Annotated in this window: 66 protein-coding genes (2 of these 66 running past the window's edge); 39 read left to right on the top strand and 27 right to left on the bottom strand. The window is 39.6% G+C overall.

Translation table 11 applies throughout. The features are described from left to right. Together rimO and F0919_RS18495 are read right to left on the bottom strand one after the other, a co-directional pair. On the bottom strand, positions 1-146 hold the start of the coding sequence (gene rimO, locus F0919_RS17475; protein ID WP_150034075.1) for a 30S ribosomal protein S12 methylthiotransferase RimO. 1,165 nt of this gene lie to the left of the window's left edge; only the first 146 of its 1,311 coding nucleotides appear in the window; the start codon lies at positions 144-146; its stop codon lies beyond the left edge, outside the window. Positions 147-451: 305 nt separating this feature from the next. Continuing rightward, a complete protein-coding gene (locus F0919_RS18495) occupies positions 452-601 on the bottom strand; it encodes a hypothetical protein (protein WP_190277424.1) in 150 nt (49 codons plus the stop codon). 579 nt (positions 602-1,180) lie between these two features. Here F0919_RS18495 and F0919_RS17470 point away from each other — a divergent pair. Then, positions 1,181-1,795: a TMEM175 family protein gene (locus F0919_RS17470; RefSeq protein WP_150034074.1), complete on the top strand. Its 615-nt coding sequence runs from the start codon at positions 1,181-1,183 to the stop codon at positions 1,793-1,795. A gap of 368 nt (positions 1,796-2,163) precedes the next feature. On the opposite strand, the gene F0919_RS17465 is transcribed toward F0919_RS17470, so the two are convergent. The 3 genes from F0919_RS17465 to F0919_RS17455 all read right to left on the bottom strand — a co-directional run bounded on the left by F0919_RS17465 (position 2,164) and on the right by F0919_RS17455 (position 3,985). Then, positions 2,164-2,712 (bottom strand): REP-associated tyrosine transposase, encoded by a 549-nt coding sequence (locus F0919_RS17465; RefSeq protein ID WP_150034073.1) that lies wholly within the window; start codon positions 2,710-2,712, stop codon positions 2,164-2,166. A 206-nt stretch (positions 2,713-2,918) separates the two neighbouring features. Then, complete coding sequence (locus F0919_RS17460) at positions 2,919-3,548, bottom strand: JAB domain-containing protein (RefSeq protein WP_150034072.1); 630 nt, start codon at positions 3,546-3,548, stop codon at positions 2,919-2,921. A gap of 188 nt (positions 3,549-3,736) precedes the next feature. Then, positions 3,737-3,985 carry a hypothetical protein gene (locus F0919_RS17455; RefSeq protein WP_150034071.1) on the bottom strand — a complete coding sequence of 83 codons (249 nt, stop codon included), beginning with the start codon at positions 3,983-3,985 and terminating at the stop codon, positions 3,737-3,739. 421 nt (positions 3,986-4,406) lie between these two features. Between F0919_RS17455 and F0919_RS17450 the strand changes: the two genes are divergently transcribed. The 4 genes from F0919_RS17450 (at position 4,407) to F0919_RS18550 (ending at position 9,700) form a co-directional block, all read left to right on the top strand. Continuing rightward, positions 4,407-7,037 (top strand): SdrD B-like domain-containing protein, encoded by a 2,631-nt coding sequence (locus tag F0919_RS17450; protein ID WP_190277423.1) that lies wholly within the window; start codon positions 4,407-4,409, stop codon positions 7,035-7,037. A gap of 35 nt (positions 7,038-7,072) precedes the next feature. Then, positions 7,073-8,857, top strand: a complete 1,785-nt coding sequence (locus F0919_RS17445; RefSeq protein WP_150034069.1) for a T9SS type A sorting domain-containing protein — start codon at positions 7,073-7,075, stop codon at positions 8,855-8,857. Between the two features lie 105 nt (positions 8,858-8,962). Next, positions 8,963-9,379 (top strand): hypothetical protein, encoded by a 417-nt coding sequence (locus tag F0919_RS17440; protein WP_150034068.1) that lies wholly within the window; start codon positions 8,963-8,965, stop codon positions 9,377-9,379. Between the two features lie 45 nt (positions 9,380-9,424). After that, positions 9,425-9,700 (top strand): hypothetical protein, encoded by a 276-nt coding sequence (locus F0919_RS18550; RefSeq protein ID WP_150034067.1) that lies wholly within the window; start codon positions 9,425-9,427, stop codon positions 9,698-9,700. A 74-nt stretch (positions 9,701-9,774) separates the two neighbouring features. Here F0919_RS18550 and F0919_RS17430 read toward each other — a convergent pair whose 3' ends face one another. The 4 genes from F0919_RS17430 to tnpA all read right to left on the bottom strand — a co-directional run bounded on the left by F0919_RS17430 (position 9,775) and on the right by tnpA (position 14,837). Next, entirely contained in the window at positions 9,775-12,066 is a 2,292-nt protein-coding gene (locus tag F0919_RS17430) for a GH92 family glycosyl hydrolase (protein WP_150034066.1), read from the bottom strand. Positions 12,067-12,174: 108 nt separating this feature from the next. After that, entirely contained in the window at positions 12,175-13,257 is a 1,083-nt protein-coding gene (locus tag F0919_RS17425) for an NAD(P)-binding domain-containing protein (protein WP_150034065.1), read from the bottom strand. A gap of 13 nt (positions 13,258-13,270) precedes the next feature. Further along, positions 13,271-14,293, bottom strand: a complete 1,023-nt coding sequence (locus F0919_RS17420) for an LLM class flavin-dependent oxidoreductase (protein ID WP_150034064.1) — start codon at positions 14,291-14,293, stop codon at positions 13,271-13,273. A 109-nt stretch (positions 14,294-14,402) separates the two neighbouring features. Further along, complete coding sequence (tnpA, locus tag F0919_RS17415) at positions 14,403-14,837, bottom strand: IS200/IS605 family transposase (protein WP_150034063.1); 435 nt, start codon at positions 14,835-14,837, stop codon at positions 14,403-14,405. Positions 14,838-14,894: 57 nt separating this feature from the next. On the opposite strand from tnpA, the gene F0919_RS17410 reads away from it, so the two are divergent. Then, positions 14,895-15,095, top strand: coding sequence for a hypothetical protein (locus tag F0919_RS17410; RefSeq protein WP_150034062.1), 201 nt, complete (start codon positions 14,895-14,897; stop codon positions 15,093-15,095). A gap of 248 nt (positions 15,096-15,343) precedes the next feature. Beyond that, positions 15,344-15,679, top strand: coding sequence for a hypothetical protein (locus tag F0919_RS17405; RefSeq protein WP_150034061.1), 336 nt, complete (start codon positions 15,344-15,346; stop codon positions 15,677-15,679). A gap of 410 nt (positions 15,680-16,089) precedes the next feature. On the opposite strand, the gene F0919_RS17400 is transcribed toward F0919_RS17405, so the two are convergent. Further along, entirely contained in the window at positions 16,090-16,848 is a 759-nt protein-coding gene (locus tag F0919_RS17400) for an SDR family NAD(P)-dependent oxidoreductase (RefSeq protein ID WP_150034060.1), read from the bottom strand. A gap of 54 nt (positions 16,849-16,902) precedes the next feature. Beyond that, positions 16,903-17,655, bottom strand: a complete 753-nt coding sequence (locus F0919_RS17395) for an SDR family NAD(P)-dependent oxidoreductase (protein WP_150034059.1) — start codon at positions 17,653-17,655, stop codon at positions 16,903-16,905. A 104-nt stretch (positions 17,656-17,759) separates the two neighbouring features. Here F0919_RS17395 and F0919_RS17390 point away from each other — a divergent pair, with 104 nt between their 5' ends. Beyond that, positions 17,760-18,116 (top strand): winged helix-turn-helix transcriptional regulator, encoded by a 357-nt coding sequence (locus tag F0919_RS17390; protein WP_150034058.1) that lies wholly within the window; start codon positions 17,760-17,762, stop codon positions 18,114-18,116. A gap of 12 nt (positions 18,117-18,128) precedes the next feature. Here F0919_RS17390 and F0919_RS17385 read toward each other — a convergent pair whose 3' ends face one another. Further along, complete coding sequence (locus tag F0919_RS17385) at positions 18,129-21,014, bottom strand: sensor histidine kinase (protein WP_262713957.1); 2,886 nt, start codon at positions 21,012-21,014, stop codon at positions 18,129-18,131. A gap of 465 nt (positions 21,015-21,479) precedes the next feature. Between F0919_RS17385 and F0919_RS17380 the strand changes: the two genes are divergently transcribed. Together F0919_RS17380 and F0919_RS17375 are read left to right on the top strand one after the other, a co-directional pair. Then, on the top strand, positions 21,480-22,298 hold the full coding sequence (locus tag F0919_RS17380) for an SDR family NAD(P)-dependent oxidoreductase (RefSeq protein ID WP_150034056.1): 819 nt from the start codon (positions 21,480-21,482) through the stop codon (positions 22,296-22,298). 64 nt (positions 22,299-22,362) lie between these two features. Then, positions 22,363-23,169, top strand: coding sequence for an isocitrate lyase/PEP mutase family protein (locus F0919_RS17375; RefSeq protein ID WP_150034055.1), 807 nt, complete (start codon positions 22,363-22,365; stop codon positions 23,167-23,169). Positions 23,170-23,285: 116 nt separating this feature from the next. Here F0919_RS17375 and F0919_RS17370 read toward each other — a convergent pair whose 3' ends face one another. Together F0919_RS17370 and F0919_RS17365 are read right to left on the bottom strand one after the other, a co-directional pair. Beyond that, entirely contained in the window at positions 23,286-23,867 is a 582-nt protein-coding gene (locus F0919_RS17370; RefSeq protein WP_150034054.1) for a Crp/Fnr family transcriptional regulator, read from the bottom strand. A 41-nt stretch (positions 23,868-23,908) separates the two neighbouring features. Beyond that, complete coding sequence (locus F0919_RS17365) at positions 23,909-24,298, bottom strand: winged helix-turn-helix transcriptional regulator (RefSeq protein ID WP_216629447.1); 390 nt, start codon at positions 24,296-24,298, stop codon at positions 23,909-23,911. Positions 24,299-24,485: 187 nt separating this feature from the next. Here F0919_RS17365 and F0919_RS18545 point away from each other — a divergent pair, with 187 nt between their 5' ends. After that, a complete protein-coding gene (locus F0919_RS18545; RefSeq protein ID WP_216629446.1) occupies positions 24,486-24,692 on the top strand; it encodes a hypothetical protein in 207 nt (68 codons plus the stop codon). Then, the gene (locus tag F0919_RS17360; protein WP_216629457.1) at positions 24,593-25,756 is read left to right on the top strand and encodes an acetyl-CoA C-acetyltransferase; all 1,164 of its coding nucleotides are present in this window, start codon (positions 24,593-24,595) and stop codon (positions 25,754-25,756) included. Before F0919_RS18545 ends, F0919_RS17360 begins: the two co-directional genes overlap by 100 nt. 98 nt (positions 25,757-25,854) lie before the next feature. Here F0919_RS17360 and F0919_RS17355 read toward each other — a convergent pair whose 3' ends face one another. The 5 genes from F0919_RS17355 to F0919_RS17335 form a co-directional block, all read right to left on the bottom strand. Then, a complete protein-coding gene (locus F0919_RS17355) occupies positions 25,855-27,324 on the bottom strand; it encodes an MFS transporter (RefSeq protein ID WP_150034052.1) in 1,470 nt (489 codons plus the stop codon). A gap of 1 nt (position 27,325) precedes the next feature. After that, positions 27,326-27,889, bottom strand: a complete 564-nt coding sequence (locus F0919_RS17350; RefSeq protein WP_150034051.1) for a TetR/AcrR family transcriptional regulator — start codon at positions 27,887-27,889, stop codon at positions 27,326-27,328. 219 nt (positions 27,890-28,108) lie between these two features. After that, a complete protein-coding gene (locus F0919_RS17345; protein WP_150034050.1) occupies positions 28,109-29,014 on the bottom strand; it encodes a helix-turn-helix domain-containing protein in 906 nt (301 codons plus the stop codon). Between the two features lie 74 nt (positions 29,015-29,088). After that, entirely contained in the window at positions 29,089-29,904 is an 816-nt protein-coding gene (locus F0919_RS17340; RefSeq protein WP_150034049.1) for an SDR family oxidoreductase, read from the bottom strand. Positions 29,905-30,067: 163 nt separating this feature from the next. Then, positions 30,068-30,592, bottom strand: coding sequence for a GNAT family N-acetyltransferase (locus F0919_RS17335; protein WP_150034048.1), 525 nt, complete (start codon positions 30,590-30,592; stop codon positions 30,068-30,070). A 140-nt stretch (positions 30,593-30,732) separates the two neighbouring features. Between F0919_RS17335 and F0919_RS17330 the strand changes: the two genes are divergently transcribed. The 4 genes from F0919_RS17330 to F0919_RS17315 all read left to right on the top strand — a co-directional run bounded on the left by F0919_RS17330 (position 30,733) and on the right by F0919_RS17315 (position 32,533). Further along, complete coding sequence (locus tag F0919_RS17330; RefSeq protein ID WP_150034047.1) at positions 30,733-31,320, top strand: TetR/AcrR family transcriptional regulator; 588 nt, start codon at positions 30,733-30,735, stop codon at positions 31,318-31,320. 67 nt (positions 31,321-31,387) lie between these two features. Then, complete coding sequence (locus F0919_RS17325; RefSeq protein ID WP_150034046.1) at positions 31,388-31,846, top strand: hypothetical protein; 459 nt, start codon at positions 31,388-31,390, stop codon at positions 31,844-31,846. Position 31,847: 1 nt separating this feature from the next. After that, complete coding sequence (locus tag F0919_RS17320; protein WP_150034045.1) at positions 31,848-32,162, top strand: DUF3817 domain-containing protein; 315 nt, start codon at positions 31,848-31,850, stop codon at positions 32,160-32,162. Next, positions 32,162-32,533, top strand: coding sequence for a rhodanese-like domain-containing protein (locus tag F0919_RS17315; protein WP_150034044.1), 372 nt, complete (start codon positions 32,162-32,164; stop codon positions 32,531-32,533). Before F0919_RS17320 ends, F0919_RS17315 begins: the two co-directional genes overlap by 1 nt. Before the next feature lie 116 nt (positions 32,534-32,649). Here the strand turns inward: F0919_RS17315 and F0919_RS17310 are convergent, their stop codons facing one another. Then, entirely contained in the window at positions 32,650-33,621 is a 972-nt protein-coding gene (locus F0919_RS17310) for a quinone oxidoreductase family protein (RefSeq protein WP_150034043.1), read from the bottom strand. Between the two features lie 111 nt (positions 33,622-33,732). Then, entirely contained in the window at positions 33,733-34,407 is a 675-nt protein-coding gene (locus F0919_RS17305) for a Crp/Fnr family transcriptional regulator (RefSeq protein ID WP_235903540.1), read from the bottom strand. A gap of 42 nt (positions 34,408-34,449) precedes the next feature. Here F0919_RS17305 and F0919_RS17300 point away from each other — a divergent pair, with 42 nt between their 5' ends. Then, complete coding sequence (locus tag F0919_RS17300; protein ID WP_150034042.1) at positions 34,450-35,025, top strand: uracil-DNA glycosylase family protein; 576 nt, start codon at positions 34,450-34,452, stop codon at positions 35,023-35,025. Positions 35,026-35,073: 48 nt separating this feature from the next. Next, a complete protein-coding gene (gene ytxJ / locus F0919_RS17295; RefSeq protein WP_150034041.1) occupies positions 35,074-35,409 on the top strand; it encodes a bacillithiol system redox-active protein YtxJ in 336 nt (111 codons plus the stop codon). A 28-nt stretch (positions 35,410-35,437) separates the two neighbouring features. Here ytxJ and F0919_RS17290 read toward each other — a convergent pair whose 3' ends face one another. Together F0919_RS17290 and F0919_RS18870 are read right to left on the bottom strand one after the other, a co-directional pair. Further along, positions 35,438-35,989, bottom strand: a complete 552-nt coding sequence (locus F0919_RS17290) for a hypothetical protein (RefSeq protein WP_150034040.1) — start codon at positions 35,987-35,989, stop codon at positions 35,438-35,440. Between the two features lie 144 nt (positions 35,990-36,133). Beyond that, entirely contained in the window at positions 36,134-36,451 is a 318-nt protein-coding gene (locus F0919_RS18870; RefSeq protein WP_150034039.1) for a zinc-ribbon domain-containing protein, read from the bottom strand. A 144-nt stretch (positions 36,452-36,595) separates the two neighbouring features. On the opposite strand from F0919_RS18870, the gene F0919_RS17280 reads away from it, so the two are divergent. The 10 genes from F0919_RS17280 to F0919_RS17235 all read left to right on the top strand — a co-directional run bounded on the left by F0919_RS17280 (position 36,596) and on the right by F0919_RS17235 (position 44,182). After that, on the top strand, positions 36,596-36,817 hold the full coding sequence (locus tag F0919_RS17280; protein WP_150034038.1) for a hypothetical protein: 222 nt from the start codon (positions 36,596-36,598) through the stop codon (positions 36,815-36,817). Next, complete coding sequence (locus F0919_RS17275; protein ID WP_150034037.1) at positions 36,811-36,993, top strand: hypothetical protein; 183 nt, start codon at positions 36,811-36,813, stop codon at positions 36,991-36,993. The genes F0919_RS17280 and F0919_RS17275 overlap by 7 nt, the downstream gene beginning before the upstream one ends. A 289-nt stretch (positions 36,994-37,282) precedes the next feature. Next, the gene (gene rplK / locus F0919_RS17270) at positions 37,283-37,723 is read left to right on the top strand and encodes a 50S ribosomal protein L11 (protein ID WP_150034036.1); all 441 of its coding nucleotides are present in this window, start codon (positions 37,283-37,285) and stop codon (positions 37,721-37,723) included. A gap of 40 nt (positions 37,724-37,763) precedes the next feature. Further along, positions 37,764-38,459 (top strand): 50S ribosomal protein L1, encoded by a 696-nt coding sequence (gene rplA / locus F0919_RS17265; protein WP_150034035.1) that lies wholly within the window; start codon positions 37,764-37,766, stop codon positions 38,457-38,459. Positions 38,460-38,562: 103 nt separating this feature from the next. Further along, positions 38,563-39,141: a 50S ribosomal protein L10 gene (gene rplJ / locus F0919_RS17260; protein ID WP_150034034.1), complete on the top strand. Its 579-nt coding sequence runs from the start codon at positions 38,563-38,565 to the stop codon at positions 39,139-39,141. Between the two features lie 197 nt (positions 39,142-39,338). Then, on the top strand, positions 39,339-39,707 hold the full coding sequence (rplL, locus tag F0919_RS17255; RefSeq protein ID WP_150034033.1) for a 50S ribosomal protein L7/L12: 369 nt from the start codon (positions 39,339-39,341) through the stop codon (positions 39,705-39,707). Positions 39,708-39,900: 193 nt separating this feature from the next. Next, on the top strand, positions 39,901-40,890 hold the full coding sequence (locus F0919_RS17250; RefSeq protein ID WP_150034032.1) for a lipid A deacylase LpxR family protein: 990 nt from the start codon (positions 39,901-39,903) through the stop codon (positions 40,888-40,890). A 268-nt stretch (positions 40,891-41,158) separates the two neighbouring features. Then, positions 41,159-42,106, top strand: coding sequence for a ribose-phosphate pyrophosphokinase (locus F0919_RS17245; protein WP_150034031.1), 948 nt, complete (start codon positions 41,159-41,161; stop codon positions 42,104-42,106). 180 nt (positions 42,107-42,286) lie between these two features. Next, entirely contained in the window at positions 42,287-42,868 is a 582-nt protein-coding gene (locus F0919_RS17240; protein ID WP_150034030.1) for a 50S ribosomal protein L25, read from the top strand. A 195-nt stretch (positions 42,869-43,063) separates the two neighbouring features. After that, positions 43,064-44,182 carry a fatty acid desaturase family protein gene (locus F0919_RS17235; RefSeq protein ID WP_150034029.1) on the top strand — a complete coding sequence of 373 codons (1,119 nt, stop codon included), beginning with the start codon at positions 43,064-43,066 and terminating at the stop codon, positions 44,180-44,182. Between the two features lie 163 nt (positions 44,183-44,345). On the opposite strand, the gene F0919_RS17230 is transcribed toward F0919_RS17235, so the two are convergent. The 4 genes from F0919_RS17230 to F0919_RS17215 all read right to left on the bottom strand — a co-directional run bounded on the left by F0919_RS17230 (position 44,346) and on the right by F0919_RS17215 (position 46,980). Continuing rightward, a complete protein-coding gene (locus F0919_RS17230) occupies positions 44,346-44,888 on the bottom strand; it encodes an STM3941 family protein (RefSeq protein ID WP_150034028.1) in 543 nt (180 codons plus the stop codon). Positions 44,889-45,005: 117 nt separating this feature from the next. After that, a complete protein-coding gene (locus tag F0919_RS17225; RefSeq protein WP_150034027.1) occupies positions 45,006-45,770 on the bottom strand; it encodes a class I SAM-dependent methyltransferase in 765 nt (254 codons plus the stop codon). 143 nt (positions 45,771-45,913) lie between these two features. Continuing rightward, entirely contained in the window at positions 45,914-46,516 is a 603-nt protein-coding gene (gene rdgB / locus F0919_RS17220; protein ID WP_150034026.1) for an RdgB/HAM1 family non-canonical purine NTP pyrophosphatase, read from the bottom strand. A gap of 11 nt (positions 46,517-46,527) precedes the next feature. Beyond that, positions 46,528-46,980, bottom strand: a complete 453-nt coding sequence (locus F0919_RS17215; protein WP_150034025.1) for a hypothetical protein — start codon at positions 46,978-46,980, stop codon at positions 46,528-46,530. Between the two features lie 127 nt (positions 46,981-47,107). Here F0919_RS17215 and F0919_RS17210 point away from each other — a divergent pair, with 127 nt between their 5' ends. The 11 genes from F0919_RS17210 to F0919_RS17160 form a co-directional block, all read left to right on the top strand. Beyond that, positions 47,108-48,178 (top strand): branched-chain amino acid aminotransferase, encoded by a 1,071-nt coding sequence (locus tag F0919_RS17210; RefSeq protein ID WP_150034024.1) that lies wholly within the window; start codon positions 47,108-47,110, stop codon positions 48,176-48,178. A 210-nt stretch (positions 48,179-48,388) separates the two neighbouring features. Then, positions 48,389-48,970 carry a YdeI/OmpD-associated family protein gene (locus tag F0919_RS17205; RefSeq protein ID WP_150034023.1) on the top strand — a complete coding sequence of 194 codons (582 nt, stop codon included), beginning with the start codon at positions 48,389-48,391 and terminating at the stop codon, positions 48,968-48,970. 138 nt (positions 48,971-49,108) lie between these two features. Further along, positions 49,109-49,432 carry an ArsR/SmtB family transcription factor gene (locus tag F0919_RS17200; RefSeq protein WP_150034022.1) on the top strand — a complete coding sequence of 108 codons (324 nt, stop codon included), beginning with the start codon at positions 49,109-49,111 and terminating at the stop codon, positions 49,430-49,432. A gap of 6 nt (positions 49,433-49,438) precedes the next feature. Beyond that, positions 49,439-49,906 carry an SRPBCC domain-containing protein gene (locus F0919_RS17195; RefSeq protein WP_150034021.1) on the top strand — a complete coding sequence of 156 codons (468 nt, stop codon included), beginning with the start codon at positions 49,439-49,441 and terminating at the stop codon, positions 49,904-49,906. A 6-nt stretch (positions 49,907-49,912) separates the two neighbouring features. Further along, complete coding sequence (locus F0919_RS17190; protein ID WP_150034020.1) at positions 49,913-50,299, top strand: DoxX family protein; 387 nt, start codon at positions 49,913-49,915, stop codon at positions 50,297-50,299. A 9-nt stretch (positions 50,300-50,308) separates the two neighbouring features. After that, the gene (locus F0919_RS17185) at positions 50,309-50,887 is read left to right on the top strand and encodes a YdeI/OmpD-associated family protein (protein ID WP_150034019.1); all 579 of its coding nucleotides are present in this window, start codon (positions 50,309-50,311) and stop codon (positions 50,885-50,887) included. A gap of 140 nt (positions 50,888-51,027) precedes the next feature. Further along, positions 51,028-51,465, top strand: coding sequence for a GNAT family N-acetyltransferase (locus F0919_RS17180; protein ID WP_150034018.1), 438 nt, complete (start codon positions 51,028-51,030; stop codon positions 51,463-51,465). Between the two features lie 16 nt (positions 51,466-51,481). Then, positions 51,482-52,048 carry a DUF4256 domain-containing protein gene (locus F0919_RS17175; RefSeq protein WP_150034017.1) on the top strand — a complete coding sequence of 189 codons (567 nt, stop codon included), beginning with the start codon at positions 51,482-51,484 and terminating at the stop codon, positions 52,046-52,048. A gap of 22 nt (positions 52,049-52,070) precedes the next feature. Then, positions 52,071-52,928 carry a class I SAM-dependent methyltransferase gene (locus F0919_RS17170; protein WP_150034016.1) on the top strand — a complete coding sequence of 286 codons (858 nt, stop codon included), beginning with the start codon at positions 52,071-52,073 and terminating at the stop codon, positions 52,926-52,928. A 165-nt stretch (positions 52,929-53,093) separates the two neighbouring features. Next, positions 53,094-54,161: a hypothetical protein gene (locus F0919_RS17165; protein ID WP_150034015.1), complete on the top strand. Its 1,068-nt coding sequence runs from the start codon at positions 53,094-53,096 to the stop codon at positions 54,159-54,161. 554 nt (positions 54,162-54,715) lie between these two features. Further along, positions 54,716-54,936, top strand: the 5' end (the start) of a protein-coding gene (locus tag F0919_RS17160) for a metallophosphoesterase family protein (RefSeq protein WP_150034014.1). It continues 880 nt past the right edge of the window; only the first 221 of its 1,101 coding nucleotides appear in the window; its start codon is at positions 54,716-54,718; its stop codon lies off the right edge, out of view.

The following is a 54,936-nucleotide window of genomic DNA, read 5'->3' as shown; positions in this document are numbered from 1 at the left end:
TTATGGTCAAATTTTTCGTTTTCGTGAATCACACCAATTTTATTGGCCTTTAACTGGCCACCCAACACCTCACTGTCCACCATGTTTTTGGAGCAACCCAGGGTAATGATATTTACTTTATTCTGTTTTAATGTTCTGCTTTTCATCCCTTCAATTAAGTCTGCAAAGGTAATTCATATTAATGGAATGAAAAGGCCATAATCTATCGGGGTTTGAAGCGGATTAAATGTTTAACGAACAGGCTTTTTGGGATAAGATTTCCTCCTATCTTATTTGCTTTCGCCCTTTCAGGGCTTGCGGGATTATATTTATTCCATTTAAGGCATTGTTTAGCTCATTTTTGCACGACGTGCAAAAAATATCATTAAAATTTCCGCGCGCTCAGAGGTGTTCGCTTTCGCGCATGAGGCGTTTGCAGCAGCGACAGCGGTCATAGATTTTGTGTCAGACCTTATTTCCTTTGAGTAAGAGGTGTTTGCACTTGCGCAAGGGCTATTTCTTCGCTGCAAGAGGTGTTCGCATTTGCGTCAGTGTTCATTTCTTTTGTGTCAGCGTTCATTTCTTTTGTGCAAGAGGTCATTTCACGGACGTCAGCGGTCATTTCTTCTGATTATATTAAAACCGATTATATGCATGAGGTCTTCGCACGAATGTAAGAGGGGTTCGCAAAGATGTAAGAGAGGCTTGCGGGAAATTTCAGGAGGCTTGCGTGTTTGCAAATGGCTGATTATCATGTGATGTAGCCGTTCGCGTCGGGAGCAAAGTGGGTTGAAGGGGGAGATGGGTGGCTTGCAGCTATTTTTATGAGGCTTGAAAATGAGTAACAGGGCAGGGATTTGCCTCTTATCACTTCAGCTTTGTGTACTGCGCTTATTGCATATTTGCCATTTTTTCTACGATTTGTCTTGTGGTTAGTGAGACACCAACCACGGCGGGAGTGTATCATTTTAGCTTTAATTACTGTGCTTATTGAATATTTGCCATTCTTTCTGTCTGTATATGATTGGTGAGACACAGCCACGGCGGTTGAGTATTTACATAAATATTTTGCAGCGCCTGCTTCGGGAGAGGCTGTTTCATGGTGAAAACAGCGGTGGTATGGCTTGTTTTTATCTTAAAAAAATGTATTTTAACGGCCTATTAATGAGAACCATATATACCTGTAATATTACATTTCAACATGAGCGACAACAAGACAGGCTTTCAAGTAGAACGGATTGCTTTTTTCAGCGATGCAGTATTTGCCATAGCTATCACACTGATGATAATCGAAGTAAAGCCTCCCCATCTGCATGACGGTGAAAGTTCAAAAGAAGCAATTAATGGGTTGCTGAATATAGCCCCTATGTTCTTTGGGGTAGCATTAAGTTTCATTTTTATCGGGCTGTTCTGGGTACGCCACCATCAACTGATGCGGTATGTAGAAAACTATACATCAAAGTTTATATCGCTGAATATGGCATTTTTGCTGACTATAATATTTCTGCCGTTTTCTACCGCTTTTGTTTTCGAAAATAATCACTCATCTACTGTTGTGCCGATGGTGTTTTACAATGTCAACTACATATTCGCGGCCTTGTTAAACTATATGCTTTTTAGTTACACGCTCAACAAGGGTAATGGCCTCGTGGGTAAAGATGCACCTTCTATTGCGCAATACAGGCTTGAGTTATTGTTTCCAATAGTAGTATATACATTGGTAATAGTAGTGTCTACGTTTTCACTACAGTATGGACCTATATGCTATGCGGCCTTTGCATTTCAGAGTGTGTTGCGCAGGCGTAAAAAAAGGTGATTTATCTGTATTGTGGTTGGTGGGACACCAACCACGGCGGAGGAACAGGCCTGCACCAGCGAGGAGTATTTACAAAACATTTCGCAGCGTCCAGAACAGGCCACAGGCCTGCACTAGCATAAGATGGTGGTCGGTGAGTATTTACAAAACATTTCGCAGCGTCCAGAACAGGCCACAGGCCTGCACTAGCATAAGATGGTGGTCGGTGAGTATTTACAAAACGTTTCGCAGCGTACATAACAGAATAGGCCGCAGGCCTGTACTAACATTAGAAAGAATTTTGAGAAGTACCTTTGCACAAGCGGAACTGTATGAAAAAAATAAAAATTTACTTACGCTGGTGCAGGCCTGTGGCCTGTTCTGACACATCACCAGAGTAACTCCATCTTCACTAAACCTTTCACTCCGGCATAATCGGAAGCACTCGAGTATTTCCAGTGAAAAGATTCCAAAACAAAACCTGCCTTTACCGGGTTGTCATGAATATAATTTACTTTCTGTTCAATGACTTCAACACTCCAAAGTTCAATTGGCTTATTGTGATGTTGCCAAAACTGAAACTTACTAACGCTACTGTTTTTTTCCGCTGCACGTTGCATCATCCATAATATCCATTCTCTTCTGCTTTCTGTAATATTTTGTTGTATCGCTTTTGCCAGTTGTTTTGAGGTAAACTCTTTGAACCTACCTAAAACCTGACTCGGATTATTCTCTTTTGCCCTGAAAATTAAATGTACATGGCTTGGCATGATACACCAACAAAATATTTCCATTCCCAAATGGTCATTACAATAATTCAGGCTATCTGTAACAATGCAAAAATACGCTTCCCTTACAAAAACATCCATCCAATTGACAGTAGCAAAACTGACAAAATAAAGACCTTCCGGATTTAAGAACTTATATTTTCTACTCATGATAAATCAAAAGTTAAATCTACCATTTTATACATAAAAACACGACAGCCATTTATTTGAAATGACTGTCGTATGTTTTAGAACAGGCTTGAACCAGCATAAGGGACGCTGCGAGGACAAACAAATGTTGTGTATATAAGAACAGGCCGCAGGCCTGCACCAGCATTAGGAATGTTGTTGGTGAAAACACCAACAACGGCGGAACGCTATTCCTCCTTCAACCTTCCGATAACAGCTTTGCTTAAACCGGTAAACTCCATTATCAGTTCCACATCAATACCTTTTTTCTTCATCTGACGGGCAATTTCTTTTTTGCCCTTTTCTTCACCACGTTGTTCTCCTTTTTCTCTCGCCGCCTTTTCGTAGCGTCTTTTGATTTCGTAGGCGGGCACATATTTAAGGCTTTGCTGTAGTTCCTTCAGCAAGCCGCTGTCCATAAAGCTGTAATAATCTTCCTCGCTGATGATGAGGTGATCCATTAGCGGCACGTGCATTATCCGGCCCACTTGTATTAGTTGGTCGGTAACGTCTTTGTCGCGTTCGCTGGGTGTAAGTTCACCGCTGGGGTGGTTGTGCACCAGAATAACTTTAACTGCTCTTTTCTGCAAGGGAATGCTAAACACTTCCATCGGTTCAATGAGAGTTTTGTTGATGGTACCCAAACTTACGAGTTCAATGTTCAGTATGCGGTAAGCATTGTCAAGGCTTACGGTCCACAGATGCTCGCGGTTGCGGTCTATCCGGCTTTCTCGCACCAATACACGCTGCATAATGCCGTAAAGGTCGTCAGCACACAAAACTTCTACTTTTTCCTCTTTTTTTAAACGTATGTTCATTGCACATTCACTATATACGGCATAAATGTAAGGTTTTCCGCTCATTCTTGTTTAAGCGTTTCGCAACGTCCCCTGCGGGAGACGATGCGGGGACAAGAGTGTGGTTGGTGAGACACCAACCACGGCGGTAGTGTTTATGTAAACGTTTCCCCTTCTATCCCTATCGGGCTTTTACAGCTTCCTCAACTTTATATCTTTGCAATGCCGGCAATCTGTTTTACGCTGAACCAGATAAAATTACTTTTTACAATGATGATTTTCGACAATAACAAGGCATCATTGTTTGGACTTATATGCATGAAGTAGCCTGTAACAGCTCCCATATTGTTTCTCTCTTCTATCATAGGTGCGTGTTTTAATTTTTTGCATTCTTCTATCGTAATATTCAATAATCTGGCAAGTCCTTTAATTGACGGTTGCTTCACGGGTATATACATATCAATTTCGATGCATTTAATATAACTCCTTTATTACTCGTGGAAAATTTTCTTTCCGGAGTTGATTCTTTTAAGAATTCCAATTTCTGTAGCTGCCTTTTAACGATTTTCAATATTGAAAGTTTGAAGTTCAAACACAAAGACTTGTTATAATAATCAGTGTTGTAGAGGCTTTGGTAATTTTTAGTTATCGCTTATATTTTTTCAAACGCGAATAACAGAGCACTATTTCAAGTTTCAATATATATAACATCTTATAGAGCCTGAAGCCTCCTGAAACCACACTGTTAATGGCAGGCCAATTAATAGGGAGCATAGGTAATGTATAAGAATTGCCAATTAAATAGCCGATATCCATATCAGATACTGGGCTTATTACATCCACCTTCGCACCTCATTATAAATGACTGATAGGAACAACATGAGAAAAATTATGACGGGTAAGATTAGCGGGGCGAGGGTTATGCTCTTTTTATTAACTATGTTGTCATGCGGCAGACATGCTATGGCACATAAGGTGCAGATGTTTACATCGTCGGGCTGTATCACAATCGGACAGACGGTGTCAATCGATGCAATTATAACGGATGCGCCGGCATCTACTTATTACAACTGGCAATTCAAAGGCACTAATGGTAACTGGGTTTGCTTTACCAACGGGAGTAATGCTATTAATGGGCAACAATTTACTGTTTCAGGCGCTTCAGCGGCTGGTCCTGCTAACAATGCACCTCAATTAAATATCCTGAATGCAAGTGCAGTGCTGGATAATTTGTCCATACGCTGCCTGATGCGCGAAAACGCAAGTCCTTGCGGCGCCCCTTCAGGTACGGTATACGGAGGAGATGATCTTAATACAGGTGAAGTGAAAACACTGAGATTACGTTTAGCAGCAGATCCTGCTAATTGCAGTATTTCCTGCACTTCCAATTTGCTAAATAATACAGATGGTTACTATGGCGGGTTAGAGGCTGTTACTTATGTTTCTCCCAATTCCTTTACAGACCATAACTTCTCAACAGGGGCCGGTGCATCCGACTTCAATGTAAATATGAGCGGTACCGGTTCTTTTAAAGTAATGAATAATCCTTTTGCGGCTTATGCTGCTTTTGCAAAATTTGCGCCGCATTCCGGCAATTACCAAATGGTGGTGAAAGGCAATACAGATGCTGCATCCAAAGCCTGGTACAAAACGATTACGGTAATACCCGGTCAGACATATTCATTTTCTGTATGGGCTGCAAAAGTAGATAATACAGCTCCCAAGATTCAGCTGAAAGCAAATGGCGTGGAAATTGCTACAGCATTATTGCCATCTGCCAATGGTACCTGGCAACAGTTGAATGGAACATATGCCGTGCCTCCGGGTGTTACTTCCGTAACCTTTGCCATCCTTGATAAAAATGCCGCAACAACTGCGCACAATTATGTTCTGGATGATATCTGTCTTGTAAAAACAAACGAAGGTGTTACAATAGGAGACAGGGTTTGGTTTGATGTAAACAAAAACGGAGCGCAGGATGCAGGTGAGCCGGGAGTGAATGCCGTGACAGTAAAACTTTACTATGATGGTAATGGCGATAACAATGCTGATTCCGTAAATCCTGTACAAACAGCAATAACCAACAGTACGGGTGCGTATAGTTTTACGCATGTTATTGCAGGCAAATACTTTGTTCAGTTTACACTTCCTGCAGGATATACCGGTTTCACGACGCAAGATGCAACAGGTGTCCCCATAGGTCAGAACTCTGCCGTAAATGTTACGACCGGTAAGACGGGTACTCATAATTTTGTTTCCGACTTCCTGACCAAAGATGCGGGCCTTGTTAAGGACCTTACTATTTCCGGTAAAGCTTTTATGGATGTAAACGGCCTTACTGACAATGCGGTAAACGGTACTTTAATTTCTGCAGCATCGGGTACAGCTTTATATGCCAATCTTTTTAAGGGTACTTCTTTTGTCAGCTCTGCTGCTGTAGTGAATGGTTTATATACATTCGACAGCCTTGCCGGTAATTCTCCTTATACAATTGCAATATCAACTGTACAGGCAACTTCAGCAAGTACAGCCCTTTCCGTATTGCCTGCAGGATGGCTGAATACCGGAGAAAACACAGGCACATCAAATGCAAATGACGGCTTGCCGAATGGGTTACTGGTTGTCAGTATTGCAGAAACAAATGTTGCAAATGCCAATTTTGGTATGCAGCAACGGCCACATGCGGGCAGCGTAACAAATCCGGCACAAGTAAATCCGGGCACAGCAGTAAGTATAACAATACCGGCATCTTCTTTTGCAAGTTCAGATGTCAGCCCCGGTATTGTTTCAACATTAAAGTTAATAACGTTTCCTTCAGATGCTAACAGCATAACGGTTGGAACAAATACATACTATGCGAGTGCAACGGGTATCCCGTCTGTGTGCCCTACGGCAACATGCGCTGTTTTCCCCGTAACAACAGGTATAGCTATTGCTGCACCCAATGGTGTGCCTTCAGGCGTTATTAAAATAGATCCTGTTAATGGTGCTGTTACAGTTCCTTTGCGTTTTGTTTCCATTGATAACGGGAATGCACAATCGACGGATACCGGCACGGTTAATATTCCGTTTGTTGTTCCTGATCTTACGCCAAATATAACAGCATCGCCGAATGTATTGCATGGCGCTACTACATTCAACGTCACTGTGGCTGTTTCAGAAATTAATAATGTTGCAACACAGGGTCTGGTTACGGTTTATATTCCCAAAGACAGCAGGGTCACTTTTACATTCAATCAGAATTTAAATACAATAGGATCATCACCGGCAACGCCTTTAAACAATAGCATCTGGACATATAACGGAACGAATAGTTTCTATCACATTTTCACAACGAATAATGTAATTGCAGCGAACAATTTCTCTACGTTCGGGTTTGTAGCTACGTTCAATCCGGGAAGCACAAAAGGAAAGTATCCGATGACAGCTACTATAACATCCGGTAGCGGAAAAGAGAATAATACCACCAACAACAGCGATTCGGAAATACTTAGTTATTTCTCCAACTAAAATAAACCTAAACATCAATAATTATAACGAAGAATATGAAGAAGATTTTAATGATTCCCGTAATAGCCATTTTGCCGCTGGCATCTTTCGCCCAGAATTGGAACCCTTGGGTAAACAGCGCCAATGTAAGCCCGGCTCCGCTATTACCTGTTGAACTGAATGGAACAGGCACATTGTCATTTAATATAGGCAACTCAGGAAGTGATGACCTGACCGCAGGCGGAACTGCCAACAATCAAACCAAACTTGTGATTTCTTTATCTAACGGTGTTCCTGATAATGTTAATCCTCTGTCTGCCGTAAGCGGAACAATGGCATCCAGATTTTCGTGGGTTTACAATGCTCCCCTGAATACATTTACTGCAACGCAAATACAAACCATCAGCGGGCTTGATGCAGGTACTATTATAATTGCATATAAAGTAACACAGAATTCTACATCGGGCGCTTTGTCAAACGGATTTAACGTAAACCTTACTGCACCTGCATACGCAAGTGTAAGTAACAGCCAGCCTGATGATAACACGAATGCTTTTACCTATACAACGTTGTCAGTAGGCGGTTCTGTATTGAATGATGCCAACGGCCAAAGGGACAGCCTGATTAACGGTGCCGGCATGAATCCGGGAGGTCTGATTGCAGTGTTGGTTAACAGTTCTGGTATAACCCTTGCTACGTCTGCTGTTTCTGCTACAGGAGCCTATAATTTCCCTGATATGGAAGCAGGTAACTATAGTGTTCTGATTACTACCACAGCCCCAACCATCGGGGCTGCAGCTCCTGCCATTACGTTACCGTCAAACTGGGTTAATACCGCAGAAGGTAATACAGGTCTGGGCGACGGAAACGCGAATGGAACAACTATCGTTACTTTGGGCGCTACTACAATTACCAATATTAATTTCGGAATAGAACGATTACCAAATTCCAGTCTTGTTTCAACAGGGGCAACTGCACCTGTTCTGAATTCTTTTTTTATACTTAACGGTAGTACTGGAAACCTGCCTGCTCCATCTGGCACAGATGATGAAGACGGCATATTGCAAGCCGGGAAGAAACTGATAATTACCGCATTGCCTTCCAATTCGGTGTTGATCTATAACGATATACCGGTAATACTTAATCAGGTTATTACAAGTTTTGATCCTGATTTATTGAAGTTGCAGGTTACAGCAGCGACAATAATAGCTTCAACTACGAATTTTCAGTTTGCCTATTTTGATGCCGCTGATAAACAAGATCCCACACCTGCTAATTATCTTATTAATTGGGGCAGTCCGTTGGCTATTCACTTGTCAACATTTACGGCAGTTGCAGAAAATAACAGAACAAGGCTTGACTGGACAACCTTGTCTGAAACAGGCAATACAGGTTTCGATATTGAAAGAAGTGCAGATAGCAAACATTGGATAAAGATTGGTTTTATTTCTTCTCTGGCTGAAAATGGCAATAGCAATCAAAAGCTGCAATATGTCGCTTATGATGAAGAGCCGATCCCGGGCGTAGATGTTTATCGCCTGAAACAAACAGACCAGGACGGTACTGTTTCATACAGTGATGTACGTTTGGTCAATTTTGAAGATGCAACCGGTACTATAGCTGTTTATCCCAATCCAACAACCGATGTGGTAAACATCAGAACAAATGATTGGAATAATATTTCAAATGTCAGCATTTCCGATGCAAACGGAAGAATGTTGTTGCAGGTAAATGATGCAACCAAAGAAATTCATTTGAATGGCTTTGCTAAGGGAACCTATTTGATTCAGGTTGTTAAGAAAGACGGAACAGCAGCAAATTTTAAAATAATTAAAAATTAAGAAGAGATTCCTGAAGATATTACCAGGTTGAAATACTAATTCATTTCAACCTGGTAATATTATTAAACAGCAATCTTTACAGCAATTAAATTTAAAAAGTCAAAAATGAAAAAAGCAATTTTAATAATAATCTTATTCTTTTACTTTCTGAAGGTATCAGGAGAAGCAGGCAAACATAAAATGGTTCACCTTATTTCGCCGGAGACAACAGGGATAAAGGGTAATACATTTATATTGGAATATCAGGTGTTTGAAAGCCATGATAAATCAACAACAGAAACGGATACGGTGCGTCATCCTGGTGATTATATATATTTCTCGGCAGAAGGAAAAGCTTACATGAACTATAAGGGTAAACCCGATTCCATCGATTATTTTTTTCCGGATAGAAAGTCGGTAAGCTTTGGAGATACGCCATTTAAAATAATCATCCTTGATAATGGTTTCTTTAAATTATATCAGGATGAAACAGAAGCTAATGGCGACTACAACAAGGTCACCTATTTATTGAAAAAGAAATAGCCTTTGCAGATTGTCTATGCATGAGGTTTTCTAAGTATAAAAACGATGTCATCAATTGAACGAATAATTTTAGGTGCCCCGATACAAAATATTTATCAGGAGTGGATATTCAGGAAAAAGCTATTTGAAGTGCTTAGGGAAGGATTGATCGTACCACGAGCTGATATGAATTTTCAGGGTTTTATTACAAAGTATTTGAATTTATATGCTAATAAAAATATGTTGCCTGCATTGCTTAAGGACTCAATTGACGATTACAGGCATGCGTACAGATTAGGCAGGCTTAGTAATATGGATAAGTATATAAAGTCATTCTTCTAAAGGCATGGTATATTTTGTTAGCCCCCAAAGTGCTCTTGAAACCCGGTTGCCTTTGAGGTATATGAATGTATGTTCTATTTATGTTGCGCACTCATGAAAAAAATCAAATCGCCTCCCTTTATAATATCGCTGTGTTTTATGTAATGCTCTTTAATTTCCTTTCCATTGAACATTACTTTACTGACATATACATTTTGAGGACTCTTGTTTGTTACTTTAATAACAAAGTTTTTCCCATTATCTAAGTGGATAATGGCCTGATCTACAGATGGGCTACCTAATTCATAGCGATCGGAACCCGGTGTTACAGGATAAAATCCAAGTGCACTGAAGATATACCAGGCGCTCATCTGACCGCAATCATCATTACCTCCAAGCCCATCGGGAGCAGGCTTGTACATCAATGGTAAAATCATCCTGATGCGTTCCTGTGTTTTCCATGGCTTATTGGTCCAGTTATATAAATAGGCAACGTGATGAGAGGGCTCGTTGCCATGCACATAATTGCCGATAATGCCATCCCTGGTTATATCTTCGGTTTCTGCAAAATATTTATCCGGTAAATGCATCGTGAATAATGAATCCAGGTAATTGACGAAACGGTTATTACCGCCCATCAGTTTTATCAATCCTTCAGGATCCTGTGGTACGAAAAGGGTATAGTTCCAGGCGTTACCTTCTATAAAGCCACCGTTGCTGGTACTTAAAGGATCAAATGGAACATGGAAGTCGCCCTCGCTGCTGCGCGGCCTCATAAAACCGGTAGAAGCATCGTAAACATGTTTGTAATTCTGCGAACGTTTTATAAATTCCTCGTAAATATCTTTTTTGCCAAGTTTTGCTGCCAGTTGTGCAATAGCCCAATCGTCATAAGCATATTCCAAAGTGCCGGAAACGGATGTTCCGCTGCTGGTATCCGGTATAAATCCCAGATCTATATAAGTGCCTATATTTTCATAATCTCTTTTCCGGGCGGTTGCAACACAGGCTTCCAATGCTCTTGCCGCATCAAACTGATTGCTTCCTTTTACAGCAGCATCGGCTAATACAGCAACAGCATGATAGCCACTCATACACCAGTTTTCGTTTGCTGAATTGGACCATACGGGCAGCATGTGTTCGGGGCTCTGATCGTAATGCGCCAACATAGATTTTATCATATCCGCGTTCCGATCCGGCTGTATGATAGTAAACAAAGGATGAAGGGCGCGGTAAGTATCCCATAATGAGAAAGTGGTGTAATTGGTAAACCCGGAAGCTTTATGGATATTCTGATCCAGGCCTTTGTAAAGGCTATCCACGTCCATATAAAGCGTGGGGTTAATCATGGCATGATACATTGCCGTATAAAAATTCTGCTTCAGTTCATCATTTCCCTGAATGGCTATTTTGCTTAGTTCTTTTTCCCATAATTGTTGTCCTTGTGCTTTTACTTTGTCAAAATTCCAATCTGCGACTTCGGAAACAAGATTGTGCAAAGCTCCGTCCATGCTTACGGGAGAAAGAGCGAACTTTATTTTAACCTGCTCTCTTTCTGTTGTTTTAAAATCGAAATGTGCCCTGATCTGGCTGCCCGAAATTTCAGGAAAATTATTTGTCTGATCGAATTTGTGCCAGAAGCCACGATAGACTTCTTTTGGTGCATAGCTTTTAAAACCGTGTCTGTAAAAAGGCTTTGAAAATATCATAGCAAAATAAAGAGTGCGATTGCGCGCCCATCCGTTTGTTTGCCTGTAGCCCATTACCAAAGTATCATTCACCACTCTCAGATAAGTCCATACATTTTTGCCGGAATAATTATAGATGCCGGACATAAGGTCGAGTATGATATGAGCGTCGTCGGATTCAGGAAAGGTATATTGATGAAAGCCAACCCTGGCGGTCGTGGTAAGTTCTGCAGTAATATTATTTTTGGCCAGTCTTACCTTGTAATAGTTTGCTTCGCTGTATTCTTCATCATGAGAAAAAGGAGACCTGTAGCCGCTTGAAGGATCATCTGCGGTGCCGGGATTGAGCTGTAGTTTCCCCACGGAAGGCATTATCAGGAAATCTCCCAAATCAGAATGGCCGGTGCCGCTGAAATGCGTATGGCTAAAGCCAACAATGGTTTTGTCGTCGTATTGGTAACCCGCGCAGTATTTATAAACATCCGGATTATACTTTCCATTCCGTTCATAACTTATTGTATCGGTTTCCGGGCTGAGCTGTACCATGCCAAACGGCACTGTTGCACCGGGATATGTATGACCCATTCGTTGGGTACCAATCATGGTTTTTACAAAAGGTACTAATTGGTATTTACTGCTGTTTTGCGCGTAAACGGCAACAGTCGTACATGTCAGGATGAAAGTAAATATTCTTTTCATAGCGAAAGTATAACCGGTTACTTAAAATGGTTCCGGAGCCGTGACAAAATACGCTATCTCAAGAAACAATTGTACAAAAATGAAATCAATTTATGGGCTTCTGAACTGCTAAATGCCCAATGTATTCATCAATTCCCTGGCTGCGGCTGCTCCGGCACGATTGGCCCCGATGGTGGATGCAGAGGGGCCATAACCCGGCAGGTGGATACGGGGTTCTTTGGCAACCATAGTTGCCAGCCTGCCTGCCATAAGAATGCCGCCATTCTCTTCTCTGGGTAAAACGGGCTTTAAATGTTCCAGAGCGCCTTTGAAACCGGTATTCCACAAAATGACATCTGCTTTTTCTTCTTTTCCATCTTCCCATTTCACTCCGCTTCGGGTTATCTCGCTGAACATGGGAAAGCGCTTTAGCACGCCTCTTTCTTTCATGTCGATAACTTCGGGCGAGAGGGGTAATCCGGTAACAGAAACCACAGATAAAGGCGGTAGTCCCTGCCTTACTCTTTCTTCTACCATTGCCACGGCCTTGTGCCCTGCATCTTCATCAAAAGGTCCTTCTCTGAATTGGGGCGGACGGCGGGTAACCCAGGTGGTGGTGGTTACTTTTGAAATCTGATCCAGCAATTGAATGGCGGAAATGCCGCCTCCGACAACGATGACATGTTTGCCTTTAAAGTAATCTGCTGTTTTGAAATCTTTGGTATGCAGCTGTTCGCCTTCAAAAAGACGGGCACCGGGATATTCAGGGATGTAAGGATTTTCCCAGGTGCCGGTAGCGTTGATGATGCCTGATGCTGAAAATAAGGTTTTGGATGAATCGATGTAAAACCGCTCATCATGCAGATAGACGGTTTCGACTTTTAGTGGCCGGTACACCCGGAAGTCAAATTTCTTTTCATACAAATCATAATAGTGAGGCACAGCAATACTGGCTTGAACGTTTGTGTCAGTGGTACTAATGGTTTCTTCAAAAGACATGCCGGGCAAATCATGAATTCTATTGACGGTACTTAGCGTAAGCGATGGCCACCTGTATTGCCATGCACCGCCGGGGGCGGGCGCTTCGTCCAGAATGATAAAGCCCGGACCAATTTCCAGGCCCATTTTTTTTAAATAATAGGCGGCGGACAGTCCTGCCTGCCCGGCGCCTATTACTGCAATTTTAGTTTTGTATCGAATTTTATTTAACATCCATCATCTCTGTTTAGCGCCATCCAAGCCCGGGTGCTACATGTTCCAATATGGCGGAAAGCACGTGTACATTATAATCTACACCCAAGGTATTGGGGATAGTCAGCAGAATAGTATCTGCTTCCTGTATGGCTTCGTCTTGCGCCAATTCTTCTATGAGCTTATCCGGTTCTGCGGCATAGCTCCGGCCAAAAATGGCTCGTCTGTCTGCTTCCAGAGTACCTACCTGATCTTTGCTATCTGCCTGTTGCCCGAAATAAAGGCGGTCCTGATCATTTACCAATGCAAAAATGGAACGGCTTACCGAAACTCTGGGCTCCCGCTGATGACCTGCTTCTTTCCAGGCTTGTTTAAACAACCGGATCTGTTCGGCCTGTTGTACATGAAAAGGTTTGCCACTTTCGTCAAATTTCAAGGTAGAGCTTTGCAGGTTCATGCCAATCTTGCCTGCCCATATTGCCGTAGCATCAGAGGCCGATCCCCACCAGATGCGGTCTTGTAAACCGGGGGAGAATGGCTCTAAACGCAACAGTCCGGGAGGGTTGGGAAACATGGGATTGGGGCTCGGCTCGGCAAATCCTTTGCCTTTCAACTGCTCAAAGAACTCCAGTCCTTTTTGACGGCCCATATCGGCGTCTGTTTCTCCCGGCTCCGGTTTGTAACCAAAATGACGCCAGCCGTCGACAACCTGTTCGGGTGAACCCCTGCTGATGCCTAATTGCAGACGGCCGCGGGAAATTAAATCGGCGGCGCCCGCATCTTCTACCATATACAACGGATTTTCGTAACGCATATCAATGACACCTGTACCAATTTCGATTTTGCTGGTTTTGGCACCGATAGCTGCTAATAAGGGGAAGGGGGATGCCAGTTGCCTGGCAAAGTGGTGTACACGGAAATAAGCGCCGTCAATACCCAATTCTTCTGCCGCTACTGCTAAATCAATAGATTGGAGCAAGGTATCGCCTGCCGTTTTTGTACTGTAAGAGGGGTGGTTTGCCCAATGTCCAAACGATAAAAAACCTATTTTCTTCATCTGTATATTTATTGTCCACTTTCGGGGATTTAAAAACCCTCGCCTTTAGGCGAAGACTTTAGTTAAAAAATAGAGTAGGAAAGATTGAATATCTTTACTACTCTTTATATTATTGTTGACCTATCTTGAAATTTTGGTCTTCATCTTCAAGCTCTTGTTCTTCTATATACTTCATAATTACTTCATCTGTAATATTACCAGAACTTGCTACAAAATATCCTCTTGCCCAAAAGTGTCTGCCCCAAAATTGTTTTTGCATCTCTACAAAGCTACTAAGAATTTTCCTTGAACTTTTACCTTTTAAGAACTGAACTATCTTACTGATAGATAGGTGAGGTGGAGCAGAGATAAAGAGATGAACATGGTCTTTTGATACATGACCTTTTATAATCTCTATATCATTAGCTTTACAAATCTCTCTTACTAATTCCCTTACTCTTATAGCTACTTCACCAGTTAACACAGGCTTTCTATACTTAGTAATCCATACAATATGGTATTTCAAATCATAAACTGTGTGGGCACCTTTTCTGTAATGTTGCATAGGTTTTTGTTTTTGGTTTAAGATGTGTATTTTGTGAATAAATCAAATATAAAAATTATGCAAATAGACTTACAGATTCCAATTGAAATTATTGAAAGATATAAAGCTGACTTGTTGTTAAGAGGTACACATGTATCTAATGAAGAGCTTACTCAGGCTATCTTTTACTCTTTAGCTTATAGAATTTCAACTTTAGAAGATGCTGTTAGAAATCTAAACAACAATATCAATAGGATTGTAGAGTCAAGGAATTTATGAGAACTTCTTATCCATAGTATGTAAGAGATATACTATCTTTACTTTCCAGATTAGTATCTTATCAAATAAATAATACTTGTGAACGTGTATATGTCTATCACGCCCCTCATGTATGTTTACTGTTTTCGTAATCATAAATAAAAATTGAATGAAATAAATAAAAACGTAAAATATTATCCATAGTATCGTACTATAGTATTGCTGTCCTAAACTACCACATAAAACAGCATCAAATACAATGTATAGATATGATACACCTTGAAAGGGGTGTAATTGTGTCTTTTGTATTTGAAGCCCGTGGTAGGGCCAGGACAGCAGGAGAATTTCAGTTACACCCTTTCTTATGTCCAAAAACTACCACAAAAATGAATGAAAACGGGAAATCCTTGATGGGATGCTTAACTATTATATTTACTGTTGCTACAGGTTATGTTGCTTGGCAGAAAATACATCCTAATGACTTACTTAGTTTCATAGGGTTTCTGATAATGTGGTTTATCATTGCCTTTCTTGTAAAACATGTAATCTTTATAGTAGTTGGAGCGCTATTAGCTATACTATCTAAGTTGTTAGACAAAAATTAGTGTGGGTCATTGTTGGTACTAAGCATCGCTTGGAGAAAGCTGAATTTATTCAGCTTCTACTAAATCTACCGGCTTGTAGCCGGTAGTTTGTTTAATTTTCTTCGTAATGCGATGAGCTGTTATAAAGACTCATTTTGGGGTAGGGTATATAAGACCCAAATGTAGGCATCTTTATGACTATCGTTTTATACCGGCAGGCATTTGGAGTATAAATAATATTGATAGTTTTTAAATGAACTTACATAACAGAAGTCTTTTTGGGAGAATATCAATTTGTGGGTGTTCTCATTGACGGACGGTATCTATCTCCACAGTGTCAGCAATTTTTTGATGTAATTAAAAATCCCTGTTTCAGAAGAAACAGGGATTAATACTTTGGGGACGATTATTGTGTTTTTCGTTTTTTCGTTTTAAAAGCCATACATGCCACCCGAAACGGAAATCTGCTCGCCTGTAATCCATGCTGCATCACCGGAAGCAAGAAATACGGCGGCTTTCGCAATATCTTCCGGCTGGCCTCTGCGACCAAGCGGGGTATTGGCAATAAACATTTTTTCATAATCGCTGCCGGCAGTAACACCTGCACTGGTTGCACCTTCTGTTTCCGTAGCGCCCGGCAAGATGGAATTGATACGAACGTTCTTTGCACCCAGTTCTTTTGATAAAGAAATTGTGATGGCATCTAATGCCGCTTTAGTTGCAGAATACAACGAGGCAGCCGGGAGCGGATATTTGCTTGCGCCGGAACTGATATTGATGATATTGCCTCCTTTATCGCCAAACAGTTTCAGAGCCGCCTGAATAGTAAGTACCGGCCCCAAAACATTGACGTTGAAATGCTGATGGAAAGCTTCTGCCGATGCCTGTTCGATAGGCAAAAATTGCTGAAAGACTGCGTTGTTTACCAAAATATCCAATGTGCCGAAAGCCTTTTTTGCTTCGTCAAACAGCCTGATTACATCGGCTTCGTTCGATACATCGGCCTGCACCGCTATGGCTGTGCCTCCATTACCTGTTATCTCTCTAACTACTTTATCTGCTCCTTCTTTGCTTGAAGCATAATTCACAACAACCTTTGCGCCTTCTGCCGCAAAATGCTTTGCGATAGATGCGCCTATTCCTTTTGAAGCGCCGGTAACTACTGCTACTTTGTTTTTTAATCTACTCATTTTAAGAATTATTTGATAGCACGGGTTACAAATTTGTGCCAATGTGAGGGTTAATTATTTAGCCAGATAGGTCATGCCACCATCAACGAGAAGTTCGGCGCCAAGCATAAATGCAGCATCATCAGAGGCCAGGAAAACGGCTGCTTTGCCAATGTCAGATGGTTGTCCGATTCTGCCTGTCGGCATTACGCCTGCATAGTGTTTTTTTACAGCTTCAATTTGTTCTGCGGGAACAAACTTGTCAAATGCCGGTGTGTCTGTTGTGCCCGGTGTTATTACATTTGCCCTGATTTTTCTATCTAAAAGATCGCTTGAAAGCCCTTTTGCCAAATAGATAACAGCGGCCTTTGCAGCACCATACAGTGTAAAGGAAGCATATGCCCGATGTGCTGCATTTGAGCCGATAAGAATAACAGAGCCACCGTCATTCATATGAGGCAATGCTTTCTGGACAGTGAAGTAAACACTCTTCAGGTTTAAATCCATCGTTTTGTCATAGTCTGCTTCGCTGATATCTGCCACAGTTCCTATAGTTCCACCACCCGCATTGGCCACAATCACGTCTATCTTGCCAAATTTTTCCGATGTTTCTCTAAACACTCTTTCCAGATCGGCAACATTGGTTACATCTGCATTTATGGCTATAAAATTATCGCCAAGCTGAGCTACAGCACTGTCTAAAGTATCCTGGTTTCTGCCGACAATTGCACCCATTGCACCTTCATTTTTAAATGCTTCGGCAATACCTAATCCGATGCCGCTATTACCGCCTGTAATAACTGCTACTTTATTCTTTAATTTACTCATGAGTTCTTTTTTTAAGATTGAGAGACAAAGGTAGACTGCGCAAGTTATTTTTAGTAACTTTGTGCCGAAAAGTAATGGTAACACAGGTGTAACTAAGTAAACTTATGAGGTGTGAAATAACGGAGTTCCAGCAGGAACAAAAGAAAAGGATGCGATCTGTTCAGGATGCGATGGACGCGCTGAACGGGAAATGGAAGATAGCTATAATCTCTTCTATTTGCTGTTACGGCAAAAGAAGGTTTACTGATATTCTGAATGATGTTGAAGGAGTTTCCAACAGAATGCTGAGCAAAGAATTAAAAGAACTGGAAATAAACCAGCTGATAAAACGAACCGTTTTGAATACGCAACCCATAACGGTTGAATATGAATTGACGGAACACGGCAATACGCTGCAAGCCATCATTACTGAACTTTCAGATTGGGGCATTGTACACCGGAAGAAAATTGTCGGGAAATAATATTTGTTCTGTCTAAATAGGGATTGTTATAGTTGCGGTGGCGCCGGTTTCGGATATCACCAAATGGTACTCTCCTTTCAGCTTATTCTTCGTGTAAATATTCAAACGGTCCTTAATGGTCTGCACTGCTATTGAATTACCCTTGAATTTCTTATGGGGAACCGGCCGGCCATTGTCCTTAACTACTACCCTCAACAGGTTGTCATGAACTAAGTCAATGCTTATTTCTATGTGACCTTCAATGTCATTGAGGCTCGATACACCATGTTTTACTGCGTTCTCTACGATCGGTTGGATAAGCATAGTGGGTATATATATATCGGCTAAGTCGTCTTCATCCAGCTCAATAGTCCATACCACATCAAACTTGCTCTTGAACCGGGTGATTTCAAGCTGAACATAATGCCGGAGGAATTGAATTTCGTTCTCAAGGCTTATAAAGGTATGCACAGACTGCTCCAGTATCTCACGTATGAGGCCGCTGAAATCCGAAAGGTAATCAATAGCGCCTTCTTCATTCTTTTCCGTAATAAAAGACTGTATGGTATTAAGCGAGTTGAAAACAAAATGGGGGTTCATCTGGCTCTGCAAAGACTTAAGCGTCGATTCATTCAATTTAGCTTGTAGCTCGGCCTGTTGCAGGGCACGTTTCTTGCGCCGGTTCTGGCTCCATAATAACAGGCTTGTACTGATTACGATTATCAGCAGGCCCGAACCCAAGATGAACCACCAGGTCTTGTAATAAGGAGGCTTTATGGTAAACTCAAATGGTGCAGAACGCCCATTGAGGTAGCGGTAATCCTGGTCAAAGGCATAAAGGATAAGTTTGTAGTCTCCATCATTTAAGGAGTAATAATCTATCTTGTCTCCCGTTATCTCACTTTGTGAAACAAGGTTGTTGTTCCTGTACAGGTAAGCTTTTATTTTTAAACGGTCGCGCCTTAAAAAATACAATGCTGAGAACCCGATGGTTAAATTGTTCCGGTCATGTTCCAGGCTGATAGTTTTTATCGTGTCATAACCTTTATCTGCTACAGCGTTTATGGCTGTAAGCTTAATGTAAACAGGTATTGACATGGTATCAGGGCGATAATTTATATCGTCCAGGATATTAACACCTTTGTCTGTAGCTATGTACAGTTTGTTGCTGTCCATCAATATGTCGTTGATATTGTCAGACCTTAAGCCGTCTGATGCAAAAAACTTACTTAAAGCCTTAAACTTCAACCCACCGTTTTCTTTAAAGTAGCCAATCCGGTCCAATCCGTCCTTGGTAGCCACCCAGAAACAGCTGCGAAGGGTGTCAATAAGTATTTTATTGCATTCATTGTCGCTCAAAAGATTGCTCCGGTCTATCCTGTACTTATGCTTCCCGTCATATACAAAAACACCGCCGTTCGTGGTGAAAAAAAGATTCCCTCTTTTATCTTCCTGGATACTCTTGCAAAATACAGCGTTTGAAGGGTCGAGCACAAACTCCCTGCTGTTTTTTATCCCGTTGTAATATTCATCCGTATAATAAACCTTATTGGTGGTGGAATACCATAAACGTGATTGGCCGTCTTCGTATATGCTGTATACCTTCATAGCAATATCGACCATAAGAGGTTTGGAAATATTTGTCTTGAAGTCAACAAAGAGGATACCGTTCCTTCCTCCGTTTGCAACAAAAAAAGAGTTGTTTTTTTTGCTGGGCGTTATGTATTTAAAATTAGGTACAATTAGCGGGTTCGTGTTTTTATACTTTTCTATAATTCCGTTAGGGTTGCTTAAACTGAAAATATCAAATGAGGTGGTTAGATAAAATTTGTTTTTAAAATATAGTATGTTGTATAAATTGACTGCGTTTTCATTTAATTGGTTAACCTGTTTTTGATTATCAATGTTTATCAGTTGATATTCGCTATTGACAACATAAGTATTGTTGGCGTACCTGAAAATAAATCTGGCGGTATTATTAATATTTTGATCCTGATTAAACTCGAGTATAGGTATTTGAGGGCAGAATAATAAACCGGAGGTCGACCCGATATATAAGTTCTTGTTTATAGGAAAAACATGAGCGCGGTTCGCATATTTAACTTTCAAAACGTAATTATCCTTCTTTTGTATTATGTGGTCTTTATATATCTCCAACACTTTCCCATCATTATATATCGCCGTCTGCAGGTCTTTATCAGTGAAGGCTGCATGATAAAATGGTGTATCCATTCCATATTGAAAGGCATATTCCCTGTTCTTAAAGTCCATGCGGGTTACAATATCCAGCCTGGGCAGGTTCGGATAATAATAATAAGGGGTATAATAACTGGAATCTTTAAACCATGTAAGCGTTTTTGCATTTTTAGCAATCAAAGAATCTCTTATCCGTACATCCTGAACTCCCCAGATTTTACCCTTATATTGCAGATAGGAGAATGTAGGAAGCGTACCTAATTTATCATAAGCGGTCATCTTTTGAGTCAGAAAGTTAAAGATGTTCAGCTTTCCGTCAATGGAGGTATAATAGAGTTCATTGTTGAGCTCTGTAAGCATTGTGCCGGGATAATTTTTGATACGATTTAGAAATGAAGTATTTCTTGTGTTATGAATACTGCCATTAAAAAAATAACAAAGCTCCGCACTGAAACAGGAAATCCAGATTCTGCCTTTAGAATCTTCATACAGATACAGCACCTCATTGTTGGGCAAACCATCTGTGACTGTGAAATATTCAAAATTCTTACTATCCCATCTGCAAAGACCATTTTTAGTGCCAATCCATACATAACCCTTAGAATCCTGCATGATGTAATGAATTTCATTACTTGGCAACCCATTGTCAGTTGAAATAGTCTTATAGGTTAATAAATGTGCATTAACTCCTGAAAAAAAACAAGAAAGAGACACAAATAACATAACAATCCATATAGACCTATAATGCATCTAACTAATGAAATTTAGAAAGCTGAAAAATACCAGACCACCAATAATTAAAAGATAAAATGGATGAAATTCCATTTATAAGAAAGCAAATAAAATCAATTTTCAATTGATATTATAAAAACGGCACAAAAACTAATCCGGAATCAGTTTTTATGCTTCGTCCGAAATATCCACACACTTCCTGTTTATTTATAAAAACACTACTGAAAATGTGACGCAGGTCACATAATCGGAGCAAGTTATTAAATGTGACGCGCGTCACACAATCACCTCATTTTTACAAACCACCTTTGTTGTAATCGGGATAAAAAGAGGATAGAAATAATGACATTCAACGTACAGAAGCTTCTACGTCGGATAAAAATACAGTCTGTTTTCTCTTCATTTCCAATCCTGATAGCGTTATCTGAATTTCTTTAAAAACAAAAATTTAAAACAATGTCAAAGACAATTTTAATTACAGGTGCTTCAAAAGGATTTGGTAAAATCTGGGCAGAGGCGTTCTTAAAACGTGGTGATAAAGTAATAGCAACAGCACGCAACCTTGATACGCTGGACGATCTGGTCCGGCAGTATGGTGAAAGTGTTTTCCCGCTTAAACTGGATGTAAATAATCGTGAAGAAGTGTTTGCCGCTGTAAATGCCGGAAAGGATCATTTCGGAAGGATTGATGTTCTGATAAATAATGCCGGCTACGGACTGTTTGGGGCTATTGAAGAAACTACTGAACAGCAGGCCCGTGCTCAGTTTGAAACCAACTTCTTTGGATTGCTGTGGGCAACACAAGCTGTTATACCCATCATGCGTGAGCAGAAAGGTGGCCACATTATTCAATTATCAAGTGTTTTGGGCGTGGTAACATTTCCGACATTAGGTATATATAACGCATCTAAATTTGCAGTAGAAGGCCTGACTGAGTCTCTTGTACAGGAAATAGCCCCATTTGGCATCAAGGTTTCTATGATAGAGCCGAATGCATTTTCAACAGACTGGGGCGGCACATCTGCGGTACATACAGATCCTAACCCACTTTATGAAAAGGTGAAAGGTGAATTGTTTGCAAGTTTTACGCCTGATTTCTTTGGCGACCCGAAAGCAACAAGCAATGCCGTTTTGAAATTGGTTGACAGCGCAAACCCACCTTTAAGATTATTCCTCGGAAAAATATCTTATCCCTTCGTTAAGCAAAACTATGAATCGCGCTGGGCGGAATGGGACGCATGGAAACAGGTTTCGGATGAAGCACATGGGCTGTAAGCCTTGCTATGAACAAGTTGAGTTTAGATGTATTTATAAACTAATTGCAAAAACAGATGGTGTTATGAACACAGATGAAAAATTTATAAGCCTGCACAGGCAAAGCAGACCGCTGATACTCCCTAACGCATGGGATGCGGCAAGCGCAAAAATTATTGAAGACCTTGGTGCGCCTGCCATTGCTACCACGAGCGCGGGAGTGGCATGGTCTCTTGGTTATCCTGACGGATATAAGATGGATGCCGCATTAAATGCACAGGTAGCGGGGAACATAGCCCGTGTGATAAGTGTGCCTCTTTCCGTGGATTTTGAGAATGGCTATAGTGATGATCCGCTTACTGTTGCCGCAAATGTAAAGATGCTGCTTGATGCAGGTGTTGCCGGAATTAATATTGAAGACGGGAGAGACAGTCCGGACCTGTTGGCAAGAAAAATAGAAGCCATTCGAAATGTCGCAGAAAACTACGGTTCGAAATTATATATCAATGCAAGGACCGATGTCTATTTAGCTTCACTTTTACCGGATGAAGAACGCGCAGCAGAGGTAATAAGGAGAGGAAAACAATATGCGGCGGCAGGAGCAAGCGGGCTATTTGTGCCGGTTATTGTAAACGGAGAAGAGATTGCCAACATAGCGGATAATACTACATTGCCTTTAAATGTAATGGCAATGCCCGGCTTGCCAAAAGCGGACAGGCTTGCAGATTTGGGCGTAAAAAGGTTAAGTGCGGGTACAGGCGTATCGCAGCTTGTATGGCAAACGGCCGCGAGTGCCGCAAAAGCATTTCTGGAAGACGGGGACTCAGATGTATTCAGCGAAAATGCTATGCCTATCGGCAAACTTCAGGGATTATTTTCGGTTGGTAAATAATTATCAGGGTAATCAAAAAAGCTGTGAAATCCATAAAATGATTTCACAGCTTTTCGGCTTGGAGTGTGTAAGTATTTTACGCTTTCAATAGTCAAAGCACCTGTGGCTTTTTGATACTAAGTATGTCTCTTATAATTCAAGCGACTTAGTGTTTCCCTTGAAACGCCAAGATAAGCAGCTATCAACTGTTTAGGGACCATATTATAAAGTTCGGGATAAAGCCTCAGCAGATCTTCATACCTGCCTTTTGCATCATTATCCATAAATGAAAGCAACCGTTTGTGCGCCGCTACATATCCTTTATTTGTTCTCCACCGGAAGAAGCGTTCGAACTGGTGTATTTCGTTGCACAACTTTTCTCTGTCATCGCTGCTAAGGCAAAGGACTTCTGCATCTGTTACACAGTCAACCGTTATCGTGGCTTTCACCTGATAAAACAATGCATTATAATCTGAAGCCCACCAGGTAGGCATTGCAAATTGAAGGATAAACATTTTCAGGTCATCATTCATATAGAACGATTTTAAGCAACCGCTAATGACAAAATATTCGGCATCCACCTTGTCTCCCGGCGATATGATAACCTGTCCTTTTTTAAAGGAAATTGGCCTGAAATGTGAAAATATGTAATCAAACTGTTCGTCTGTAAGTGTTGCTGTCTTGAGTAAATGTTGCTTCAATATTTCTGCTGCTTGCATAGTATCAATTTTCAGGATGATATAAATGAATCCTATGGTTTTTATTGACGGATTCTCTTTTTAAGATCGCGCATAGCTTTCCCTTTACTATCTGTATATGCCGCCACCTCTTTTTTAGGTTTGCAAGAGGGATTATGCTTTTGGCTCCATGCGGCTAACTGTAGCAGCATGGGAACCAGGTCAACACCTTTTTTAGTCGGATAATACAGGAACTTCGATTTATTGTCGGGGGAAACTTCTTTGACAATAAAGGCTTCTTTCACCAAAACTTCCAGCCTGTCCGCAAGGATATTCCTGGCTATTTTTTCATCCGAAAGAAGGAATTCGCCAAAAGAATTTGTCCCGAATAATAATAAATCTCTCATGATTAGCAGGCTCCATTTATCACCTAATACATCTAATGTACAACTGATAGGGCAAGCCGATCTCATTGTCGCTGTTTTCATAAATGCCTTCCTCCTGTTATCTGTCTCTATTATCAATGATGTGTTTCAAATCCATTCCTGTCCGCATCAGGAATTTCGATGCTAAGTTATAAAAAAAGAAGTAGTAAATTGCTACTACTTTCATAATTTTGTTCTGAAAGTTTAATTAACAACGCTATTAAAAATAACAATTATGGGCACCAATAGAAAGGTAGCTATAGTGGGATATAACAGAATCCCGTTTGCAAGATACAATACTGCTTACGCGGGTTATAGTAACCAGGACCTTTTGGTAGCTGCATTGAATGGTCTGGTAGACAAGTACAAATTACATGGACAACGGTTGGAGAGGTTGCAGCGGGAGCCGTTGTCAAGCATTCGAACGAAAGCAATATGGTGAGGGAGGCGGTATTGAAAACTGCACTCGATCCTGAAACACCGGGTATAGACATACAGAAAGCATGTACTACCGGTATAGAAGCAGTTATAACAATTGCAAACAAGATAGCACAAGGTCAAATTGAAGCAGGGATTGCAGGTGGCGTAGATTCTATGAGCAACTTGCCTATAGGCATTTCAGATAAATACAGGAAGGCATTATTGAAGGCTAACAGCGCAAAGTCTTTTATTGAAAAGATAAAGATATTCTCTGCTCTTAGCCTGAAGGATTTAAAACCGGTACCTTATCGGGGGCAGGAACCTGAAACCGGCCTTACAATGGGTGAACATACTGAGTTGACTGCGGCTTATTATGGTATAACACGGCAGCAGCAAGATGAGCTGGCATTGAAGAGTCACCTGAACCTTACAAAAGCATATGATGAGGGCTTCTACGATGACATAGTAACTCCATTTGCAGGGTTATCACAGGATAATACGCTACGAAGGGATACGAGTATGGAAAAACTTGGTAAGCTAAAGCCCGCATTTCCTAAAACGGGCCAGACGATGACTGCGGGTAACTCAACGAATTTTACGGATGGTGCTTCAGGTATATTGTTAGCCTCCGAAGAATGGGCTGCCAAACACAATCTGCCTGTACTGGCTTATGTAACTTATGCAGAAACCGGCGCTATTGAGTATGTCAGGAATCAGCATAATCTTCTATTGGCACCGGTGATCGTTGCGCCACGTATGTTGGAGAAAGCAAACCTGAAATTGCAGGATTTTGATTTTTATGAGATCCATGAGGCTTTTGCCGCACAGGTACTTGCTACATTGAAGATATGGGGAGATGATGAACTCTCCAGACAATTCGGTTTGCCCGGAGCGCTTGGTAAGATAGATATGGAACGTTTAAATGTAGCGGGCAGCAGCCTTGCAACAGGACATCCTTTTGCAGCTACAGGCGGAAAGGTTGTTTCTACTTTGGCAAAGCTGTTGTACATGAAGGGCAGCGGCCGTGGACTCATCTCGGTTTGTGCTGCAAGAGGACAGGGGTCAACGATGATACTGGAACGATAGTCGGTCAGGTAATATATAAGATCATATATCAATTGAAAGGAGCGAAACTATTGAGTTTCGCTCCTTTCAATTGATATAAAACTAAAGACTAAAAGTAATTAATCCATAGCTATAAACTGTTCCGTGTTTGTTGTGGTTGCTGACAGGTTATTATCTGAAGATGCTCCATCTTCTCTTTGATTTTTACTTGTTGTTTTTCCATCTGGAAGTAAGAATAACATGATTCCTACCAATGCCACGCATACAAGCAAACCTATTACACCGGCATGATAAGCAGCTTCCCAGCTTTGTCCGGAAAAATAAAAGAATATACCTCCAATGATACTTACACCCAATGCGGAGGCTGTCTGCTGAAAGGTTGAGTATACACCTGCGGCAGCACCTGCATATTGCGGCGGCACATTTTTAAGTGCAAGATTCATCAATGACGGAAGCACGAGTCCGTTTCCAAGGCCCCATAACCCCATTAATCCAATAATCAGCCATACACTTGTTCCCGGTTCCCAAAGTCTCATTTGCAAATAAAATGCTGCAGCCAGAATAATGACACCCACTTGTAAAACGCGCTTACCGAACTTTACTATCATTCGCGATGCCATTACAGAAGAAGCAACAAATAAGAATCCCGGTACTATAAAATACAGTCCGCAGTCCAAAGCTGAAACACCAAGACCATTTTGAAGATACACTGCACTCAATAAGAGGTAAGCTGTGTGCAGCATGAAATGAAACAATACTGCAACTAAGCCTATATTGAAATCCTTTATTTTAAACAGCCTTACATCTATCAATGGATTTCCATTTCCGGCAAGTTTTCTTTTTTGGTTGTAAATGAAGAATGCAAAAATGCCGAATGAAAAAATAATCAAAGCTATGCTCCATAGAGGCCAGCCTGCTTCGCGCCCCTGAATCAACGGATAGATCAATGAAAAGAGACCTAAGGTCAGTATCAGTATTCCGGTGTAATCAAATTTTGTTCCCTGATGTTTTTTAGTCTCCGTTACGTATTTATGTGTTGCCCAGAGTGTCAGTATGCCTATGGGCAGGTTGATAAAGAATATTAATCTCCATCCTTCTATGGCCCAATGTGTATCTGATAAATAACCGCCTAAAGCTTGTCCGATTGCGGCAGCCGTACCAAGCGTTATTCCGTAAAGGGCGAATGCTTTTGCTCTTTCCTTGATATCGGTGAAAAGCACTTGTATAAAAGCTATAGTTTGCGGTACCATAAATGAGGCGCTTAATCCCTGAAAAAACCTTGTCACATTTAACTGTAAAGCAGAAGCTGACAAACCGCATAAACAGGATGCAAGCGTGAATGCAAACATTCCCCAGAAGAATACTTTCTTACGTCCGAAATGGTCACCGGCTCTTCCTCCGGTTATAAGGAAGGCGGCATATCCAAGCAAATAACCGGCTATAACCATCTGAACTTCTGCATCCGTAGCATGAACGCCCTTTTTGATGGATGGTATCGCTACGTTGATAATGAATACATCTATTACAGAAAGTAAAGGCGCGGATAGTACGATCACAAGCTCTAACCACTTGTTTTTAATTTCTTTCATTTCAGATAAGTTTTTGGATTATTTTTTTTGCAGTTTGTATTTCGGCAGGCTGTTTAAATACGGAAGCGGCGGCTATTGCACCTTCTAACGTGAGGAATATTACTTCAGTCAATTCTTTATCTGACAACAGCTTTTTATGCCCCGACTTAGCTACAAGTGTTTTTATAAAATCTTTGCTATGCTGCTTTGCCTGCTGTATTTCTGTCAGTACGCGCGGGTCACTCATTCCTGCTTCATCGTTTGCCTTTATGAATGGACAGCCACCAAACTGTCTGATTTCCTGTCGTTCTGTATGATGGTCAAAAAGTGCCAGTAATTTATCTTTTGGGTCTGCAACTTTACTGATAGCAGCTTCGAGCCTCTGATACCATTTTTCATGTGTACGCTGAACGTAAGCCACCAGCAAATCTGTCTTTGTCTCAAAGTGTTTGTACAGTGAAGCCTTTGCAATATCAGCTTCTTCTATTACCTGGTTGATACCGGTAGCATTATAGCCTTGAGAATAGAAGAGCCTTTCTGCCGTATCGAGTATTTTGTCAATTACAACTTGTCCTCTTTGTTTCATGATGCAAAGATAAAGGCTAAACAGACAGATTTGTCTATTTAGCCTTTATAAGTTTTATCTATGGCGTATAAAATGATGTATTTTTTGACTACGCTTTTGGATAATAAAGAAACTCAATCACTTCATCGTATATAATTTATTGTGTGCTTTGTTATAAAGTCATGCTAAAGTAACACCATATCACATATGATCCTTTTTGCAGTCATAAGCCTGCTGCCTTCAGTTCAGACTCCTGTATTCAATCGGTGTCATTCCTGTTTTTGATTTAAATAGCCTTGAAAAATATTGAGGGTATTCAAAGCCCAGATCAAATGCCAATTCTCCAATTGTTTTGTTTGTACTCAACAGCAGATTTTTTGCCTCTTCAATAAGGTAGTAATGAATGCGATCTTTGGCATTCATGCCTGTTTCTCTTTTCAGGAGATCGCTTAAATAGTTGGGCGACAAATGTACCTGTTCTGCTAAGTACTTAACGTTTGGCAAACCTTTTTCACGTATGTCTGCAGATTGGAAATAATTTGTCAGAGCAAGTTCAATTCTTGTAAGGATGTCCTGGTTGGTGGTTTTTCTTGTAATGAATTGCCTGTCATAATATCTTGTACAATAGTTCAGAAGGAGTTCAATATTCGAAGTGATCAGTGTCTGGCTATGTTTGTCGATATTCTCCGTTAATTCGGCATCTATTTTTTGCACAATCTCGTAGAGTATATGTTTTTCCTTATCTGATAAATGCAGGGCTTCATTGGTTTCATAAGAGAAAAAGGAATAGTCTTTCATCTTGGCTCCCAGGGAGGTGCCACGAATAAGATCAGGATGAAAGAACAAGCCCCAACCCATCATATCCTGTCTGTCCTCTCTTTCGTTGTCCAACGTCAGCAACTGCTTTGGCGCAACGCAAAGCAGGCTGCCATCCTGAAAATCATGAGGTTTCCTGCCATAGCGGAGTTTATTGCCACAATAATTTTTAAACATGACTATGTAAAAGTCACAGGTTATACTTGTGCCTCCTTCAAAACGTTCCTCTCTTTGACTGAAGTCAATTACCTCTACAAGCGGATGCCTGACTTTATGATCCATAAATGAATTGATCTCCGTAATGCTATGTAAGTGTAATATCTTGCTCATATTTCTCTATGTTTGACAGATAGCCTGTACAAATGTACAGAGCTATTGCTTAAGCAATAGCTCTGCTGTCAGATTTACAATCCGAATTGTGATTTGATTCCGCCAATGAATGTTGCATCATCATGCTCTTTACGGCCTGCTAATATTGCTTCGGCATCTGCTCCGGCAATGTACCTTATCTGATTTTTGCCATCAGTAGCAGCCTCAAAAATAACGTCAGCAACCAGGCTTGCAGGCGAAGCCTTATCCATCATTGCAGGCATTACTGCAAATAGTTTTGCTACTGTATCCTGATACGCTGCCAAAGTTTCATCATTGTTAAAGTCAAAGGAACGACCTGCAAAATCCGTAGCTATGGCGCCCGGTTCTACAATTTTCACCTGTCCGCCGAATTGTTCCACTTCATAATTCAGGGCTTCGGAAATGCCTTCCACTGCAAACTTGGTTCCATGATATAACGTGCCTAAAGGGAAAGCTACTTTTCCTCCTACAGAAGATACATTGATAATGATACCACTTTTATTTTGTCTGAAATGGGGCAGCATGGCTTTTGTTACGTCCAGAAGTCCGATTACGTTGGTATTGAACTGCCGTATTATTTTTTCCCTCGAAAAAGATTCCAATGGTCCGTATGCCCCATAACCTGCATTATTGAGCAATATATCGATTTTCCCGAATTTTTGAATGCCTCCGGCTACAGCATCCTGAATGGATTGTAAATCCAATACATCAAGTTTGGTAACGTGCACATCCTGCAATTGAGTTAATTCAGTTTCATTTTCCGGATTACGCATTGTTGCAATTACATTCCAGCCATTTGCGTTAAATAATTTTGCAGTTTCTTTTCCAATACCACTGCTCGCACCTGTAATTAAGATTGTCTTTTTCATTTTTTTTATTGCTTTAAAATTACAGTACAAAGGTCCGCTGAACGCAGAGGGTAGTGTTAACACAAAAGAAGGTTATTTGTATACAAATGCTCTTTTCCGGATTATTCAGGTATCTCCTGACTTGAGAAAAAATAAAAGAGGAATGTTAAAAAAACATTCCTCTTTAGTCCTGGCGTTTCATTTCATACCATTCATAAGGGCTGCCATCGTAATCAAAATTTTCTACATACCTGAGCCCTACGCTTTGGAGTGTTTTGCGTGAAGCAATATTATGAATATGTACAATGCCACAAAGTTCTTTGGCATTCAGCACATCCCAGGCATAAGCAGCAGAAGCGATGGCCGTTTCTTTGGCATAACCTTTACCCCAGTATTGTTTGATAAAGCGATAGCCGAGATCTAAATGGTTTTTGCGGCCATTGATAGGTTCGGTTATTAATTTGAGCCCTGACCAGCCTATAAATGCTCCGGTTTCTTTTTCTATTACAGCCCAGCGCCCTATGCCATTGATTTCATATTGTTTTCTGACTATTTCAATAACCTCCCTGCTCTGTTCAATATACTGCACAGGCTTGCGTCCGATATAAAGATGTACATCAGGATCTGAATCGAGTTGAAACATGCCGGCATCGTCGGTCGGTAACATCTCTCGCATTATTAGTCTTTCGGTTTCTACAAAGAAGTGCATATAGGGCTGGAGTTTCGGCAATTCAAAATAACAAATTAAAACTGTACAAAGAAAATCCGGCAAGGGATTCTTCCTGATTTAAACTTGTATAGAAAATATTGTTTCATTTACTTTGTAAAAATACCCGATGAGATCTTTTTATGAAGAAAGCGGAAACAACACGGTTGACTATTTTACAAAAGGCTTTTGAACTGATTTATGTAAAAGGTTATCAAACTACAAGTATTGACGATATTCTTGCCACGACTCGGGTGACTAAAGGTGCTTTTTATTATCATTTCAAAAATAAAGATGAAATGGGAATGGCCATCATCAATGAATTGATGAAACCTGCACTCACCAGCAGCTTTATCGCACCCTTACAAAACGAAAACCCATTAGATGCCATTTACAACTTAATGCATCATCTCTTAATGGAGAATAGCTTTTTAAAAGTTGAATACGGATGTCCTGCTTCTAATTTCACACAGGAAATGACTCCCTGGAATATTGATTTCACTAAAGCTTTAAATGAAATTACAAAGCAATGGCTTAAGACAATAGCAACTACTATAGAAAAAGGAAAGGAAAATGGAACGGTCCGTAAGGAAACAGATGCAAAACAGGTTGCCATGTTTGTAATGTCGGGTTATTGGGGTGTCCGGAATTTTGGAAAATTATTGAACGGTAAAAAAGCTTACACGTCCTATTTAAGAGAGCTTAAGCATTACCTGAATTCTTTGAAATAATTTTTTTTCTCTAAAAACATACTAATTGGTATGTTTTTAGATACCTTTGCAAACAATCTTAAAAGAGATGTATCAGACATTTACATTTTATCACAACCTCACAAGATGGTTTGTTTTGGCAAGCTTATTGTACGCCATATACAGAGCCTGCAAAGGATATATTTCAAAGGCTGTATTTTCCAGAACTGATAATGCTGTAAGGCATTGGACTGCAACTATTGCACACATTCAATTGATGATTGGTATTATACTTTATTTTCAAAGTCCGGTCATTAAATATTTTATGTCAGACTTTAAAGAAGCGATTAAGAATTCCGATACAGTTTTCTTTGGGCTTATCCATGGTTCACTAATGCTGACTGCAATTACTGTACTGACAATTGGTTCTGCAAAAGCAAAGCGCATGAAGACAGACAGCGGAAAATTCAAAGTAATGTTGATTTGGTTTTCTCTTGCATTGATCATCATTTTCATAGCTATTCCCTGGCCATTTTCACCTTTAGCTAAAAGACCTTACTTCAGATAATATGATACAATTATTCACAACAAAGCTGGGTCGGTTACGTATTGTCGGTTTTATGGAGGGGCTTTCTCTTTTGGTATTGCTTCTGATAGCAGCACCTATGAAATACATTTTTCATAATCCTGAATTGTCTAAATATCTCGGACCTGTTCACGGAGCAATTTTCTTACTTTTTGTGCTCAATACATTAAGCGTAAGCATTGAACAAAATTGGAAGTTTAAAACTATTACCTGGAAAATACTGGTAGCTTGTTTTATACCGTTCGGAACTTTTTATATTGATTACAGATTTTTGAAAAACCTCAATACCGGCAAATAATGAAAGTCATTTTAATAATACTATCTTCATTAGTGGTGCTCTATATAGGATACAGAACGTATCGGTTTATGACAATAGCAGAAGGACTGGGTTCCAAAATTGCAAACGGTGCTATAATATTGGATGTCAGAACTACGGATGAATATAAAACGGGTCATATTGACGGTTCAGTCAATATTTCATTAGGGACAATACGGGAAAGGTATATAGAGTTTGACAGTACAAAAACCTATATTACTACTTGCTCGCATGGATTGCGAAGTGTGAAAGCAGAAAGCCTGTTAAAAGAACGCGGTTTTAAAAAAGTATATAACGGCGGAGCGTGGACAGACCTTCAGAAAATTGTAAAAGAACAGAATAAAGAGCAATGATTTTTGTTTCTAAAAGTCAGGATGACTGATTTGTAACAAAAAAAGCAATGGTTTCGTATTTTGAGTTCTGAAATGGCTTCCTCAGATTTCAGAATATGAAACCTGAGGAAACGTAATTACATCGTTACCACCAGTCTTTTGCCACCTTCCACATCCATCTCCCATAATTTTTCAATGTCTTCCAGCTTCACATCTATTGTTTCCACTTTTAGTTGACCGGAGGCGGCAAGCTCAAACATTTCCGGTAATATTTCTTTGAATAGTTTCTCTACCTCTTCCCTCGACCAGCTACCTAATCCTGAGCCTGATAACTGAAGGTCAAAGCTGCGCAGTGTCTGTGCCGATAATTGAATATTGTCTCCCGACATCGCTCCGATTGAAACAAACCTTGTTTTATGCGTATAAGAGCCTGTACCTTTTAATGCGTCAAGAAGGAGTTCGGCAGTATGGCCCCATAAGTAATCAATAATAATGTCAATGGGCGTTTCATTGTGAATCTTTTTTATCTGTGCTATAAATGCTTCATCATCCTGCCGAACGGATATAATTTCATCTACGCCTAAAGCCAGTAACGATTGTAAAGATTGCCCATTCCTTCCGATCGCAATTACTCTTTTAGCCCCATAATATTTTGCAATCTGAACGGCAACCTTACCGGTAAATCCGGTAGCGCCGTTTATGAGCACGGTTTCGCCTTTTTGCATCCCGGCTCTGAAACGTAATGCGATGGCGGAGCCTGCCACTGCATTGGGCAAAGAAGCGGCAATATTGTTATCAATACCTTCGGGTAGTTTTACCATTCTTCTCTTTTCAACAATAGCTTTTTCTGCCATCATTCCGTTGACACCTAAAGCATATACTCTTGTACCATCCGCCAATACGCCAACACCGTCGCCGCCGGGTATTTTCCCGTTTTTATTATCCGCTGCCGAAGAATAATGTTTGCCACTTGCCTTGCTTTTGTCCAGATGCTTAATGGCAGATGCTTTGACTGTCATTAAGATTTGCTCGTCATTTTCAATTTCCGGTTCGGGAAAGTCGGTGTATTGCGGCATTTCGCCTTTGTTGTAAATTACTGCTGCTTTCATGTTTCTATAATTTTATAAGGCAAAATTATATAGCAGCATTGCCGCGGGCAATAACATTTGTTATTAAAATAAAGAAACGACTCCTCATGCAATCGTTTCTTTATTACAGACTTATTTTCCTTGTGACGGCTGTTTTTCTCTGGCAAGTTTGCTTTTGATACGGCTCAGATGCACCGTACTGATGCCTAAAAACGAAGCGATATAATGCTGTGGCACACGTTTGATTATTTCCGGTTTTTCTTCAATGAGGTTAAGGTAACGTTGTTCCGGCGTATCTTTTATAAAAGAAAAGAAATGCTTCATATAATCAAACGTCCGTTCAAATATCGAATTGATGAATTTATCCCTTAACGTAGGTACTTCACTTATCTCTGCAATGATTTTCTCAATATCTTTTTTATGGGCATACCATAGTACGCTCGGTTCAATAGTTTCGAGGGTTATAGGGCTCGGAATTTCTTTTCTGAAGCTTTCGAGAGAAGCTACAGTACTGTTTTCCAGAAAGAACTGGAACGTAAGGTCTTTGCCATCATTATTAAACCAGGCACGTAAACATCCCTTTTCAACCAAAAACATTTTTTTTGCAATTTCCCCTTCCCTTAAAAGAGTGGTTTTTGCTGCAACATCCATACGTTTGAAATAGCTTAGGTATTGCATCCATTTATCATCATCGAGCGGAAATTTATTTTTAAACCGGTCAAACATTAATTGATCCATTTTTGCAAATATAGGTTTGGTTGCAATAAATAGTATTTTTAACTTTCGTATATCTGTAGAAACAGACATGATCTATATTTGGAGCATATTTGATATTTTTAAGACACCGGAATGGATAAGCTTTTAGAAGAAATAAAAGATTGTAAAGTATGCCTGCCTTATCTGGAATATGGTGTGAACCCTGTTATCGTTGCAAGCCTCCGAAGTAAGATTGTGGTTATTGGTCAGGCACCTGGACGCATCGTTCATAACACGGGTATTCCGTGGAATGACAAAAGCGGCGACAATTTAAGAGCATGGTTGGGGGTGGATAAGGCTACTTTTTACAATGATAATATCTTTGCGTTGATGCCAATGGGTTTTTGTTATCCAGGTAAAGGAAAATCGGGTGATTTGCCGCCCCGGAAAGAATGTGCTCCGTTATGGCACAGCTCTTTGCTTAAAATGATGAAAGAAAAGGAGCTTACGCTGCTCATCGGGCAATATGCCCAGAACTATTATCTGAAAGATAGGGTTAAGGCTACGCTGACTGAAACAGTGAGGTGCTTTGCAGAATATTTACCTGAATACCTGCCTTTGCCGCATCCGTCTCCCCGCAACAATATCTGGCAGGCGAAAAATAAATGGTTTGGCGAGGAAGTGTTGCCGTTTTTGAAGGAAAGAGTAGGGGAGGTTACAGGAAAATAAGTTGTCACATAGAATTGCAGTTTTCCTATTGTTTCCTATTATTGCAATATGCAAAACTGGAAACAAATAACTTCAGAAGAAGATGTCAATAAAATTATAGAAGCTTCAGAGATAAAACCTCAATTGATTTTTAAAGATAGCCTGACGTGTGGTATCAGCGCTCATGCAAAAGAGAGATTGAAAGACGGATATCATTTAATGGAGGGAAAGGCAGATCTGCATTATCTTGATTTGTTACAATATCGTTCTGTTTCAGGTTATATTGCACAAACTTTGGGTCTAACACACCAGTCGCCGCAAATAATCATTTTAAAGAATAGAAAGGTGGCATATTCATCTTCTCATCATGCCATTAATTCTGCTGAGATAGTCAAGTATTTGTGACTGGAATAGGTTAAAAGTATAGCCTGAGTTAAAACTGTGGCGCTCCTCCTAATCTCCTTTCTGCAAAATCTAAATAAATATCTAAAGTAGCAGGAAACCCTGTTTTATGAATCGTTCTGGTTTCTCTTTTTAACAATGGATGATAGAAGGAAATAATAGTGTAAGTGCTGATTTGGCTTTCTTTTAATGTTATTCTGTAGTTGCCGTTCTTGTCAGTATGATAAATTAGGTCCTCGCTTCCTATTTTAATGATTACATTAGCTAATTCTGCAGGATTACTTAAAGACAAAGACACTTTGCCAGAAATGATGTATTCTGTCGGAATAATATCATTTTGTGTATTATTCTTTAAATCTTTTTGGGAAGTAGAAACAATCTTAGTGTCCGGTTTTTGAAGTGATTGGCCTGATGAAAATTTAAAGCTTAATAATGCTACAATACTTGCAGCAATTTTCTTGTAGCTGAATACGCTTTGTTTTGTAGGCAATACTAAATCCCTGTCAAGCTGCGATTCGCGAAAACTGCCACAGAAATTGAATTTGTTTTCCTTCGCAAAACGAAAAATTTCAGTATCTGTCATGTTTGTAAAATCAATTACTTCTTTTTGGCAATTGTGACAGAACCTACCTTTTTTTGTAAGAGACATTTCTTTCCATTGCTCCTGGCATGGTTCGGGCAATGAAATCCGTAAACTTCTTTTCCTGAATATCATAAGTATCTTTAATTATCTAAGGAGATGAGAAAGAAAAGCTGAGCCTATTAGTATTCCTATAATTAAAGGGATAGCATATAGATAAAATGGAGCCCTGCTTTTTTCTTCGTATTCTTTCTGTAAAGAATAGAGCCTTAAAGGATTATTGCAAGAACTGCAATTTATCGAAACACTTTTATTTCCAATTGGGCAGATTGGGATAAAGAAAATGTGGTAATAATCCATATAAACTTTTACTGTGAAATCGAAATCTTTACAATTTTCGCACTGATGTTGGTATTCATTATGTTTTTTGATAAGTGCGTTGCGTTGACCGTGGAGGATGAACATAATATTAGATCACTTTTATAATCAGGTAAAGAAACAAAAAATATTTTTAGAAAGAGTTAAGTAAAGTCTCAAATAAAGACCCTTTCGGTATTTTTAATTAAATTTGTCATGTGATTTTTGGACGTAGCAAATAAATGAATAGAAATGCAAGTAGTATTAGATATACCTGAAAACAGACTGGCTTTTTTTATGGAATTGGTCAATAGCCTTGGTTTTGTAAATTCAACTGAAAAAGCAGAACGTAATCCGCTTACCCGGCACCAAATGGATTTGGTAGATATTGAAGTGCAAAAAGCCAAAGACGACCCAAATTATATGCTGGACTGGGAAGAGGTAAAACATAGGATAGATTGGGACGCATGCTGAGAATTAGAGTATCACCAATTACAGAACAAGATTTGCAGGAAGGCGCAAAATATTATAACAGGCAGCAACCAGGATTAGGCAAAAGATTTGAAGAAGCTGTCAAACAAACTTTTGATAAAATATTACGCATACCTCAGGCAGCTTCTATTTCCACAATGACATCCGATATAAAGTGATGGCTGATTTTCCCTTTATCATTACTTACAGGTTCGATGATAAGACGGTGTATATCATCCGGGTTTTTAATACTAATTTGAATCCTGATAAGTTGTAATCTGCCCTACAGATTGACTTTATCGGTAAAAATGCCCCTCCAACATCCTTCAAATAAAATATTTTTTCATCGGATGTTATTTTTTCAAAAACAATTCCTACCTTTGCGCCCTTAATTAAAGATGCTCTTTTCTGTAAATCAGGATTTGGGAGAGATTTAGTTTAACTCGTTAATACCAAAAATTTTAAGCAATGGCTAAAGAAATTTCGGGCTATGTAAAGCTCCAATGTAAAGGTGGCCAAGCCAATCCGGCTCCGCCAATCGGTCCAGCGTTAGGTTCCAAAGGTGTAAACATCATGGAATTCTGTAAACAATTCAACGCTCGTACTCAAGACAAACCAGGTAAAGTATTGCCGGTTTTGATCACAGTTTTCACAGACAAATCTTTTGAATTCGTAATTAAAACGCCTCCAGCACCAGTTCAGTTGATGGAAGCTGCTAAAATTAAAAGCGGATCTAAAGAGCCAAACCGTAACAAAGTAGGTAAAGTAACCTGGGCACAAGTAGAAGAAATCGCTAAAGATAAAATGGCGGATCTTAACTGCTTCACTACCGAAAGCGCTATGAAAATGGTTGCCGGTACAGCTCGTAGCATGGGTCTTACTGTTGAAGGAACTGCTCCTTGGGCTTAATAATTCCCTATTGTTTCACCTCATTTAAATTATTGTTGCAATGGCATCTTTAAATAAAAAAAGAAAAGCTGTAGAAGCTAAACTTGATAAAAACAAAGTTTACACTTTAGCAGAAGCTGCTCAGGTAGTAAAAGAAATAAATACCACAAAATTTGATAGCTCAGTAGATGTTCACATCCGTTTGGGTATCGATCCTAAAAAAGCTGATCAGGCTTTGCGTGGTACAGTAACCCTTCCTCACGGTACAGGTAAAACAAAATCTGTTTTGGTACTTTGTCCTCCTGACAAAGAAGCTGAAGCAAAAGCTGCCGGTGCTGATTTCGTAGGTCTGGATGAATTCATTCAAAAAATCGAAGGTGGCTGGACTGGCGTTGACGTTATCGTTGCAACACCATCCGTAATGCCTAAGATTGGTAAATTAGGTAAAGTATTAGGACCACGTAACCTGATGCCAAACCCTAAAACCGGTACTGTAACTAATGATGTTGCCGGTGCGGTTAATGATGTAAAAGGTGGTAAAATTGCGTTCAAAGTTGATAAAGCCGGTATTATTCATGCTTCCATCGGTCGTGTTTCTTTCGAACCAAACAAAATCGCTGAAAACGCTCAGGAGCTAATCAATACACTTATCCGTATGAAACCAAGCACTGCTAAAGGTATCTACGTAAAAGGTGTGAGCATGGCTTCCACTATGAGTCCTGGTTTAGCAATCGATACTAAATCTGTAGCGAACTAATAAACTTTTGTGAAGCGGTTTGTGAAGACACAAACCACGGCATAAGGGTTGTTGTTAATCGAAATTGTATAACCGTCCCGTTTGGGTCCAAAATTTTCAAACAATGAACACTGCTCAAAAATCAGAAGCGATTGAGCTTTTAAAAAATAAATTTTCTCAGTACAGTAATTTTTATGTTACAAATACTGAGTCTCTGACTGTAGAACAAATCAGTCAGTTGCGCAGAACCTGCTTCGAAAAAGGCGTTGAGATGAAAGTGGCTAAGAACACTATGATCAAAAAAGCATTAGAAAGCTTTAACGACGAGAAATATGCAGGTATCTACGACGCTCTTCATGGTGTAACTGCTTTAATGTTCTCTGATTCTCCAAAAGAACCAGCTGTAATATTGAGTGATTTCCGTGGAGCAAAAGGCGAAAAACCGGCATTGAAAGCTGCGTTGATCGGTGAAGATGTTTTCTTCGGAGATAATCAATTGACTGCTCTTAAAAACATCAAAACCAAAAACGAACTTATCGGTGAGGTTATTGGTCTATTGCAATCTCCAATCCGTCGCGTAATTGCTGCTTTGCAAAACCAGGAAGCAAAAGGTGGTGCTGATGCTGCAACTGAAGAAGTTGCGCCGGAAGCTCCAACAGCTGCTCCTGAAGCACCAGAGGCTGACGCTCCTGCTGCTGAATAATTTGTCAGAATATTGAGTGTGTCATTTCGACAAGCTCCATGACCGACGCAGTGGCTGAGCTTGTCGAAACCACTACGGACAAAGAATTCAAAATGGACATTAAACAATGGTGATTGTCCGGCACCACAATTAAATTGGCTTCCAAGCTCATTATATTTTTAGTAAACTAATTTTAAAAAATTCAAAATCTTATAAAAATGGCAGACGTAAAATCATTAGCCGAATCATTAGTAAACTTAACAGTTAAAGAAGTTCAGGAACTTGCTGACGTTCTTAAAGCTGAATATGGTATCGAACCAGCAGCAGCAGCAGCAGTTGTTATGGCAGGTCCAAGCACAGAAGCAGCAGCAGAAAAAACTGAATTTGACGTTATCTTGAAAGGCGCAGGTGCTTCTAAATTAAACGTTGTAAAAATCGTTAAAGATCTTACAGGTTTAGGTTTGAAAGAAGCTAAAGAATTAGTTGATGGCGCTCCTAAAGCTGTTAAAGAGAAAATCTCTAAAGCTGAAGCTGACGATATCGCTGGTAAATTGAAAGAAGCAGGTGCTGACGTTGAAGTTGCTTAATTGTAACACAGACTTCTAGTTTATATTTTTGAAAAGCCCTCCAAACGGAGGGCTTTTTTGTTGATGATATTTTCTTTTACAATATTAATGTGCATGATTGCAATAAATTCTTTCTATCTCAATATGAATGAATTAATGAAGTGATTGCTTTTCCTGTTTTTACCTTTGACATCTCTAACAGGCCAAAACCAAAATGCTCCGCTTCATTAAAATTTTATGTGCATTACTATGTCTTGCACTTGCTGCCAAAGCCCAAAAAGACAGCGTATATCATCATATGTTCAGGGTGTATGACAATAATGATATTTTTAAATTGCTGGGAGATGTTTCAGATAAAGGATATACCAATGGAACCGGCATTGAATTTTATTATACCAAAGATCATACCTCCCGATTTTTCCTGGATAAATGGATGCCAAAAGCCGAGGCTGAAGCTATAAATACCTTTGGCATAAGTGTGACGCAAGATATGTACACTCCTTCTGATATCAGCACTTCTCAGCCCGATGTCAGAGATTGGCCATATTCAGGCGCTTTATATTTCACGCATAGCCTGCATTCTTACAATCCACTTAAAAAATACAAGATTTCATCCGAGATAGTTTCAGGTGTCATGGGCAAAGGTGCATTGACAAAACAAATGCAAACGTTTATTCATTCTTTTATTGCATCCGATAAACCTTCAGGGTGGGGTAAAACTTATCCTACAGACGTTTTGTTGAATATTAACCTGAATTATGAACATGCAATCTGGAGCGCTCCTTATCTTGAAATATTAGGCGGCGGAAATGCAATGTTAGGTACTATGCTGGATGGAGCTTCTGCATATAGTTATATCAGAGTGGGGAAGATGGTTCCTTATTTCGATAATTTTATTTCCAGGTTTGCAAAACCTTTCGGGCAAAAAAATCATTTGCAGTTTTATCTTTTTGCAAAACCTATGCTTGAATGGATTGCTTATGATGCAGTATTGCAGGGTGGTGTTTTTGAAGGTAAATCAGATTATTATAAAGACAGCAATGCTTTAAAGGCAAATCATGATGTTTCACGTTCCATTGAATATGGTCTTTCTCTTAGTTTTGGCCCGGTTGGTCTATCTTTTTCCCAAACCACCATGTCTCGCCTGGAGGATGGTTTACAACATCAAAGGGTTGGCAGCCTGGCAGTTCAGGTTGCTTTTTGATAAAAAAGATGCTGAAATTTGATAGCAGAATAAGTTCAGATCATTATAAAACCTGTGAGGTTTTTGAAACCTCACAGGTTTCCCCACATTAGAACTCAAATTCGAAAACTCAACCTTCTATAAAAGTAGTTAGCCAAACGGCACTGTATTTCATAATGTAAATCAATAAATTTCGGGCCTCCGGATTTTCCCTAACAAAAAAATAATACAGTCTAATCTTATTGAGATAATTATTATTACCTTTGCGCCCTTAATCAACCATCCATAGATGCAACCTGAGGTTAAAATTTTTTCCGGTACTAATTCAGAATACCTGGCTACACAGATTGCCAGATCTTTCGGTAAAGAATTAGGCAACATTAAAATCCAGAAATTCAGTGACGGCGAGTTCCAGCCTGTTTATCTGGAATCGATTCGTGGAGATTATGTTTTCCTTGTCCAGTCTACGTTTGCACCTTCAGACAACCTGATGGAACTGCTTATGATGATTGATGCTGCAAAGCGTGCTTCTGCCGGTTACATCACTGCTGTAATCCCCTATTTCGGATTCGCACGTCAGGATAGAAAAGACAAGCCACGTGTTTCAATTGCATCAAAACTGGTAGCTAATTTGCTTACCGTTGCAGGTGCAGACCGCGTGATGACTATGGATTTACACGCGCCGCAGATTCAGGGTTTCTTCGATATTCCGGTGGATCACCTGGATAGCTCGGCTATTTTTATTCCGTATATTGAAAAACTGAATTTAGAAAACCTTACCTTTGCGTCCCCTGACGTAGGAAGCACGAATCGTGTGCGTGAAGTGGCCAGTTATTTCAATGCTGAAATGGTAATTTGCGACAAGCAAAGAAAGCGTGCAAATGAAATTGCATCCATGACGGTTATTGGTGATGTTACAGGCAGAAACGTTGTATTGATTGATGATATTTGCGATACTGCAGGTACATTGTCCAAGTCAGCAGCAATATTGAAAGAAAGGGGTGCTTTAAGTGTTCGTGCATTTTGTACCCATCCGGTATTGAGTGGCAATGCTTATGCAAATATTGAGAATTCTGTTTTGGAAAGCATGGTTGTTTGCGATACAATTCCATTGCGCCAGGAAAGCAGTAAGATTGAAGTTTGCAGCACCGCGGAATTATTTGCCGTTGCTATCCGTAACACGTTTGAAAATAAATCTATTCACTCGTTGTTCATACATAGCCAAAGAAAAAAGTAATATTGAGTGCCCGCAGGAAAAGCACTTTCCGGCGGGAATAATAAAATGACTGTTTAAGCAAAAAAATACGGGTCGGCCAATGCCGTTAGTTCTTTAAAAAAATTAAATTAATCACAGTTCATAGTTAGATGTTCACCCGAATATTCATTTGGCTTTGAAAGGTAAAAACAAGTACAAAAAATGAAAACTGTCGTTATCGAAGGACAATTAAGAACCGACACGGGTAAAAAAGCAGCTCGTGATTTGCGTTCATCAGGACAAGTATTAGGTGTAATTTATGGTGGTAAAGAAGAAATTCATTTCTCTGCACCTCAGTTGGCTTTCCGCCCGTTGGTTTACACTCCGGAATTCCAGATTGCAGAAATCAAAGTTGACGGTAAATCTTACCGCACTATTTTGAAAGACAAACAATTTGATGTTGTAACAGATTCTTTGAATCATATTGATTTCCTTGAATTGGTTAGTGACAGAAAAGTAATTGCAAATCTTCCATTGAATTTTGTAGGCCAGTCTGAAGGTGTTAAAGCCGGTGGTCGTCTGGTTATCAAAATGAAATCATTGAAATTGCGTACTATGCCTGAAAACTTAGTATCAAGCATTGATGTTGATATCACTAACCTTCAGCTGAACGGTAATATCCGTGTTGAAGATGTAAAAATCGAAAACGCAGAATTGATGAACCCGCTTCGTCAGCCGATTGCTTCTGTAGTTATGACCCGTGCGCTTCGTCAAGCTGAAACTGAAACTAAGAAAGGTAAATAATTTCTTAATTGAAATAAAGCTTAAAAGCCGCAATCCGAAAGGTTTGCGGCTTTTTGATTTTTTCTTTGCGGACCTACATTTGTCATACATAGTTTGACATTTACTTTGCGCTTTTTTGATTATCTTTGGCAACTTTGCAGAAACGGATAGTGAATAAGTTTTCACTGTGATTGATAACAATAAACAAATATTTGAATGCCCAAAGTAACCTATAACAATAAGAACGCAGTTTTTTTTCCATCATTGAAGAAGGCAGTCGAGGACTATTTTACAACCCGACAATTGAAGAAGACAGGTAATTGGAAATTGTATATTAAAACTGTAGTGTTGTTACTGTTATCAGCAGCATTATATTATACACTTGTATTCATTCCTTTAACCGCAATAGCAGGAATCGGGTTGAGTATTCTGTTCGGAGTAACCCTTGCCGGAGTTGGCTTTGATGTAATGCATGATGCTTGCCATGGCAGTTATTCTACAAAAAAATGGGTAAATGAAATACTTGGCCTTACTTTGAATGTATTGGGCGGCAATGCTTTTTTCTGGAAACAAAAGCATAATATCATCCATCATACCTATACAAATGTGGATGGCGTTGATGATGACATCGCTAAAAGCCCGATGATAAGAATGTGCAATACACAAAAATGGGTGCCTGCACATAAATATCAGCATATCTATCTTCCTTTTCTATACATGCTGGGTTCTATTTTCTGGGTATTCGTACAAGACCCAGTTAAATATGCTACCAAGAAAGTTTATACCACGCCATTGCCTAAAATGGATACCAAAGAGCATATCATCTTTTGGGTAAGTAAAATTCTGTATCTGGCATTTTATATTGCCTTGCCAATCTATACTGTAGGCATGTTACCATGGTTGGTTGGTTTCCTTTGCATGCATTTTGCTTTAGGATTTACGCTTTCTATCGTATTTCAATTGGCACATGTGGTGGAGGAGACAGAGTTTGAATATGTTGATATTTCAGACTTCAAGCATATTGAAAATGAATGGGCCATTCATCAGATAAAAACCACTGCCAACTTTTCTCCTGAGAGCAAAATCATTAATTGGTTTGTAGGCGGACTTAATTTCCAGATTGAACACCATTTGTTCCCACGTATCAGTCATGTACATTATCCTGCCATCAGCAAGATAGTGGAAGCTAAATGCAAGGAGTTTGGCATTACTTATAACAGTATTCCCAAAATGACTACCGCCATTAACTCGCACTTCCGTTTTATTAAAGAATTGGGTAAACGCCCTGAAAACGTATTGGCTATTCAGAAACGTCCTTTGGAAGTAATGGCATAGTATCTTTTGCCGGGAATGTCAATTTAATAAGTGTTGTTCAAAGCAATGTATAAGCAGTAGCTTTATAATATATACAAAATGAGAGGCGGTTTTTTAAGCCGCCTCTCATTTTTAGGTATGCTTCATTACTGTAAAGCTTTCTTTTGTATATATGTGAATGTTTCTAACTCCCTGCGTTCTGTCTTATTCCCTTATGTTCATCAAACCTGTCATTTATCAGCTTCTCCAGGTTATTGAAGTTGCATTTTAAAGCCCCGGAAGTAATGGATAGCGGCGTTCCATACATGCTGTTGTTCCCAGCCATTAGTTTTTTTGTAAGCCCTTTTGCCTTGTCAAGATAAAAGCCGGGGTTTATAGTGTAAATCAACAGGAATTTTGTTGAGGCAATTTGTTCCGTTTTTATTACTGTAATATCTGTCCATTTTATAAGTCCGATGCTGGAAGCATTTGTATTGTCTAAAATTCCATTTTCATCAATTATCAGCCCTGTTTTTTTATCAAACAATTTCTTTATTGCATAAATACCTATTGTAGTAAAGAATAGAATAGCAGCTATACCAACGCCTTTTACGATTGTCAGATTAACCTTTGTCTGTTGGTTCGCTATGGTATTCATTAAGTAAAACCCTGCTATTACAAACAAAATTGACCCCACAATCGTGAGTAATATTTTTGTCTTGCTTAATGGAATTTCTATTCTATTCATTTTCAATGTGCTTTACATTGTCCTTTAGGTTGTATTGTTATGGGAGGCCCGACAGCAACCTGTATATTTATAATCAATTTAAACATTTCCTTGTTACCATTTCTTAAGCCGCAAAATCTATGGACGCGAGATAATCAACCGCAATGCACCTGTAAAAAATGCCTGAGTCCTGAAATGTCCGTATTTTCTGTTCCATTCTCCCGAAAGTAAATCATCTTCCAATCTTTTAACCAATTCAGATGCTGTTGCTTCGGGTAGAAATCCCCATGCCGATTGTGACTGGCGGACTTCTTTTTGTAAAAATGCTTCCGGCCTTCCATAAAATGCTTCCTGAAAACCATCCGTACAATCCAAAGGTATGGGGACCGGTATCACTTCAATATTGCCGCCTAAGGCATTACTGATAAAATCTACGGTAGGGTAGCGGGCTTTTTCAACGGCTATCAGCTCCGGAAAATATTGCGCATTCCAGAATTCATCCAGTGCATCAGGGTCAAAAGTCATGATGATGACCTGTTCTTTTGTAACTCTTCGTAATTCCTGCAATCCCTTGGCTATATCAGGCCAATGATGTACTGTTACCATCGCCATAGAAGCGTCGAATGCGTTGTCGTCAAAAGGCAGGTGATCGGCTTTTGCGTTGATTCCCGGAACTTTGTTATTGGCTTTTCTTTGTTCACGCATTACGAACGAAGGCTCAACTGCTACAACATAATGATCGTCAGGCTCATAAGAACCGCCTCCTGCACCAACATTCAATATGGTTTTTGCATGTTCCAATGCTGTATTTACATAGGCTGCAATACGTGGGTCAGTTTGTCTGTGGCCTGAATAAGTATGTCCGAATTTATCATAGTTGAAAGCTGGATCGGCTATTTTCATGTTTGTAAATGATATTTAATTTAAGATATCAGTATAAGATACCAAAGGGATCAGATACCCTTACTCTAAGGAATCTGAATAAGTTATGTCAAGGAATCAACACTACTTACGATAGATGGCAGATGCCTTTATGGCTTAGTATATTAAAATATATGCCGTTTCTCCTCAGCAATATATTTGTGCAGAAATTCCGTAAATAATTTCATTGCTTTTCCACGGTGGCTTAAGGTGTTTTTTATTTCCAGGGGTAACTCGCCAAATGTTTGCCCGTAGCCTTCAGGAACAAACAAGGGATCATAGCCAAATCCACCGTTTCCTTTAGGCGCATCTGTAATGTGGCCCTCACATTTTCCCTCAAAATAATGTATTTCGTCATTCAGCAACAGACAAATAACGGATTTATAATGAGCCCGTTTGTCAGTTACCTTTTGAATTTCCGTTAATAGTTTCCTGTTATTGTTGTCATCATTACTTGGCTCCCCTGCGTATCTGGCACTGAAAACACCGGGCTCTCCATTCAGTGCAGGTACAATCAGTCCACTATCTTCCGAGAAACAGTTCTGGCCCGTCCGGTTTTTGATATAGTCTGCTTTGGCCTTTGCATTGTCCCTGAAAGTATAAAAGGGTTCGGGAATCTCTGCATCTATTCCTGCATCCTTCATAGAAGTTACCGTTATTTCAGCAGGTATTAAACTTTGAATCTCAGTTATTTTACCTTTATTGTTAGAAGCAAATATTAAATTCATTTATCTAAATTTTAACCGAGGAAATGAGGTTTCAACGCGTTCTGCCAAAGATTGTTTTTAATTTCCTGGCTTTTCATCATTTCTGCAATAGAAGAAGATTTGATCCAGACTCTGTTGTCAAACCTGATGACCTGATTAAAAGGCATCAGGATATTCAGATTAAGATCTTTTTCGGAAACACCGAAAAGAAGAATCTCTTTAATGGATGCTGCATTTCTGAAATAAGACCAGTCATTTGTTAATACCGAAACATTGTAATCGTTACTTTGTAATTTGCAGGCAGCAAGAATTTTTTCTAATTGAGCCGATTCTTCCGTTTCATTGATAAAAGGACTTATGATAACCAAAGTCCTAAAGGTTAGTAACCCCTCACTAATATTTTTTTCAATGTTATTTTTATTTTCAATCAGCTTGCTATTATTGAATAACACTTTATTTAAATTGCTATATTCATTATTTAACATTAACGTATTGGAATTTAATGGTTAGTGTTTACTTAAAGGACAAAAAAATTTCGTTCCTTTGCAACCTCAAAGATAAAGGATTGTGTTGTAGAACGATAATCAATTAAAAGAGTAAATCAATTTAACTATGAACGTTTCAGAGCTTAACATTAAAGTAAGTAAAACTGAGAACAGCCGAATTCATCCTTTAACCAAGGATAATCTGGTTTTTGGTAAAGAATACGCGGACCATATGTTGGTTTGTGATTACAAAGATGGAGAGTGGGGTACTCCGGAAATACTTCCTTACGGAAATTTCAGCATGAGCCCTGCAACTTCTTTTATGCATTATGGCCAGGCTATTTTCGAAGGTATTAAAGCTTATCGCCAGCCTGATGGTTCCATTTCAATTTTCCGTCCTGTTGACAACTGGAAACGTATGAATGTTTCTGCTCACAGAATGGGCATGCCTGATATTCCTGAAGAAATTTTTATGGAAGGCATGCGTCAGCTAATCGAATTAGACGCAGCCTGGGTACCGGGTGAAGCAGAGACTTCTTTATATATCCGTCCGTTCATGATTGCAATGGATGAATTCATTGGTGTGCGTTCTTCCGAAACATACCGTTTTGCAATTATTACAAGCCCTGCGGGTGCTTATTACAATAAGCCGGTACGTATTTATGTACAGGACAAATATGTCCGTGCTGCAAAAGGCGGTATTGGTTTTACTAAAGCTGCAGGTAACTATGGCGCAAGCATGTTGCCGGCTGCCGAGGTTAAGAAAATGGGTTATGACCAAAACCTTTGGACAGACGCGGTTGAAAACAAATATGTACAGGAAATCGGTACAATGAATGTTTTCTTTATCGTTGACGGTGTTGCCTTAACGCCTGATTTGAATAGCGGTACTATCCTTGCAGGTGTTACCCGTGATAGTATTATTACTTTGCTGAAAGAAAATGGCATTACTGTAGAAGAACGTCCTATCAGCATGGATGAGCTGGAAGCAGCCCATAAAGCAGGTAAACTACAAGAAGCTTTTGGTAGTGGTACTGCGGCCTCCATGTCTTTCATTGCAAACCTTACTTATAAAGGAGAGCAACTGGATTTGCCGGAAGTATCTGAGTGGAAGATATCCCCAAAAATCAAAGCACAGTTAGACGACATCCGTTATGGCCGTGTGGATGATAAATACGATTGGAGATTTAAAATCTGAGTTTAAGTTTAAGTGAATAATAAGAAAAGGCTTTTCCGCAAGGGAAGGCCTTTTTCTTTTGTTTGGTTCTTTTTATCACTAAATATAAAATCATAAGAAGATTGATTATTTTCAATCCATATTAAGACCTGTTTCTTATTATTGAAAATGATTGCTAAGCAAATCATTCCGATAATATCATAAGTGAAATGATACTTTTTAAAAATAATAATGGCACCTGTATTTTTTGAAAAACAGTCAGGCTTCAGGAAATGGCTGAAGCAGCATCATGAGAAGGAAACAGAACTGCTTGTGGGCTTTTATAAGGTAGATAGCGGCAAGCCAAGCATGACCTGGTCTGAATCGGTTGATGAAGCGCTTTGCTTCGGATGGATAGATGGTGTCCGTAAATCCATAGACAAGGATAGCTATCAGATTCGTTTTTCGCAACGCAAGCCGTCAAGCATATGGAGTGCGATAAATATTAAAAAGGTTGAAAAATTAAAGGAGCAGGGACTTATGTATCCGGCAGGAATTGCGGCATTTGAAATGCGCAAAGAAGAAAGGTCGAAGATATATTCGCACGAAACAGAAAATGTAAAATTTATGCCTGAGTTTGAAAAGCAATTTAAGGCAAATAAAAACGCATGGGAATACTTTCAATTGCTTGCAGCATCTTATCAAAAAGTATCCATACACTGGGTTATGAGTGCGAAGCAGGCATCTACTCAAACAAAGAGGTTAAAAAGCCTTATTGAAGACAGTGCAAATGGCACCAACCAATGGAAGGATAATAAGTACAAGAAAAAATAAGTAACAGCGTAGTACAGCGCAGCTCTTTCAATAAATATCAAACTTTCTGTTAAAACATTTCTTTCTCACAAAAAAAAGTGTCAAAAAATTTGTGTAGTCAAATAGCTACACTTACATTTGTAGTCAAATAACTACATAATGAACCTGAGACGAGATGTTTTTCAAGCCATAGCAGATCCTACAAGGCGCGCCATACTGCTATTGGTTGCTTCACAATCCATGACAGCAGGCGCAATAGCCTCCAACTTTGATACGGCAAGGCCTACTGTTTCCAAACACATACAGATTCTTGCCGAATGCGAATTGCTGGAGCAGGAACAGAACGGCAGGGAAATTTACTATCACATTAATGCAAAAAAAATGAAAGAAGTAGCCGACTTTATCGAGCCATTCCGCCAGATGTGGGATGAACGATTTAATAAACTGGAATCTATCATGAAGCAATACAAACCAAAAAAATAACAGAACATGGAACTAAAAACAAAAATCAATGCCGGGGACGGCAAACAGGAGTTGGTAATTACACGCGAATTTGATTTGCCGTTGGAATTATTGTTTAAAGCTTATGAGGATCCTGAAATTGTGGAACAATGGATGGGTACAAAAGTGTTGAAACTTGAAAATAAAGCACACGGTGGTTACCGTTTTGAAACCAGCGACGCCAATGGGAATGTAGTATTTCAGGCCAATGGTACTATCCATGAATTTGTTCCGAACCACAAAATCACACGGACGTTTGAAATGGAGAACGCAGCTTTTCCCGTACAGCTTGAGTTCCTCGAATTTGAATCACTTACGGACGATACCAGCAAACTTACCATGCAAATAGTTTATAAATCGGTTGCCTGTAGGGATCAGGTATTGAAGCTGCCTTTTGCGCAGGGTCTCAATATGGCACATAACCGCTTACAAGACATCGTAAACAAATTAAAATAACACATTATGCAAAAAGGAAAACTGATTATTTATTGGGTTGCAACCCTGCTACTGGCTTTCGGCATGCTGGGAAGCGGCCTTGCTCAAATATTTCATGTCAAAGCTATGATTGACCTGGTTGTTCCGCTGGGTTACCCTTTGTACTTCCTGTACATCATTGGTGTGTGGAAAGTATTGGGTGTAATAGCCATTCTGGTTCCTAAATTTAAACTCCTCAAAGAATGGGCTTATGCAGGCTTCTTTTTTCTGATGACGGGAGCATTTATTTCCCATCTGGCCAGCGGCGATTATGCCGTTAAAGCATTATTAGGACCATTAATGCAGACTATTTTTATTATTTTGTCGTGGTATTGCAGACCTGCGGACAGAAAAATTATTTTGGTTAATCAGTAAATGAATGACATGAATCCTAAAGTTGATTTTTACTTTGATAAGACCCAGAAGTGGTATGAAGAAACAGCGCAATTAAGAAAAATTGTTCTTGATTGCGGACTGACGGAAGAGTTGAAATGGGGTTGTCCATGCTATACTTTCGGCAAAAACAATATTGTCCTGATACATGTTTTCAAAGAATATTGTGCGCTTTTATTTTTCAAAGGAGTCTTGCTGAATGATGCCGATGGTATCCTGATTCAGCAAACGGAAAATGTACAGGCGGCAAGGCAGATACGGTTCACCGATTACAGGGAAATAGTCAGGATGGAGGCTATTCTGAAAACTTATATTTACGGAGCTATTGCTGTGGAAAAAGCAGGGTTAAAAGTAGCGCTTAAAAAGACTTCGGAATATCCTGTTCCTGAAGAGTTTCAAAACAAACTGAATGATAATGCCGCTTTGAAGAAAGCTTTTAAAGCATTGACACCCGGAAGACAAAGAGCCTATCTTTTTCATTTCTCTCAACCGAAACAGTCCAAAACCAGGGAATCAAGAATTGAGAAAAGCATACCGAAAATTCTTGCCGGCAAAGGGTTGGATGATTAATTTTGGTAACTATATATGTGTTGGGACCAATATTAAATTCCTGCAAGGACGACAAAGAATAGGATAGGGTGCAACCCTATCTGCCTGTTAAATAATATATAGTAATCTTAATTTACAGTTCAATAAAATCCATTTCTATAATGAATAGCAATTCCGGCATTATAATCAGGAAAGCAATTCCGGCAGACTTATCGGATGTTTACAGGTTAATTTGTGAACTTGAAAATGATATATTTGAGCATGATATTTTTTCCGGGATTTACGAAGAAAACCTAAAAAGCAAATACTGTTTTTATATTGTTGCGGAGACAGAAAATAAAGTTGTCGGATTTATCAGTTTACAAATACAGCAACTTTTGCATCATTGCGGAACAGTTGGCGAAGTACAGGAATTTTATATTGACAAGGATTACAGAGGCAAAGGCATTGGCCGGCAGTTAATGGATGAAGTAAAGCAATATGCAGCAGAACATCAACTGAAAGGCCTTGAAGTAACTTCTAATAAAAGAAGGACAGAAAATGTAAATGTTTATGAAAGCCTCGGCTTTAAATTGACGCACAATAAATTTACTATTTGAACTAAAAATTATAAGCATGACCAGTACGAAAAAGAAATTGTCACAGGAACAGGCTGCATCATTATTAAGTGAATTAAAAGCCCGCTTTGAAAAAAACAAGAGTCGCCATAAAGGCCTTGAATGGAATAAAGTACAAGCCAGGCTTGAAGCACATCCTGCAAAACTATGGTCGCTTGATGAAATGGAAATAACCGGCGGAGAGCCCGATGTTATAGGTTATGATAAAAAGAAGGACGAATACCTTTTTTGCGATTGTTCGGCAGAAAGTCCTAAAGGCCGCAGAAGTTTGTGTTATGATCGTGAAGCACACCATTCAAGAAAAGAGCATAAACCCAAGGACAGCGCTATGGATATGGCAGAAGCAATGGGTATAGAACTTTTGACAGAAGAGGAATATCGCAACCTGCAGCAATTGGGTAAATTCGATACTAAAACATCCAGCTGGGTGCAAACGCCTGATGATATCAGAAAACTGGGCGGCGCTCTTTTTTGTGACAGGCGTTACGATACCGTCTTCCTGTATCATAATGGTGCAGAATCCTATTATGCTGCCAGAGGCTTTCGTGGCATGCTAAGAGTTTAGGTTTAGTAAAATAAAAGATGAAATGGAACAGCATAAAGAGATGAAGCAGCCTGATAATACGGCCGTAAGGACCGCTTTATGGCGTGCATTGCATGTTGAGGTGGATGCCCCACCGCATATAATTGAAGATGAAACAGGGCTGAAATTGATAGCGCCGGATGAAGGGTGGAAGCAACGTCCCGATATGCATCCGGAATTTACCAGGCGGCTACGTGCTTCCATTGTAGCGCGTGCACGTTTTACGGAAGATTTGGTTATTGAAGAGTATAAGAAAGGAATCAGCCAATATGTTATACTCGGTGCAGGGCTTGATACCTTTGCGCAACGCTATCCTGATATTGCTTCTAACCTTCAGATATTTGAGATTGACCAACCCGATACGCAGACATGGAAGCAACATCGTCTGCTTGAAACGGGCTTTGGCATCTCAAAGCAATTGCACTTTGTTTCCGTCAATTTTGAAACTTCATCCTGGTGGGCCGCATTATTGAAAGCAGGATTTGATACGGGTAAACCGACAGTTGTTGTCTGTACAGGTGTCAGCTTGTACCTTACAAAAGACGCCATTATTACGACTTTAAAACAAATAGCAACACTTGCACCTGGTTCGACACTTGCCATGACTTTTTATCTGCCGATGAATTTGCTTGACAAAGAAGATCAACCTTTACAGGAGATAGCGGAAAAGGGTACCAGACAAGCTGGTACACCATTTGTAAGCTTTTTTACACCGGAGGAAATATTGGAGTTAGCTAATGAAGCAGGATTTAAAGATGCCCGAACTATATCGACAAAGGATCTGGAGGCACTTTATTTTGCAGGCAGGACAGACAATTTTTCACCGGCGAGTGGGGAAGTGTTTTTGCTGGCTAAAACATAAATGTTATTTGCAGATCTTCCGGTAGCCAGATAAATCGATTTTATTTTTAAAACCCCATCTGACAGGCTACGTGAATGAACAGCATCCGTTAACAACTATCTTACTTTTTTTAAGCAAACTCATTTTTCTCCCTTCCCGTCTATGTAGCGATAACAAGCTATAGGTATGAATAAATGTAAACCTCGATTTATTATTTTCTTGCTGTTACTTTTTATTTCTCATTTAAGTAATGCAAAAGGAAACTATAATCACTATTATGAAATTATCAATCGTGCAGAAACTGAATTCGTAAATCACGGGAATAGGGAATGCTTTAAATATTATGATTCTGCTTTCAGTATTTTTGACGAACCTTTTGTAAAAGATGCTTACATAGCTGCTGAAATTGCCTGTTATCTCAAGGATACAATGGCTATGTTTCATTACTTTGATATTTGTTTTAAAAACGGGCTGCCATTAAGCTCGATACGTAGTGCGCCCATTCTTCGTTATATCAATAAAACCGATTTCTATCCTTCAATATGTGCGTTGTATGACAAAGACAAAAACATTAAAAAAACAGATATAGCGGCACAAAGAACAATATGGTTGTTTTGTTATGAGTCCGACAGTATAAAATTGAAAATCGGACGTGATTCTCTGATACGGCAGCAATGGTTTAAGGAAGAAAACGGCTTCAGGGAATATATCTTCAAACAATATCTTTCAAAAGGCCTGTTTCCCGGCGAGCGGATTATAGGTATTGCAACTGATTCCATGTACGAAGCCAATCTCCGGTATTTTCATAAGAAAGATTTATACGGTTCCATAGGATTTGTAACAGACGATGAATACAAACAGGACTATGATCTTTTATCAAAATATGCATTATCTGTCTTTATCCATTCTAAATGTTCATTCTGGAAATACAAAGAGCAATTGTGGCAGGCAGTGTTGAACGGTTATTTGCAGCCTAAGGAATATGCTATTCTTGAAGTGACCAGTACCTTATGGAATCAGCATAACGAAAATTCATGGGATGATTGTAATATCAGCAAAAAAGACTTGTATTATTATATCCTGCCTGATGAACTACGAAAAGGGGTTGTTTCCGATCAGTCTATCGATATTATAGAACAAAACCGACAGAAAATATACCTGCAATCTTACAAAATTGATGAGGCGAAAAAACAACTACAACAACAGACCGGCATTTGGTTTTTCTACGATTTTATAGACAGGCCGAGAAAGTGAGTTCGATTAAAACATTGCCTGCATAGATTTTTCTTCAAGTATTATAATTAATAAACGCAACCTCTTCTATTAGTCGCAAGGGCAGTAATAGGAATAGAATCAAAATATGGATACGTATCCGTTAATGTTACACGAAACTGTCCAAACGATACATTCTCCTGCGGGATCGGTACATGAACCTACGGGAGCGACATACAGGTGTTACGGAACAATATATGATCTGGCTGAAAAAGCAACTGGGAAAGGGCGAATTAGAATAGCGATGGATAAAATCCATCATTATATATAGAATATAAGTAAAGAAGCCATCAATATTTTGCCCGAAAACATTGTATTTCCTAATGAAACAATAATAAGATTATTATCCGCTGGATTGAAATTTTCGATTCAAAAGTTTACGGAAAAGTATATCCTTAAATGAGTTTCTTCTTTAGTAATTCTGTATCCTCATTAAGTTATGAATAATATTATCTTATCCATTGATATCACATACAATTTTAGGTAACTTAGTGCTCCCCTTGCCTGTAAACACTTAATCACAAATTCAGTTAGAAATGAAAAAGTTAGCTTTCCTCCTGCTTTTAATAGTGCCGTCGTTGCAGAGCCTCTGCCAAACGAACTCGATACTTGTGTTATCGGACGTGCATGTTGAGTTGAGCCCGGCAGAGGCCAACCCGGCTGACAAAGACGCAGATACCATGCTATTTACAGCTGCTGTCAAAAGTGTGGGAGCGCAAAAATTTCCCTTTATCATTATGCCGGGCGATCTTATGCC

The organism is Taibaiella lutea, from assembly GCF_008629695.1.
GTDB lineage: Bacteria > Bacteroidota > Bacteroidia > Chitinophagales > Chitinophagaceae > Taibaiella > Taibaiella lutea.
This window is presented reverse-complemented; position numbering and strand designations above follow the sequence as displayed.

Excerpts from the sequence above, each read along its gene's own strand:
- F0919_RS17310 (WP_150034043.1), bottom strand. The coding sequence starts at position 33,621 with ATGAAAGCAGCAGTAATTTACAACAAAGGCGAAATGCCGCAATACACC.
- F0919_RS17225 (WP_150034027.1), bottom strand. The coding sequence starts at position 45,770 with ATGAAAATAGCCGATCCAGCTTTCAACTATGATAAATTCGGACATACT.
- F0919_RS17175 (WP_150034017.1), top strand. The coding sequence starts at position 51,482 with ATGACCAGTACGAAAAAGAAATTGTCACAGGAACAGGCTGCATCATTA.
- F0919_RS17470 (WP_150034074.1), top strand. The coding sequence starts at position 1,181 with ATGAGCGACAACAAGACAGGCTTTCAAGTAGAACGGATTGCTTTTTTC.
- F0919_RS17410 (WP_150034062.1), top strand. The coding sequence starts at position 14,895 with ATGCAAATAGACTTACAGATTCCAATTGAAATTATTGAAAGATATAAA.
- F0919_RS17390 (WP_150034058.1), top strand. The coding sequence starts at position 17,760 with ATGAGGTGTGAAATAACGGAGTTCCAGCAGGAACAAAAGAAAAGGATG.
- F0919_RS17240 (WP_150034030.1), top strand. The coding sequence starts at position 42,287 with ATGAAAACTGTCGTTATCGAAGGACAATTAAGAACCGACACGGGTAAA.
- F0919_RS17420 (WP_150034064.1), bottom strand. The coding sequence starts at position 14,293 with ATGAAGAAAATAGGTTTTTTATCGTTTGGACATTGGGCAAACCACCCC.
- F0919_RS17385 (WP_262713957.1), bottom strand. The coding sequence starts at position 21,014 with ATGTTATTTGTGTCTCTTTCTTGTTTTTTTTCAGGAGTTAATGCACAT.
- F0919_RS17245 (WP_150034031.1), top strand. The coding sequence starts at position 41,159 with ATGCAACCTGAGGTTAAAATTTTTTCCGGTACTAATTCAGAATACCTG.
- F0919_RS17165 (WP_150034015.1), top strand. The coding sequence starts at position 53,094 with ATGAATAAATGTAAACCTCGATTTATTATTTTCTTGCTGTTACTTTTT.
- F0919_RS17235 (WP_150034029.1), top strand. The coding sequence starts at position 43,064 with ATGCCCAAAGTAACCTATAACAATAAGAACGCAGTTTTTTTTCCATCA.
- F0919_RS17370 (WP_150034054.1), bottom strand. The coding sequence starts at position 23,867 with ATGCAAGCAGCAGAAATATTGAAGCAACATTTACTCAAGACAGCAACA.
- rplL (WP_150034033.1), top strand. The coding sequence starts at position 39,339 with ATGGCAGACGTAAAATCATTAGCCGAATCATTAGTAAACTTAACAGTT.
- F0919_RS17200 (WP_150034022.1), top strand. The coding sequence starts at position 49,109 with ATGAACCTGAGACGAGATGTTTTTCAAGCCATAGCAGATCCTACAAGG.
- tnpA (WP_150034063.1), bottom strand. The coding sequence starts at position 14,837 with ATGCAACATTACAGAAAAGGTGCCCACACAGTTTATGATTTGAAATAC.
- F0919_RS17170 (WP_150034016.1), top strand. The coding sequence starts at position 52,071 with ATGGAACAGCATAAAGAGATGAAGCAGCCTGATAATACGGCCGTAAGG.
- F0919_RS17380 (WP_150034056.1), top strand. The coding sequence starts at position 21,480 with ATGTCAAAGACAATTTTAATTACAGGTGCTTCAAAAGGATTTGGTAAA.
- F0919_RS18870 (WP_150034039.1), bottom strand. The coding sequence starts at position 36,451 with ATGTTCATCCTCCACGGTCAACGCAACGCACTTATCAAAAAACATAAT.
- F0919_RS17400 (WP_150034060.1), bottom strand. The coding sequence starts at position 16,848 with ATGAGTAGATTAAAAAACAAAGTAGCAGTAGTTACCGGCGCTTCAAAA.
- ytxJ (WP_150034041.1), top strand. The coding sequence starts at position 35,074 with ATGCAAAACTGGAAACAAATAACTTCAGAAGAAGATGTCAATAAAATT.
- F0919_RS17180 (WP_150034018.1), top strand. The coding sequence starts at position 51,028 with ATGAATAGCAATTCCGGCATTATAATCAGGAAAGCAATTCCGGCAGAC.
- F0919_RS17315 (WP_150034044.1), top strand. The coding sequence starts at position 32,162 with ATGAAAGTCATTTTAATAATACTATCTTCATTAGTGGTGCTCTATATA.
- F0919_RS17465 (WP_150034073.1), bottom strand. The coding sequence starts at position 2,712 with ATGAGTAGAAAATATAAGTTCTTAAATCCGGAAGGTCTTTATTTTGTC.
- F0919_RS17330 (WP_150034047.1), top strand. The coding sequence starts at position 30,733 with ATGAAGAAAGCGGAAACAACACGGTTGACTATTTTACAAAAGGCTTTT.
- F0919_RS18550 (WP_150034067.1), top strand. The coding sequence starts at position 9,425 with ATGTCATCAATTGAACGAATAATTTTAGGTGCCCCGATACAAAATATT.
- F0919_RS17455 (WP_150034071.1), bottom strand. The coding sequence starts at position 3,985 with ATGTATATACCCGTGAAGCAACCGTCAATTAAAGGACTTGCCAGATTA.
- F0919_RS17395 (WP_150034059.1), bottom strand. The coding sequence starts at position 17,655 with ATGAGTAAATTAAAGAATAAAGTAGCAGTTATTACAGGCGGTAATAGC.
- F0919_RS17280 (WP_150034038.1), top strand. The coding sequence starts at position 36,596 with ATGCAAGTAGTATTAGATATACCTGAAAACAGACTGGCTTTTTTTATG.
- F0919_RS17305 (WP_235903540.1), bottom strand. The coding sequence starts at position 34,407 with ATGTCTGTTTCTACAGATATACGAAAGTTAAAAATACTATTTATTGCA.
- F0919_RS17430 (WP_150034066.1), bottom strand. The coding sequence starts at position 12,066 with ATGAAAAGAATATTTACTTTCATCCTGACATGTACGACTGTTGCCGTT.
- F0919_RS17195 (WP_150034021.1), top strand. The coding sequence starts at position 49,439 with ATGGAACTAAAAACAAAAATCAATGCCGGGGACGGCAAACAGGAGTTG.
- F0919_RS18545 (WP_216629446.1), top strand. The coding sequence starts at position 24,486 with ATGGGCACCAATAGAAAGGTAGCTATAGTGGGATATAACAGAATCCCG.
- F0919_RS17250 (WP_150034032.1), top strand. The coding sequence starts at position 39,901 with ATGCTCCGCTTCATTAAAATTTTATGTGCATTACTATGTCTTGCACTT.
- F0919_RS17350 (WP_150034051.1), bottom strand. The coding sequence starts at position 27,889 with ATGAAACAAAGAGGACAAGTTGTAATTGACAAAATACTCGATACGGCA.
- F0919_RS17365 (WP_216629447.1), bottom strand. The coding sequence starts at position 24,298 with ATGAGATCGGCTTGCCCTATCAGTTGTACATTAGATGTATTAGGTGAT.
- F0919_RS18495 (WP_190277424.1), bottom strand. The coding sequence starts at position 601 with ATGACCGCTGACGTCCGTGAAATGACCTCTTGCACAAAAGAAATGAAC.
- F0919_RS17300 (WP_150034042.1), top strand. The coding sequence starts at position 34,450 with ATGGATAAGCTTTTAGAAGAAATAAAAGATTGTAAAGTATGCCTGCCT.
- rplK (WP_150034036.1), top strand. The coding sequence starts at position 37,283 with ATGGCTAAAGAAATTTCGGGCTATGTAAAGCTCCAATGTAAAGGTGGC.
- F0919_RS17375 (WP_150034055.1), top strand. The coding sequence starts at position 22,363 with ATGAACACAGATGAAAAATTTATAAGCCTGCACAGGCAAAGCAGACCG.
- F0919_RS17210 (WP_150034024.1), top strand. The coding sequence starts at position 47,108 with ATGAACGTTTCAGAGCTTAACATTAAAGTAAGTAAAACTGAGAACAGC.
- F0919_RS17355 (WP_150034052.1), bottom strand. The coding sequence starts at position 27,324 with ATGAAAGAAATTAAAAACAAGTGGTTAGAGCTTGTGATCGTACTATCC.
- F0919_RS17340 (WP_150034049.1), bottom strand. The coding sequence starts at position 29,904 with ATGAAAAAGACAATCTTAATTACAGGTGCGAGCAGTGGTATTGGAAAA.
- F0919_RS17205 (WP_150034023.1), top strand. The coding sequence starts at position 48,389 with ATGGCACCTGTATTTTTTGAAAAACAGTCAGGCTTCAGGAAATGGCTG.
- rdgB (WP_150034026.1), bottom strand. The coding sequence starts at position 46,516 with ATGAATTTAATATTTGCTTCTAACAATAAAGGTAAAATAACTGAGATT.
- F0919_RS17440 (WP_150034068.1), top strand. The coding sequence starts at position 8,963 with ATGAAAAAAGCAATTTTAATAATAATCTTATTCTTTTACTTTCTGAAG.
- F0919_RS17325 (WP_150034046.1), top strand. The coding sequence starts at position 31,388 with ATGTATCAGACATTTACATTTTATCACAACCTCACAAGATGGTTTGTT.
- F0919_RS17320 (WP_150034045.1), top strand. The coding sequence starts at position 31,848 with ATGATACAATTATTCACAACAAAGCTGGGTCGGTTACGTATTGTCGGT.
- F0919_RS17345 (WP_150034050.1), bottom strand. The coding sequence starts at position 29,014 with ATGAGCAAGATATTACACTTACATAGCATTACGGAGATCAATTCATTT.
- F0919_RS17425 (WP_150034065.1), bottom strand. The coding sequence starts at position 13,257 with ATGTTAAATAAAATTCGATACAAAACTAAAATTGCAGTAATAGGCGCC.
- F0919_RS17230 (WP_150034028.1), bottom strand. The coding sequence starts at position 44,888 with ATGAATAGAATAGAAATTCCATTAAGCAAGACAAAAATATTACTCACG.
- rplA (WP_150034035.1), top strand. The coding sequence starts at position 37,764 with ATGGCATCTTTAAATAAAAAAAGAAAAGCTGTAGAAGCTAAACTTGAT.
- rplJ (WP_150034034.1), top strand. The coding sequence starts at position 38,563 with ATGAACACTGCTCAAAAATCAGAAGCGATTGAGCTTTTAAAAAATAAA.
- F0919_RS17185 (WP_150034019.1), top strand. The coding sequence starts at position 50,309 with ATGAATCCTAAAGTTGATTTTTACTTTGATAAGACCCAGAAGTGGTAT.
- F0919_RS17275 (WP_150034037.1), top strand. The coding sequence starts at position 36,811 with ATGCTGAGAATTAGAGTATCACCAATTACAGAACAAGATTTGCAGGAA.
- F0919_RS17405 (WP_150034061.1), top strand. The coding sequence starts at position 15,344 with ATGATACACCTTGAAAGGGGTGTAATTGTGTCTTTTGTATTTGAAGCC.
- F0919_RS17445 (WP_150034069.1), top strand. The coding sequence starts at position 7,073 with ATGAAGAAGATTTTAATGATTCCCGTAATAGCCATTTTGCCGCTGGCA.
- F0919_RS17215 (WP_150034025.1), bottom strand. The coding sequence starts at position 46,980 with ATGTTAAATAATGAATATAGCAATTTAAATAAAGTGTTATTCAATAAT.
- F0919_RS17290 (WP_150034040.1), bottom strand. The coding sequence starts at position 35,989 with ATGACAGATACTGAAATTTTTCGTTTTGCGAAGGAAAACAAATTCAAT.
- F0919_RS17335 (WP_150034048.1), bottom strand. The coding sequence starts at position 30,592 with ATGCACTTCTTTGTAGAAACCGAAAGACTAATAATGCGAGAGATGTTA.
- F0919_RS17190 (WP_150034020.1), top strand. The coding sequence starts at position 49,913 with ATGCAAAAAGGAAAACTGATTATTTATTGGGTTGCAACCCTGCTACTG.
- F0919_RS17460 (WP_150034072.1), bottom strand. The coding sequence starts at position 3,548 with ATGAACATACGTTTAAAAAAAGAGGAAAAAGTAGAAGTTTTGTGTGCT.
- F0919_RS17450 (WP_190277423.1), top strand. The coding sequence starts at position 4,407 with ATGAGAAAAATTATGACGGGTAAGATTAGCGGGGCGAGGGTTATGCTC.